The sequence below is a fragment of the Bacillus sp. SD127 genome (assembly GCF_058566445.1).
The window spans coordinates 2,468,151-2,525,821 of sequence record NZ_CP191226.1; the positions used below are offsets into that span (position 1 = coordinate 2,468,151).

Consider the following 57,671-nt stretch of genomic DNA (forward strand, 5'->3'; position numbering starts at 1 on the left):
ACGCTGACAGCTCGATTGGATCTCCAAGCTTCGTACCTGTACCGTGCGCTTCCACATAGCTGATGGATTCAGGCTGAATATTCGTTTGATTCATGACCTTTTGAATCACGTCCGCCTGTCCTTTTACACTTGGAGCATAAAAGCCGACTTTGTCAGCTCCATCGTTATTTATACCTATGCCTCTTAACAACGCATAGATGTGGTCGCCGTCTTTTACGGCATCCGCCGCTTTTTTGAGCAATACAACGGCAACGCCCTCACCGCCAATCATTCCGTCGGCAGAGGCATCAAATGCCTTAATATGCCCATCACTTGAAAAATTCAAACCTGACTGATGTACGTATCCGATATTTGACTCGGTGTGCAATGTCGCTCCGCCGACCAAAGCATAATTAGATTCACCAGACATCAGGCTTTGATAGGCAGAATGCAATCCGATTAAAGAAGAAGAACAATTGGCATGAACGAAATAGCTAGGCCCTTTCAATCCGAGCTTATGAGAAATCATCGTCGGAATGGTTCCGCTCTGTGCAAGCACCCACGATACATAACCGTCCGGCGTTTCAAGGCTCTCCGTTGTTTCTTTTGGCAAGAGCGCGCGATATGAATTATTGCTTGCTGACATATAAACACTCGTTTCCGGAATCTGTTTGGACACGTAACCGGCATCTTCTATCGCTTTCCAGGAGTGAGTCATGAGCATCCGCAGCTGCGGATCCATAAATTCAGCATCTTTAGGTGATATTTGAAAGAAGCTTGGGTCAAACTCGTCCTTCCCTTCAATCGAGGATTTAGCCGGGACATACCGTGAGCTCTCAGTCAGTTCCTCTGAAACACCAAAACTCCGAAGCTCTTCTGTACTGAAAAATTTAATACTTTCCTTGCCGTCTCTAAGGTTCTCCCAAAACTCAGCATGGTTTTTCGCACCTGGAAATTCACACGATATCCCAATAATCGCTACACTGTCCTCATAATAATCCGGAAGATCACCAGTAACATTTTGAGTGTGAATAGGCTTATCTGACTTTTCCGCTGATGCTAAAGTCAAAGAGAAACCAGTATCCGCCATTTGCTGTTCAGTGATATATTTACTGATGCCTTTGATCGTTGAGTATTCAAACAAGTCTGTGACAGTAAACTCACAGGATAGTTCATGCTTGATGCGTTCGGCCGCCGTAACAGCGAGAAGCGAATCGCCTCCCACATCGAAAAATCCGTCTTCCTGCTCAATGTCATAAACGTTCAGTACATCTTGCCAAATAGATAAAATAGTTTCTTGTATTTTCATAGAAGCAATATTCCCTTGCCTTGGCTGCTTCGCTGTCACTTTTTGTTTCTTCAGAGTGTTTCTGTCTATCTTGCCGTTCGGTGTTAACGGCATATGGTCAAGCTGGGTAAAATAAGAAGGCACCATATAGGCTGGTAAACTGTTTTTTAAATAATTCCGCAGCTCCCTTGATGATAGAGATAAATTTGCATCTTTCACTGTATAATAGGCAGCGAGCTTCTCGTCTCCGTCCTGTTCAGCTGCAAGAATGACGCTTTCCTGAATAGCCGGATGTTCATTAAGCCGGCTTTCAATATCGCCAAGCTCAATGCGGAATCCGCGTATTTTCACCTGGTTGTCGATGCGTCCGATATATTCAATCCTGCCTCCCGGAAGCCAGCGTGCCTTGTCACCTGTTCTATAAAGCTTTGACCCAGGCTCAAAAGGGCTGTCTATAAATCTTTCATCCGTCAATTCACCCTGTTTGTAATAGCCCTTTGCCACTCCGTCCCCCGCAATGCAAAGCTCTCCCGGGACACCAGCCGGGACAGGCGTAAGCTGCGAATCGGTAATATAAATCCGGGTATTTGCGATAGGCCGGCCTATCGTGATGTGAGATCTTTCTTCATTCACACGCTGGACCGCAGACCAGACTGTTGTTTCCGTAGGTCCGAACATATTCCAGGCTTCGCTGTCCGTATTGAGAAAATGCCGCTTTAGTTTTTCAGGTAAGGCTTCGCCTCCGCATAGAATCTTGACTCCCTCTTCATTTTTCCAGCCTGAATAAAAGAGCATTTTCCATGTCGCAGGTGTTGCTTGCATGATTGTCGGTCTCAAATCTTGTATGTCGCGCTTCAGTTTTTCAACGTCTTTTGTATGTTCAGTTTGGCAAATATGGCACTGCGCCCCCTTTATCAAAGGGAGATATAGCTCTAAAGCAGCTATATCAAAACAGTAGGTTGTCACAGCAAGCAGGCTATCCGCTGATGAAAGACCGGGCGTCTCACCCATAGAAACGAGAAAGTTTGTCAACGCTTTATGCGGAATCATGACACCTTTGGGCTTCCCTGTGCTGCCGGACGTATAAATGACATAAGCCAAGTTTTCCGGCTTGACGGTGCGCGAAAGAACACGTCGATCAAAAGCGGCTTGAGTGACATCATCCCAGTCCTGATCTAACAAAACTGTCTGAACCCCATTCCAGCTTAAAGTATTGGCCAATTCGGAAGTAGTCAGTGTAATGGAGACTTCACTGTCCTTCAGCATGTATTCCAATCGCTCAGCCGGATAAGACGGGTCTAACGGCACATATGCTCCTCCTGCCTTGAGAATCGCCAATAAACCTACAATCATTTCCAGCGATCGTTCCACATAGATACCTGCCAAGCGATCCGGCCCCGCTCCATGCGCCTGCAAATATATGGCCAGCTGTGTGCTTTTTTCATCAAGCTCCCGATACGTCAATGTTTCACCTTTATAGCTGACAGCCGCCCGATTAGGCGTCTTTTTCGCCTGCTGCTCAAATAACTCATGAAAACACGCATGTGGATAATTCTTGTCAGTAGCGTTCCACGTTCTGAGAATCATTTGTTCCTCTTCGTCAGTTAATAAGGAATACTCTTTTAAAGTCTGAGAAGGACTCCCCACAGCCTGTTCTGTTAAATAAACAAAATGATCGAACATAGCGGAAATAGCAGCGGTATCAAACAGCCCAGTATTGTATTTGATGTTCAGCTCCATTTTTTCTTCTTCTTCCCATAGCTCAAATACCAATTCGTATTCACCCTCTTGATGAATACTCTCAACGAAATCAATAGAAAAGGAATCCTTATATTTACTCAACAGACTTTGATAACTTCCAGTTTGAAGAAAATTCTGATAGAAAAAAGCTGTCTGAAAAACAGGTGAACCTGCTTGCTGGCGAGAAATATTCAAATCCCGCACCATTTTTGGAAAAGGATAAGCCGCATGATCCAGTCCATCGAGGATTGTGAATTGCAATCTCGAAACGAACTCAGAAAAAGTTTCTGCCGCTTTCAGTTCACCCCGGATAGGCAGCATATTGAGAAAATGCCCAATAGAAGAATCAAATCGCTCTTCAGGTCTCACCATCGCAGGCATGCCGACGATCAGTTCTTTCTGATCGCAATAACGGCCTAACAGCATCATATAGCAGCTCAGCAATACCGTTGAAACATTTGTAGAATGCTCTTTGGCAAACGATCTGACACGCTTCATTAAACTGCTGGGCAGCCGCCGAGCGTATGTGTCTTCCTTAAACTCTGAAACGGACGTACTGGTGCTTACAGCCGGCAGCTGAAGATTCGGCAATGTGCCCGATAGCTGTTTCCGCCAATACGAACGATGTTTCTCGCCGTCTTCACCGGCAAGCATGTTCTGTTCCCAAGCGGCAAAATCATGATAAACGGCCGGTGAAACAGACTCTTTCGGCTCCTGTCCTTCTAATAGAAGCTTATAGCTGTCAAAAAGGCTGCGAATAAACGTCAGGGAAGAAATCCCGTCAAAAATAATATGGTGAATAACCACAAGCAAAAAGTGCTCTTCTTCTGATCTGGAAAAAACACGGACGCGCATTAACGGGCTGTTTTCCTTTACATACGGTGCTTTTACTTGTTTTCTAAGATAAGCAGTTGTGTCAGACTCTTTCATACCCGAAATGTCTTCTGTTTTGATATCAAGAGATAGCGCCGGCTCATTTTTGAGGCAAGGCACTCCGTCTTGTTCTTGAATCACATGCTTTAATATCGGATGCTGTTTCAGCACATAGTGAAAAGCTTGCTTTAAAGTTTCAAGGTGAAGCGCTGACGTAAATCGAAAACAGAGAGGTACGTGATACGCGCTATTTTCAGGTGACATTTTTTGCAATGTCCACAAACCTTTTTGAACTTCAGAAAGAGGTTGAAAGGCTGCTTGCTTTTTTTCCGCCTCTTCTGATTGGGGTGTGTTAATGCTATCTTTGTCACCAGACAGGCTGCTCCGCAAATCTTCTTTTTCAGACAGATAGTTTGCCAGTGATTCGATTGCAGGATACTTATATAACTCTCTGGCTGTAAGTCTGATGCGGTATTTTTTCTCGACCGCCCGAATAAGCTTCATCATCTTAATAGAGTCAATACCAAGGCTTTGGATATTGGTGTTGGGCTCAATCCAATTGCGGGAAACATGAAGCTCATCAGTAAAACAGCTGAGCAGATATTCCTGTATATCTTCTCTTATTCTTTTGGCATCATCTGCTTCTTGTGTCTCTCCCTCACCGTTTATACGGTTCGGTTTGTGAAGCAAGTGGTCGAACTCCCCATTTTCAAATGCCGTTTTCAGCTGCGTGCGCTGAATCTTTCCTATAGCTGTTTTCGGAATCTCTTCTTTATGCACCGGCAGCAAAAATTCGGGAGTCACACCGATTGTCTGCGTGACATGATACTGTATGTCTCTAAGAAGCTGAACGATTTCATCATCATTCAGCTGGGTAGAAGTAACAAAGAAGATAGCCAGCTGATCCGTTGTATTGTTATTCACACGGACAGCACAAGCGGCAGTATAAGAAGTTTCGATTTCCGCTAATTCTTCAACTGCGGATTCAATCGCATGGCTGTAGTAATTGACACCATTAATAATAATCGCATCTTTCGTACGGCCCGTAATGGTTAGACGCCCATTGCGCAAAAAACCGAGATCGCCAGTTTCAAACCAGCCATCCTCCGTAAACACACTCTCATTCAAATCCGGGCGCCGATAATATCCGCTGGTAACAGAGAGGCCAGAGACTTGAAAACGGCCGATCTCGCCTTCCTCAACCAATTCATTATGGTCATCCACAATCCTCATGGAGAATCCAGGAATCGGGGAGCCTATTTCCACAAAACCATCATCATCGCTTGTTGCGGCACGGGTAAACTCACGAGAGAAAATCACGCCGGATGAGGTTTCGGACATACCCCATGCAGGGCGAATCGCATCAGCAGGCAATCCGTGAGGTTCTAAAAGCTCTAGCATTCTGCGCCCCACTTTAGCGACCATCGCTTCACCGCCGTTGAGCATATAGCGCATGGATGACAGGTCCCAGTTTCGATTTTTCATTTCATCAGAAAAATCAGTGACAAGTCCGAAAGCAAAATTCGGCGCCCACGTAACAGAAGCACGGTAATGATCAATCCAATCAAGCCATTTTAGAGGTTCCATCAAAATCGTTTCACTTGCGACGTTGATTTCTTGGCAGCCAAGATAGACATCCCGCAAATGAAGCATCCCAATGCCTCCGACATGATCAAACGGCATCCAGTTAAACGTGATATCCTCTCTTGTAAAACCTTGCATTTGAATAATGCCTTTCACCATGCTTAAAATATTTTTGTGATTGAGCATGACTGCTTTGGGAGTGCCCGTACTCCCTGAAGTCAGCAGCAGAAGCGCCAAATCTTCAGGATGAGCTTGATGCCAGTCGGTTTCCATCTCATCACGGTAAAGATCCTCGACAGCCAAGGCGCGAAAACCTTCAAGTTCTTGCTCTTTTGCCCAATCAATCATTTCCTGAAGCAATTCCCGACTCGTAATCACCGGCGGCCTGTCAAGAAGTGTCCATGCGTCTTTCAGCTTTTGAGTCCCGCTGTTCGACTCTGTGTACGTCGGGGCAACAGCTAAAGGCGCCGGAACAATTCCAGTTGAAACACAGCCCCAGAAAGCAGGGATAAATTGCGAATTGTCACCAAGCTGCAAGATCACATTGTCCTTTGCTCTCAGGCCAGATTGACGGAGCCCCTTCACAATACGCAGCGCATCCTTCCATAAACGGCCGTAAGATTGATGAATCTCAGTTCCATCCGGCTGCAGATAAATGATCCCCTTTGTTTCTCCAAGCTCCGCTGCAGTTTTGTATAAAACCTCGGGTATTGTAGCCGGTTGATCTTCGGATATATGTAATGGCTCCCCATAACTGACAGAGGGATTAGCTAATCCGCGGGTATTCACATCATTTCTCATAGAGCTGCCTCCATTTCACCTGCACATTTTTATGTATCACACGACGATCATTTTTATTTTCAATTAATTCCCATACAAACCTGTGATTCTCGTTTTGACTTCGTCTTGATGAAATGTTTTCTCATGCATAACGAGCTCCTGTTCTATCACGCTGGGAAGCTGCTCGCGAAACGGCGCAACCAAGTGGTCTTTTAGTGTAATTAAGGAGTTTCTCGGTTTTTCCGCCAGCTCACGCGCCAGCTCCACAGCATACTCCAAAACTTCAGATCGAGGGAGGACTTTAAAGGGTATTCCTCTTTTTTCGAGATCGGCTCCCCGGTAATTGCCTGCATTCATTAATAACTCCTGCGCCAAGCTGAACCCGAGTTTTTGGGGAACGATAAAAGTAGCTCCCATACCCGGTGTAAACCCGTATTTCATAAAATTAGTGGTATACACGCTCTCCCTGCTCAGAATAACAAAATCAGCAAAGAGCCCCATGACAAAGCCGCCCCCAATTCCGTGACCCTGCATGGCAGCAATGACGGGAATTCTGCAATCAAGTGCCAGAGAATAGAGATTGTCATCAGTAAACTTGGTGATTCCTTGCTGGATTCTCAGCAAACCTTCTTGTGTTCCGCCTGAAGCAAAATAATTGTCGTATCCCGTTAAAATCACTGCTTTATAGCTTTGTTGATTGCGAATGAATTCGAACGCTTGAATTAATCCGTCTGTGAGTTCTTGCGAAAACGCGTTTTTATGAACACGGTCATGCATCTTGACCTGAATAATAGCGGGCTCGATTTCAAAAAGCTCTACAACAGAATGCGTCATGATGTCCTCCTAACGGTTTCTGATTGTATGTATTTCACACAGTTTACGGGCTCTTCTCCCAAGGGAACTGCCCCGTTTCAACGTACCTTATGATTCCCATTTGATTTTGAGGGTCGGAAAACATGTCTTGATTTTCAGTTAAAGCCATGGATTTCGTACGGCGCGGGCGGTCATCCAATGAATTGATAAACTGTTTATACCGCGCAATTGCCTTTTTATTTAACCGCCGCAAGCGCAATAAATGCTTTCTCAGCAGGACCTCACTTTGAGCGTCAGAGGCATCTACCAAGCCCCATTCCTTGGCTTCCTGAACAAAAATCGGTTTTGTCATTAATGTCATATAATGCGCTTTTTGATAGCCGATCCTGCGAATCAGAAATGGCAGCACACAAGCTGGATAAAGACCAAATAACAACTCGGACAGACTGAATGATGCAGTTTGATCCGCTATGACAATATCACTGGCAGCCACAAATCCAAGACCTCCGGCATTTACTTTTCCCCGCACATGTGAAATGGTGACAAAAGGACCAGTCTGCAATTTCAGCCACAAATCATAGAGAGGTTCTTGAGAACTCGCTTGTTTTCTGCCGCTTTTCATCTCCTGATATATTTCTTGAAAATCCGCTCCGAAACAAAATACCTCCGGGAGCCCCTCTAAAACAATGACCGTAACGGAAGATGTCTCACATTGATTCATCACTTGTAAACATTCATCGATTAATTGGTCATTGATCGTATTATTAGCGTCAGGACGATGAAAGGTTAGATAGCAAATTGACTCTTGAAACCGGACCTTAATCGTTTGGTATGTCACGACATCCACCTGTACTTGCGATGAAACTCAGAAATTTCTTCTAAAAACAGCCTCGGCTTTTCTTGATGAAATTGCAATACCCCCGGAATCATCTCAAGATCCAGCTTGACATTACGAGTTCCGAACCGGACCATCCCGCTTCCCTTGAACAGCGTTTCATACTCATCCATTGAAAGATGATATCGATTGTCCAAGTGCTTCTCGATTTCAAATAAGCGCTGGCGTTTTTGGCCTTGAGGCGTTGCTATTCCGCTGTAAAATTCAGAACAGCAGCCTGAACCATAGGAGAAACAGCCGATTCGTTTAGGCGAGTCAAGCTGCGCTTTGTCAATAGTGCTAGCCAGCGCCAGAAGCAATGCGGCTCCCATAATGTTTCCGACCCTTTGGCAGTAGAGCAATCCAGGCTGTACCCGTTTCAAAAAATCAGTTTCTATCTCGGCCGTTTTCGCCTTTGCCATCTTACGCATCATCGTCCGGTGCGCCCCTTTCACCATCCCGCCAAAAGGCGTATGGTAGGCTAGATATTGAAACGTATCTTGATAATGAGCCCCGGGTACACGTTTTTGATATTCCAAGAACGTTTGTTCACAGCAATCCAAATATGACATTAAAGACAGGTCAGCATCTCCCGCCTCACTGTCGGGAATGGGACGGCACGTATCCATCACTTCGTAGCCGTAATAGCCGTTTGCCCCGGGATCAACTTGAAACACCTCAGGATTTTCGCCTACCAAAACAGCCACTGCTCCCGCTCCGGCACTCGGTTCGGCATAGGACCAATCCTCACTTAAAGCGTCTCCGCCTTCAGCGATTAAAAAACGGGAAATATCACTGGCGATGACCAGTGCTTTGGCACCCGGAGACGTCTGGGATAATATAAAATTCACTGCCATTTGAAATCCGGCAGTTCCTGAATAACAGGCTTGTTTTATTTCGAACAAACGGCAGTTGCGATTAAGCCCTAAATATTCATGGATATAGGTGCTTAATGATTTTCCAAAATCGATCCCAGATTCGGAACAGGTGATCAGCAATTCAATCCTGTCTTTCTCTGCATCACTTAGTGAATCAATAATCGGTTTAGCCGCATTCACTCCAAAGGTCACAGGATCTTCGTAAGGCAGTGCTACCGCTTTTTCTTTCATTAATAAATTTTCAAATCTAGCAGTATCTAAATGTCTGTACTTGGCTAATTGCATGACATCAAGGTATGCCGTTCCGCCAAAGACATTCATCGCTTCTATTCCAGCAGAAACCATTTATGATTCGCCTCCGCATTTTTCAATGTTTTGTATACAAACAGCGGTATTCATTCCGCCAAAACCCATGCTTAAACTCAACGCGTTTTTTATGTCGTGTGAAATTGATTGATCCGTCACCCAATGCAAGGAAGGATCAATTGGATCATGTAAATTCCGGCTCGGATGCAGGCGTGATTCTTTCATTTGAAGCAGTACAGAAATAATCTCAACAATGCCTGCTGCACTGAGCCCATGCCCGGTTATTGATTTTGTTGCATTTATATAAGCATGAGAAAGACCGCAAGCATGCAGCGCCTTCAATTCAATTTCATCTCCAATGAAAGAACCCGTGCCATGAGGGTTTATGTAATCAATTTCTTCAGGTGTGAGACCGGCTCGCTCCAATGCCTTTTGTATGACATAGATCTCCCCTTCTAAAGAAGGATCAGGATTGCGGTTCCCATCTACTTTGATTGACCATCCTGACAATGCAGCATAGGGTTTTACGCCCCGGCGGACAGCCGTATCTTTTCGTTCTATCACCAATGCGCCGCAGCATTCTCCATAAATAAATCCATCTCTGTTCTGGTCAAAGGGACGGCACGCTTTTTCCGGCTCATCAGCATATTTATCCGTTCCCATAGCGCCTAAAGCCCTAAGCGCCTCACATTCCATATAGGAAATATCCATTAACGCCCCCAGTGCGATGCAAATATCTACCTCTCCTGACAGGACTTGCTGAATTGCTTGAATCACCGCTAACTGGCCGCTTGCGGAAGCACCTCCCGCCGTATAAGCTAAACCGGTGATTCCAAACTGTTCTGTACAAAGACCGCAAAGATCGCTATCCATAAAAGACAGTGCATATGCTGGCGACATGAAACCAGAGCGGTCCCTATAATTCTCATAATGCTGGAGGGTCTCTCTTTGCTGAAAGTTCGATCCTCCTGCTACCAGCCCGATACGTGCGGAACCAGCATCGTCTAACTTCGCCTCCTCCCAGGCTTCTGAGAGAGTAACCAAAGCAGCCCGGCTGGAAAATGACGCTTTTCTTAGCAGTTTCTTAGAAAGACGGTCCGGATAAGATAACGAAGGAATTTCAGCCCCAATAAACCGGCTGTCTTTTTGTCTGCCAGGGCGCTGCATCACTTCAAAGGCATGCCTCCCAGACAATAACGAAGAAACAAAAGCCTCTTTCCCTTGGCCGATCGCTGCCGTTACTCCGACACCGGTCACCAGAATCTCAGGCGGATTGTACTTTGTCATAAAGCACCTCAGCTAATTCGCCGATGTTGTTCACACCAGACAGCTCGACACGAGGGATTTTTAATGATAAATCCTCAAGCACCATGGTTATAATTTCAGCCCTGTCTACAGAATCAGCCCCTAAATCAGCTAATCGATCTTCAGGCTCAAAACGATGTCCGTCCAATTCCGGAAGAACCTCACAAATATTAGTAATCAATACTTCGAAGACTTTCTGTTTATTCATAACGTTTGTCTCTCCTTTAAATGGAATGTTAAACATGCAGGCTCGGCCCATTTTTTCGCAATATTCAATCTTTTATTATTGTACAATAGACTTTAAAGCGCCTTTTGAGAAAATAATGCAATTCTGTCGTTAAGTAACTTTGCGGTTTCTCTCATTAATATTTTCCCGATGTCATCCACATGACGGTTCCGCCAGCTCTCTAATTCCGAGCCTTTGACCCATTGATTAAAAGCCCCTAACGCAGGGCCGCAGTGAACTTGATAATCGACTTTAGACTCTTCGCTTCCGCTGATCGCCAATTGCGAGCTGTACCTAAAGTACCATCTGAAAATCAATGCCATCTTATGTTTCGGATTCCGTTCAGCCTTCTCAATCTCTGCCGATGGATAGTGTAATTTAATATCTTCATATATTTTTTCGATACTGCGTTTAAAATATTTCTCCTCAAGCTGAGTTAAGGTCTTTTGATCGATCTCACTCAATGATCCAAATCGCTGGTAAAGTTCATGCAGCTTGCTGGCTCGCGCCGGAAAAAACACACCTTTTTTCAGCACTTGCACTTTGCTGCCCGATTCGAACATATCACCCGCTGGCGCATACGCCGTATCTTGAACATTCATTTGCTGCAATAAATCTTTCACTCTGTCACTTGTGGCCGCTTCAACCGTACACTGATTGATTGAGCCGGTTAAGATAAAATCAGCACCGAGCATAAAGGCAGCCATCGCCGCCTCAGGAGTTCCTATCCCGCCTGCCGCACCGACGCGTATTTTTTTGTTATATCGATACTTTTTCATCATTTCGTCTCTTAATAATGTCATCGCCGGCATCAAGCTGTATGCGACACCGCCGTCCGTATGACCGCCTGAGTCTGCTTCCACACAAATATCCTCTGCCACAGGGATCTCCCGCAATAACTCAGCTTCACTAGTTGTGATTTTGTTTTCTCTTAAAAGCTTTTCTACCATATTCTCCGGCGCAGGACTCATAAAGGATTCGGCAACCTCAGGCCTTGAGATTTTCGCTATCATTCGATTTAAACATATCACTTCACCGTTTGGACGCCGTTTCAATCCTTTGGCGCGATATCTAACTAAAGCAGGAGTGACACTTAGAAATGCGGAGGCTTCCAAATGTCTCACATTATGTTTCAATAAAAGATCAATCATTTTTTCTTCTGATTCAATATGCTTCATATTGTGCACAAGGTTAATGCCATAGGCTTGTCCCTGCCCCAATTCGCCTTGAATAGACAGAATCGCATCCTCAACGTCATTCAGATCCAAACCGCCCGTGCCAAAGAACCCCATCATCCCCGCTTTTGACATCTTTACAACCATTTCTTTCGAAGCAATTCCGCGGTACATTCCTCCTGCAAGATAAGCATATGTAAGTTGATAGTCTTTTTTAAACTCGGCATTTCCTAATGAATGAGCTGTAATCTCAGCAGAAATTCGAGCTGAATGGGCGTCAGTTTCTGCTTGTTCATTTTGCTGGCCGGGAAAGACATTTTTCTCTGTTGAATCAGCATGATGTGTTAACGGCTCCGCTTCATTTTTTATGCGGGTAATTAAGCCGGTTAACACCTTTCCAGGACCGACTTCTTCAAACTCCATTGCTCCTCTTCCCATAAGAAAACGAATGCTGTCTGTCCATCTAACCGTGCTGTTCATTTGTTGAGACAGGGTCTCTTTCAGCCTTTCCTGTTGATAAGGCTCTGCATATACATTCGAGATAACCGGAAAAGACAAAGGCGCAAAATGGAATGTTTCTATAAATTGCTTAAATTCTTGTTTTGCTTCATCCATATACCTGGAATGAAAAGCTCCGCTTACGTTTAACGGGTGGAACAGCTTTACATCCTGGATGGTTTCAAAAACAGCTCCCGCTTTTTCAATATCTTTTTTTTGCCCGGAAATCACAATTTGCCGAGGTGTATTCTCATTTGCCACATCAATCGTATGTAAATGATGTTCTTCTAATACGGCTGCAACTTGTTCCTTATCTAAACCGATCACCGCAGCCATACCGCCTCCAGTAACCCGTCCCATCAGCTCGCCTCTTTTTTTCACCAGCTTTAAGCCTGTCCCAAAGTCAAATGCGCCTGCTGCAAACAGCGCGTTGTATTCTCCTAAGCTATGCCCCGCCGCAAAATCAGGTTTTTCGCCGATCTCCTCCTGCTTTTTCAAATAACTGAGTGCATTGACCACGTATAAAGCAGGCTGAGTATATTGAGTATGATTGACATCGAAATAGCCTTTTTCAGTACAGAGTTTTTTGATTGAATATCCAAGTATTTGATCTGCTTGGTCCGTCAAATGCTGATATTGCTCAAAAAGTCCTTGTCCCATTCCTTTTTGCTGGGAGCCTTGTCCTGGAAAAACATATGTAATCATCTTGTTTACTTCCTTTCTAGTTTCTGTAAACGCTCAACCATCTCCAGATTTTTCAGCTCCTGATGAAATGGTGTGATGATTGAATAACAGCGATTCGCTGAATCTCCCGAGATTAATTGTTTAACAAACGCAGCTAAGGTTCCTGAAGGCCCCAAATCAATGAAATGGCACGTATGCTGACTTTCCAAAAATTGAATAGCTTCTCGAAATCTCATTGGTCTTCTTACAGTATCCCAAAAGAAATCGTTATGAATCTCGCGAATGCTCCTTCCCGTTAAACAGGATACCAACGGGATTGAAGGGTGTTTAAAAGATTTTGATCTTAAAAATTCTTTATATACATCTTCTGCAGGATCAATAAGGGAAGAATGAAATCCGTAGGATACAGGCAGCGGCTGGCAGAGAATCCCGTTCTCTCTCAGGACATCAGTGATCTGCTGTATGTTTTCACTTTCTCCCGAAATGACAAAGTGCGAATCATAATGAATGGAGGTTAATTCACTATTTTCAAATAGCTGCGGATGATCAAGTAATAGTTGCGGTTTGTCGAGTATAGCCAGCATTTTTCCTTTATCGCAGTATTTTTCGATGACGGTAGCCTGTTCAAGTATGCATTCCAGTATCTCTTTTGCGTCTAAAACACCGGAAGCAGCAGCTGACGCGAATTCTCCCAGACTTGCCCCCAGCACGTAATCAGGCTGGATTCCCTTTTCTGCGAAAACCCGATATAAAGAATACTCAACCATAAAAATAGCGGGGTGCGTATAAAGGACACGGTCAAACGGATCCGATACACGCTTAGCGGGATGATACATTTCATTGACTATAGATATGCCGATTCGCCGAGAGACAATGGCATCCATTTCAAGCATACATTGGCGAAAAACGGTGTTTCCGCTGAATAATTCTTTTCCCATATGATAGTACTGAGAGCCTTGTCCGGAAAACATAAAAACGAGTGGTTCATTCATTTTTATAACCTTCTTTTTTATGTATTTAAAGGTGAGTTACGAAAATATGATGGTGCTGGCTGGCTGTGAGAAAAGCCTCGTTTTATGGTTTATAACATGAATGGAAAAATGCTTTGGTTTTGTTGTTCTGGATGTGGAAGCTCGTTAATGAAGTGATCTTGGAAGTATCTGAATTTGATGTGAATCATTTTGGCATCGCCAAAAACATCGACTCTATTATGACTTAGATGTTTTTGAAATAAAGGGCGGTTCTCTTGAAAGGAGAGCGATGGTTTATCGTAATATAAAAACTGACTGCGGTAGTGCAAATGTCCGCTAGAGAGCGAACTTTTTTTATGAGCCTCTTTATGTAACAGTATATAAATTCTTTCAGTTTTAACAGTGTCTATCGAATCATGCATCACGTATACTTTTGACCCGAATTTGAGGCCTTTTGGTATAGAAATCGGTTTAGCGTGTCATAGGTTCCGTATCTGTTTCAATGCGGCGGATCAATCCTGTTAACACATTTCCCGGTCCTATTTCCTCAAACTCCATTTGACCTTTTTCCATTAAAAAGCGTATACTTTCAGTCCATTTTACCGAATGGTTGATTTGATCCGCCAGTGTCGGCTTAATTACTTCAGAAGAGTACGGTCTGGCATATACATTAGAAATAACCGGAATAGATAAAGGAGCAAAATGAAAAGTGTCAAGAAATTGTTCAAACTCCTGCTTTGCATGATTCATGTATCTGGAATGAAACGCACCGCTGACGTTTAAGGGGAGAAACATCGTAACGTCTGTCTTGGCTTCAAAGATGGGTGCGGCTTTGTCAATATCTTCTTTTTGACCTGAAATCACAATTTGATAAGGAGCATTTACATTCGCAATGTCAATCGCATGTAAATGATGATCTATCAAAACCTCTGAAACCTGTTCTTCATTTAGTCCCATAACGGCCGCCATACCGCCGTTGCTTACCATGCTCATCAGCTCGCCTCTTTTTCTGACAAGCTTTAACCCCGTCTCAAAATCAAAGGCTTCAGCCGCAAATAGCGCATTGTATTCTCCAAGGCTGTGCCCGGCAACAAAATCGGGTTTTATGTCTGTTTCCTGTATTTTTTTCAGGTAGCTTAATGCGTTCACTACATATAAGGCCGGCTGAGTAAATTGCGTTTTGTTTAAGTTTGAATAAGGATTTTCTATGCATAGGCGTTTGATAGAATACCCTAAGATCTCATCTGCTTGTGCCGTCAGTTCTTTAAACTCATCAAATAACTCACTGCCCATTCCCTGTTTCTGTGAACCCTGTCCCGGAAAAACATATGTGATCATTCTATTAAAGCCACCCTTCCCCGCATATATAATTACCTGCTGACTTACGTTATAGAAAATATAAGTATTGCCCCGGATAAATAGTAGCATGTTCATGTTGATGGTAACCTCTGTAAATATTATCCGTCAAGTTAATTTTTCCTACACTTTCCATCGTTTTTTCTCTGCATTTTTCCATAAAGGTATAAAGAATCAGGACATGCTGTAAAACATAAGAAAATAGACCTGCATATCATTTGTGCCAAAAGATGATGATACATAAGCTTCATTTCATTACTTAATAAAATCAACCCGTGCTTTGTCATCATTTTTCAAAAGGCAAATCTTTCGGATGCAGAAAGAAAATAGTCTAATAGAATGATTTCGGAAAAACTTATTTAAAATCAAAAATACCTCTTTGGTTTTTTCTATTGCGGAATTTCACAAAGTATTCTTTTTTATCAATCTGAAAATAAATATTATGTTTTAAAAGCTCACCTATTGTTTGCCCTGGTGTTTGACCAAATGAATGCCCCGGATAAACCCGCACTTCTGGGGAAACGATGGATTTTATCCTCTGAACACTATCGAACATATCATCTGCGGAACTGCCATGATCTTCACATATCCCGCATCCTTCCGTAAAAATCGTATCTCCTGTGAATATACTTTCTGAAAACAAATAACACATCCCGCCGGCTGTATGCCCAGGTGTAAGCAGACATTGCGCTTTCGTCATTCCTATGCTGATGGTTTCAAGGTCTTGAAGAGCAATTAAGTTTTTGCATCTGAATTGGTAAAAGTCGATTTCTGTTTTCGACATATACACTTGAGGATGAAATAATGCCGTGAGCGGCTCAACAAGATTTACATGATCATAATGAGAGTGCGTTAAAAGAATTGCTGATAAATCAACCTCCAGTTCAGAAAGTTTATTAGTTAGTTTACTCAATTCCCATGATGGATCAACAACTATCGCAGATCGGCTTACAATATCTTCAATGATGTAACAATAGTTAGTCCACCCTTGATGAAATGTTTTGATCGTATGTACCGCATAAGTAACCATTTTCACCATTCCTATCAATATGAAGTTCTTTCATTCTCTCTTCCATTCCCACTTTACCAAACGGTATGCGGCTTTTCCATTCTTCAATTCATTCTTGCAGTTACGGCTTGATTCACATAAAAAAAGTTATTCTTTTTGGAGACTTGTCCATTAAGAATAACTTTTTGCAGTGACCTATTCACTCTTGGGCTGATTCATCAACGCATATAGATTGTAAATGCTGCATAATAACACGTTTGATCCGTTCTTTATTCACACGGCGAGGGTCAAACATCGCATGTAAAGCCAAGCCATCAATTAAGGCGTACAGCCTCTCTTCTTCTATTTCTTTATCAGCATGTTTTTGCAATAAATGAAGCTGGTCCAAGTAGTCGATCAGATTTCGAATTGCTTTGTAAATCTCATCATGTCCCGCATCAAACATATTGTCTTTATGTCTCGCATAAACAGTAAAAGCAAACCATACCTCCATCTCTCTAATCGTTTCAGCATTTGTCGGGACAATTTCAAGCAGTATGTGTAACACTTTTTCTTTAGGCGGCAAATCAAGGGCAGCAATTTTATTAATGCGGGCTGTCACCTTTTCTTTCACAAGTTTCATTGCAAAAACAAGCAATTCATCCTGAGTTGAAAAATAATGGCGAAGCGCACCTAACGACAGTCCTGCTTCTTTGGCAATGTTTCTGACTGAGGCCCCCTCCATCCCTCGTTCTAAAATCACCCGCCATGTCGCTTCTGCAATGTGTTTTCTTCTTTTTTCATGGTCAATTTGTTTTGGCATATCTTTATTTTACCAAGAAAAAAATCAGAGAGCAATTTTTATAATACAGTTGTTTTATAAAAACGCAGATGGTAAAATCATATTAAATAATACAACTGTATTAGAAAGAGGGGAACAGATTGAACAGTGTCGCTTGGATGATTGTCTTCTGCGAAATAGGATTTTGGGTTGTAATAGTGTTAGGCCTTGTCGTACGCTATCTATTTAAACAAGATAAATTAGGGCTGTTTCTTTTTGCCTTAACCCCTGTCATTGACCTGATTTTGTTAATAATGACGTCTGCGGACTTATACCGCGGAGCCGTTGCGACTACTGCACACGCGATTGCTGCAGTGTACATCGGCGTATCGATTGCTTTCGGCAAGCAAATGATCCAATGGGCGGATGAAAAATTCCGTTATTATGTAACAAAGCAAGGCTCAAAACCGCTTGTGCGCTATGGAATGGATCATGCGAAACATTATGCGAAAAGCTTGATCAGACATGTTTTCGCTTATCTTATTGGTGCCGGGTTGCTGGCCGGGATGATTTATTTTATTAATGATGCTGCCCGTACCGAAGCGCTGAGCAGTGTTTTAAAGCTATGGACAGTCATTCTGGGCATTGATTGCCTGATCACCGCCAGTTATTTTATCTGGCCGAAAAAAGCGAAAGCTTCAAAAAATCTCAGAAGTTAAAATTAGTCTCGCTAAAAAATCCTTTTTCAATAGAAAAAGGATTTTTTCACTTTTGTAAATATATGTTACGCTTTATGCAAGTCATCTAGATAAGGAGCTTATATGAAAAAAGCCTATGCTTTCTCAGTATACCTGTCGGATTTTCGCTTTTTTCATTAGGCACTTGCCTAGGAAACATATCCTGTTTTTATTATTATTTTATGAGTTCTGCTGTATTGTGAATCACTAACATGTAAGGAGTGTAATACGTGAGCCAGAAAGAACACGACACGCCATTTAAAGACTTAAAACCAAGCTCAAAAATAATAGTGATTGTATCCATTGCCCTCCTTATCACAATTGCAGCTGCTGTGATCTTCGGCGGTTATTTCTTCGGCATGAAAGGGCTATTTGCCATCCTCGGCATCACATACGATTCCAATCAATCCTTATTGTTTTTTATATTGGGATGCTTTGCTGCTGGACTGGTTATAGACCCTCTAACAAAAGTCGTTTCTTTGATAATGATCCATTCACTTTCTATCAGAAAAACAGCACTTTTCACATTTGTTTTTTATTTCATCGCTAATTTCATAACAATTTGTTTAGTAGATTACTTTATGGATTCTATTTATATTCCGGACGCATTACTCTTTGTCATATCAGCATTTATGGCGTTCACTGAACTAGCATTTGATGATCGGCCTAAAACATAAACCGATAAAAAACCGCTTGTGATTGATTCAAGCGGTTTTATGCTGTAATGACATTTTCGTCGCCTCACTTTCCTATATAGTCAACGAGAAAGTGTAAAACAATTAGAGGAATGAAACCTGGAATGCAAAACAAAAATCAAAATATGTCTAAAAACTTGTTATGGTTTCGTTTCTTCTTGTTGCTGTGTCTAGTGTGCATCACAGCCCGGCTACGGGTGAGGCAGGATCGGGCAACCAGAGGCGGTTCATATTCTCATAGGCTTAAGGGCATAGCCCTCACTCTTTGTCCTTTCATTCGCGAGTGAAGATACATATAAAATCTTTTTGATGAATTGCTTAGTCATCTTTAATTCTCCTTCGAATATTTTGTATCCTATTCATAATCTCTCCTTTGCCAATATAAAAAGACACCCAATCGGATGTCTTACTCTCTTTCTACTAGAACGCCTGTAATCATCGGTGTCTCTTCACCTTCTTGCACCGGGCCGTAAGCTGAAACCTTATCGCCCTTAGTTAATGTTAAGTAACTCATGTTCATCACTAGATACAAACACTTTTCACCATCTTCTTCCTGAGAAATTATAAACGAATCCAAAGCACCACCTTCATCCGTTACATTCTCGACTGTGCCAGTTATCTTCACAACTTTATCAACTGGTGGATCGTTTACATTTAATTCTTCGTATGATGCTTGAGTAGCAATTTCCTTTACTGTTTCGTTAACTTCTGTCCGTGCTGTGTCTGTAGACTCGTCTTCTTGAGTAACACCAGCATCAACTATAGACAACCCATCTGTGTTTGATTCCTTGTTTATTTCATTTTGTTTCGTAGTGTCAATGTTTTTCGTTTCATTGCTGGTTGAACAGCCAGCAAGTAATCCAATAGATATCAAAGTAATTATTATGTATTTCATGTAACTCCCTCCATTATGAGAAGAGTATACCTTACATGATTGTTTCAAACTATTTTTTAATAGACAAAAGTTAATCCCTCCCCCATACATTCTTTCCTCTGTTCACATGTGCACCTGCATCGCGCAACTACCCAAATAAAAAAGCACCCCGAGGGATGCTTTTTTATTTTCTTTTCACATCAAATTGCGTGACAAGTCGCATATTAACATTTGCTATACGCTTACCATCTTCAAACTCATACCAATGTTCACATTCTTGCAATTCTTTTATAAGTGCTTTCTCAGATTCTGCAATTACTTTAGCTGTTCTTAAATTTTCATTATCAAACCAAAAAACAACTTCAAATTTCATAAACTTTCACCTCTTGATTTATTATCAGACAAGAGGACTAGAAATGAAACAGTTCGCAAAATTTGTCGAACGATTCCCTTTTAATCACATATTTATTCTTTCTAAACTGCCACCGTACCTCCAATTGTCTATCCTGATATTTACCGGAAGCAGTTTACAGAGAATATAAAAAGCGCCTTAACGAATATAAAATAAAATTTAAGATAATAATTTTATCTGAGCGTAACACCTTCAACACTTTATTTGCGCTTAGTTAAAGCCTTGCGTTAAACCCATTCAATCTTTAATTAATATACGCAAGGCTTTACACATCAATACCATTCACTACATACTTCATTTTTTTTCTTTATTTTTTCTTTTTTTACTATCAAATAAACCAAATGCAACTGCCAATGCAATAATCATTGCAGCATACCAAGGCCAATCCATCATATCACCACTTTCATAAAAGTAATCTGCCAAATAAGGCTAATCAAATACGGCACTAATATTGATACGTTCTTAATGAGATATTGGTTTCATTAAATAATATTCCCTCTAAACTGCCCCCGCGCTCAAACCGTTAACCGTCAATTGTCTATTCTGAGATTTACCGGAAGCAGTTTACAGAGAATATAAAACCCTTCAGTTAGAAGGGTTCTTTTGTTCGTCTTTATTTAAATTTAGATAATACCATCCCATATTCTTTCCTCTTAAATTTTGTATCCTCCAGTAATATAAATGAAATTTTTTTACACTATGGCTATCTTCAATGATTGTCTCGTTTTCTTCCTCTTTAAATGATCTTACACTTTTATATTTCATCCGTTGTCCTGTTTGCAATTGATACCAAACATCTATTCTTTTAATTCCATATTTGCGATTCGTAACATTCCCATAATTTATATCCAGTGGTATATAAACCTCATCATCGGGAAGCATAAATGGCAAAGATGTTTCTATTATGCTCTTATCATCGTTACCTAATTTTATTTTAATGTATCCGCCTGTAATAATACTTTTTCCTACAGTTCTTACCTGTAAATAGTTAAATCTAGATACATCAGTGAAATTCGCATCTTGATCAAGTCTTTTTCCTATTATTAATCTCTCTAAACTCTCGTAGCTATTAGGCAATAATAACTTGGCCCCCTCCTTTACAAAAGGAGCATTTTTAAGATGGTATTTCCTGTTATCTCATCCATCACCATAAAAGTTCTGTATTCAAACTTAACTTTATGATCTTCATTGATTCTACCTAAAATAAAAGTAATAAATGGTACTATAATAGCTGCTGCAGCTGTTAATGCTGTGGGTAGTACACCAAAAGTTTTTATAATTTCGTCCACACTGTTTTACCTCTACCTTATTATCGGTAAAGGGAATGAACAAAGAAACAATTTGCAAAATTTGTCGAACGTTTTCTGTGATTCAGATAACTGTTAACCGATGCAGTTTGCAGAGAATAAAAAAAGCGACCCCGCTTATCAGCAGTGCCGCTCCCTTGATCTATTACCTATTACCATAATAACTCACTTTAAAGAAAATGGAGTGCCGTTATCCTGCCAAGTTTATGCCATTTTTTTAAATTATAAGTTTTTTCGGTTTCTTCCTTCTCTTGTTTCTTAAAAAAACAAAATTAATAGTTGCAGCTAACAATGCCAATATATTAAGTATTAACATAATAATAGAAAAGATATTGGAAGAATTAGTGTCGGTTATTACATAAGCTGACGCTAACCCCAAAAGACTCACTACCAGTAAGGTGAAAAAAGGTAATAAACGTACAGAAGGTGCTTCAAGTGTTGAGAAAGAGTAAAATGATTTTAGCCCCTTAATTGACCCTTTTAATTTATAAAAATTTTTATCATCTGTATGTAATATTTCAATTACAGCACCATCCGAAGCATCTAAATAATCAAATTTCACTTCTAGAATGTTAGGGTTATTTTCATCTATTTTAATTATAAAATCATTTGCATCACTACTTTTTTCCAATATGGTTGCAGAAATAATTTCTTGTCCCTCACTAATTTCTATTCTAACAGGATCTTTTTCTACAATGTGTTTCCCCTCAATAGTAACATTTCCACTATTCCAAACAGTCATTTGAGTGTTGGTTACTCTTTCAACAGACTTTCCCTTAAAAATAATTTCTATATCTTCCGGAGCTTTATCGTTTTTTCCAACTACTCTTTCACTTTTGAAGGTATATGTCAGTTCATTTACTTTTCTGTTTTTATAATGAGAATAAATTGCAAATAAAATACCGAAAAGTCCTATTAATGAACCAATCCACCCCTGATTTAATAAGTTAAGCACAGATCACATCTCCCAAATTATTCATATATTATAATGTACTTACTTATCGGCATATTATCAATATTGAATTACCCATATGTTTTATACTGTGCAACTCGTTGAACTGGCCAATCCCTTGTCCTCTCTGGGTTTTAACCAATATCCCTAAAATGAATTACACACCTGTTATTTTTGAGGAATTGACGAAAAACGCAAAGAAAAAGGCCCATCCTTGTTGTTTTGGATGAGCCTGGTTATATTTTAAATTTCTTCATAGCGTTGTTCTTGGCGTCTTGATTGATTCCGATGTACCTAAGGGTTGTCCGTTGGTCTGAGTGATTAAATATCTTTGCAGCATAGCAACGTCCTTCGTTTGTTTGTAAAAGTGATAGCCAAATGTTTTCCTCAATGTATGCGTGCCGATGTCATTTAAACCAACATACTCAGCAGCACCCCTGAGAATCTTGTAAGCCATTGACCGGATATCGGTTTGTTGATTCCTTCTCGGCTTTTAAAGAGAAACTCATGATCCTCTTTCCCTTCGACATAGGCCTTAAATTCTCTTTGAAGAGCTGGCGTCATGTCGATTCTCTTTTTCTTTTTCGTTTTCTTCTCTATGAGATTGAAATAAGGACGTTTGGCGTCTCTTACTCTCAGCTACAGAATATCCGATATGCGGAGCCCTGAATTGATACCGGTCACAAATAGCATATAATTCCTCATGTTTTGCTCTTTTAAAAACCTCTTGATGTAAAAGATGCATTCCGGATCATGTATAGGCTGAACAAAATTCATTAAGAAGCTGCCCCTTTCTTGTAGACTTCTTCCCTTAGAGCAAACGCCAGCCTATAGAGAGCTTTTGCCTGTACACGATAATAGCTGCGCTGGCTCATTCCCATTTCTGCATATACTTCATAATCATACATTTCTTCCGATTGCATATAGAGCATGACAATGATCTGCCGTTCTCTTTGAGAAAGCCGGTTAACAGCCCTTTGAATCCTTTTTAAGAATTTGTCACGCTGAATCTCCCAATCAAGACGCTTTAATGCTGCCTCTTCTGTTGAGGAATGAAACTCATTCGTGATACTTGGCGGAACAGTGCTGTAAGTAGGTGTAACCTTTGGCAAAAAATCATCTGGCACCTGTAAGAGATATAACCGATATTGATCCAGCAGCTTCTCAGCTTTTAATTTAGTCGCTTCTTCGTCAATCTGAGGAATATTTAATGTTAATTGATTCATATTTTTACCCTCCCGTTTATTTACGTCTTAAAGCCCCGCCTTTGCCTCTTTTCAATGTTTGCCTATCTTGACCCATCATTTGCCGCTAAAAAAATTCTGAGCGCTCCTGCGCGTTTTTATTGAGTTTTTCTTCCTCTCCTTCCATCCCTCCGTTCAAATAAAAAACGGACACCAACCAAAGCACAGATTTCTCTGTACAGTGATCAGTGTCCGCAGGCTTTTCGTCTTGGACTATATTAAGCTTTGTCTTTTATAAACATTTTTTTATCACATAGTTCATCTAATTTTATTATCTTTGTTTCCGTGCATAATTTAGGATTTGGTTTATTCCCTAACAAAATAAGTTCCTTGCTGATAGCATGTAAAACATACCAACACTCATCACTCTCATCACTTGTTGAAGGATTTTGTGGACGTTCTTGTTCGGATCTCTCTATCACAATATATTTATCTTTTGACCATTCAACTAATCTGGATACAGGCCTCATTAAAAATGGAACTGGTAAAGAAAAAACAAAGGGAATACCCAGGATATAAATTAGTTTAGTTAGCTGGTTCTCGTCTTTGCTACTTCCGATTATAAAACCATCAAGTGCAACATAGAACAAGATTAAACATGTTACAAAAATAATAACTATGCTACACCTTCTCCAATATGGTTTGAAAAAATTCGAAAATCCACATTCCTTGTCCTCAAATTCTTTGATAAACAATATGATTACGAATAATATTTCTCCAATCGTAGCAGTTATTGTACCAACGGTCGTAGATGAATTGAAATTAACTGTCCATTCTGGTAAATTGGTCAAACTTAGTATAGAAAGAAAAGCTGCTGTCCAAAATACTGTCTGCCAAAAGTGACGCCAAATCATTACAGTAAACAATTTCTCTTTAGAAAAAAGCTTCTTTTCAAAAATATTGGCTGTTAAAGTAGTTATTGGCCTAAATGTTACAACTAACCCGTAAACTAAGATACCTGCAGCAGCTACATAGCCTGGTATCCCGATGCTCTTAAGCAAACCAACAACATCCATAACATTTCCTCCTCCTTTTCTTAATAATCTCTTTTTGGAATCGACAAATTATGGATTTTCTTTAGTGTTTTTAAGAAAAACCCTATTTAAATAGGGTTCATTTGTCTTCCCTCTTCTCTATATACTTATCAATATCTTTAAAGTAAGCCGCAGCCGTGATTGAAATGATTACCGATCAAAGCAAGGTTAGCTTTCATGTCCGGCCTGTAATCGTGTTGGAAATATATCCAGAATCCGCATCCCATCAGCAAAAACAATATTCTGAGCACCCTCCCCCCCATATTGTTCACAAATAATTAACATTTATATACAGGTTTATTTTTAACCTAGGACGAATTCTTTAGGTGTATCAAAAAACTAAAGGAGTGGTGATAATGAATTTTAAAAAGTTAGTAACAACCACCTTATTAACTTCAGCTATTTTAGGATCTGGCTCAATTGCTAGTGCTACAAGTTTAGATAGTAAAGGAGGGGTCTTACCCATCTCTAATAAATTTCAAACTGACTCTATTTTCAACACAAATGGGAAAGCATCGATATCTGCAAGTGTTGTATATGTTGGTGGCAGACTAGAAGCTAATGGTTCAAACAAGGATTACAAAGACTCACAAGTATTTACCCTATCAAATAACACTGGAACAAATTATAAAGGGTGGCAAGAATCTGAAAGAGCCAACGCAGCTGCGTATCTTAAGTACGAATTAATAAATGCATCTACCGGTAATACGGTGTCTCAAGTCAGTTATTATGGTGAAGTTAAAGCAAGTGATGGACGCACTTGGCCAACTTTATCCTTTACCAGCTCCAATATAAAAGTTACAGATAAATACTATGTTAGGGTTACCAACCTTGGCAGTTACCCAGTGAATTTCGCTGGTAATGTTTACAACTGATTAACTTCTGGAAAGGCAATCTATTTTTGGTTGCTTTTTTCATTTTAAAAGCAGGCACGGGCTGATATTTATATCTAATTCACTGTAATCACATTCAGGGCAGCTGTATTCGAACATGATGCCGCCTCCTGATCCATAATCACTTTGAATATCGGGTAAATCTGCTGAGGCACAATCGCGTTGCCTAATCCTTTAATTCTGTCCACCCGGTTGGGAACACCATGAGCCACTCTACCCACTTCGGGTTCAGCTGCCAACCGACTCTTATCCCCTCCAGGCTTGAGACTGTATTTCCCAATCTGACATATTGTGCTTTTTCGCTCGCCTTTCTTCCTCCATCGACGGCGCAAGCCGGTATAATAAACGATTGCCCTTTGTAACCTGCGCTTTCCAAGTCAAATAGCGTGAGGTCGAGCTCCATATTTGCGAAGTTAGCAACGTTTTCACCAACAACCCAAGTGGGTCTAAGTTCTTTGATAATCCTAAACATTTCCGGCCAGAGGTCGCGGTCACCTTCCGTGCCTCTTCGCTTCCCGGCAATACTGTAAGGCTGGCAAGGGAATCCTCCTAAAATAATGTCAATTGTTTCACCTGACTCAATCATTCCTTTTTCCTCTAAAAGCTGTCTATTCAAGGTGCATACATCGTCAAAGATGGGAACACCAGAGAAGTTTTTATTCAGTACCTTCTGGCAGATGGGTTCACGCTCACAGAATGCGACTGTTTCAATACCAACCCACTCGGCAGCAAGCGCAATGCCCCCTATTCTCGCAAATAAATCGATGCCTTTGCATGCTGTCATCCCCTATCCCCGGCAGAACTGCAATTGCAAAGAATAAAACCACCACGATCCCACCTAGAAGACAACCGATTTGTTTTATTACACGTAACAATAATTGTTTCATTTTGCATCATGTTACTCACATGGTCTAAAGCATACTCATGCAATCATGCTGTTAGAAAGTGGTGAAGACCTTAAATACGACTTTGGCCATACTACAGTTAATATGGCTGCTGATGTTATTTACATAACACAATAAAAAAAGCATTGATCAATTCGAAGAATATCTCAATGCTTGAAAAATGCATAGAAAAAATATGGGCAAAGGGTATATTCCACTTCGCCAAACCCCGCTACATCACCCGTTTGAACATCTTTTCCATCTCATACGTGGAATGATGAATCATAATCGGACGGCCGTGCGGGCATGTAAATGGGTCTGATGTGCTTCGGAGATCGTCCAGAAGCGCTTTGATCTCGTCGTTTCTGAGGTGGCGGTTTGCTTTGATTGAACCTTTGCAGCTCATCATAATCGCCGCTTCCTCGCGCAGTTTTTTGATATCAATGTTTTTCGAATCGAGCACCTGCTGAATGATTTCTTCTATCAGCTCGGCTTCTTCTCCTTTTGGAAACCAAGCCGGGTGGCAGCGGACGATGTAACTGTTCGAGCCGAAAGACTCTAAAAAGACACCTACGCTTTCGAGCTCTTGTAGATGCTGTTCGATAATGAGTGCCTCGTTCGTGGAATAATGGAACGTCAGCGGCACAATCATGTCCTGCACCTCAGGCTCAACCTCCCCGACCTTTTCACGAAAATATTCGTATTTAATACGCTCTTGGGCGGCATGCTGGTCGATAATATATAAGCCGTTTTCGTTTTGCGCCAATATATAGGTCCCATGCATCTGGCCGATCGGGTACATGATCGGCACACGTTCAGATGATGTCTGCTGAAGTTCCTGAGCGGGCTCCTGTTCGAATGCTTCAGGCAATTCCTCTGAAACAGCAGGCTCTGCAATATCTTGTTTTGTTTCAGCCACAGAATGAGTTTCAAGCTGCTCTGAAGGCAATTCGTCTTCTATCTCAACTGGTTCTTTGACAACTGAACTGAGCTTCATTGGTGAATACGAAGGCATAAGCGCTTTTTCCGGCACTTTTCTTTCAGCAGGTTTTTCATCAAAGGTCATGAACTGCTGCTCATTTTTGATCACAGGTGCTGACTTTTTCGGAAGCTGTGCGCTCGGTATCAGCTGCTGCTGTTTAAATACATCTTTTATGCCGTCACGAATTAAGTCGTGCAGCTCTGTTTCCTTGCTGAGCCGTACCTCAAGCTTCGAAGGGTGCACGTTGACATCGACTAAAATCGGGTCCATGGTGATTTCTATAAATGTGATCGGATGGCGTCCGATTGGCAAAAGTGTGTGATATCCTTCGTGCACCGCCTTGACGAGCGGGAAATTTTTAATATAACGGCCATTGATGACAGACGACATGTAATTTCTCGATGCCCGTGTAATCTCTGGCAGAGCGATATATCCCTTCACTTCAAAATCCAGTGAGCTGACATGAAGCGGCAGCATTTTTTTAGCGACAGCCGTACCGTAAATCGCGGCAAGGACATGGCGCACATCTCCATTTCCATTCGTTTGGAGAAGATTTTTTCCATGATGGCGAAGGCGGATCGATACCTCCGGATGTGCCAGCGCAATCCGGTTGACCACATCCGTAATATTCCCAAGCTCTGTATGAACGGTTTTCATATATTTCAAGCGGGCCGGTGTATTAAAAAACAGATTGGAAACGACAATTTCGGTTCCCTTCCTGCTGGAGGAACGCAATTCAGAAATGATGTTTCCCCCTTGAAGCATGAGCTTCGTTCCCGCTCCTTCTCCCGTGCTTGTCGTAATCTCCAGATGGGAGACAGACGCAATACTCGGCAGTGCCTCTCCCCTAAAGCCAAGTGTTCTCACTCTGAATAAATCATTCTCATCTTTTATTTTACTTGTTGCGTGGCGGCGGAAGGCACGCTTGCAATCTTCATTTTCCATTCCTTCTCCATTATCCAGAACACGAATGGATGCAAGACCCGCTTCCTCAATGTCGATTTCAATGACTGTGCTGTCAGCGTCGATGGCATTTTCCACCAATTCCTTCACGACTGAGGCGGGCCGTTCCACAACCTCGCCCGCCGCAATTTTATTTGAAAGTTCATCTGACAGCTGGATGACTTTTGCCACATTCATCACCCCGTTTTAATGTAATTTCTTTTGCAGCTTGTACATTTCATTCATCGCTTCCAGCGGTGTCATATCAAGTATATTCAGAGATTTAAAGACATCAAGTACTTGCTTTTCTTTTTTAGAAAGCTTTGGTGATGCAGCCGGTTTATCCGATTCGTCAAAGAAGGACAGCTGTGCCGGCTCTTCTTTTACCTCAGGTTTCTGCACTGGCACTTCCGGTTTGTTCCCTGAATGCTCAAGTTCTTTTAGAATGTCTTGAGCGCGCGAAATCAGATCTTCCGGCAGCTCAGCCAGCTGGGCGACATGGATACCGTAGCTTTTGTCAGCTGCCCCTTCTTTAATTTGATGAAGAAAGACAACCGTTCCATTATATTCCTCAGCACGAACATGGACGTTTTTCAGCTGCGGAAGCTTTTCTTCAAGAACCGTCAGCTCATGATAGTGCGTACTAAACAGCGTCTTGGCGCCGATATGGTCATGAACATATTCAATAATCGCTTGCGCAAGGGCCATGCCGTCATATGTGGACGTTCCCCGCCCGATTTCATCAAACAAAATGAGGCTGTTTTTGGTTGCATTTACAATCGCATTTTTGGCTTCAAGCATTTCCACCATAAATGTACTTTGTCCGGAAATCAAATCATCCGCCGCGCCGATTCGGGTGAAAATTTGATCAAAAATCGGAAGCATAGCTTTTTTCGCGGGCACAAAGCAGCCAATTTGCGCCATAATGGAGATGAGCGCGATTTGTCTCATGTATGTGCTTTTCCCCGACATGTTCGGACCGGTAATGAGCAGCATCTGTCTGTTATCGCCCATCACACAGTTGTTAGGCACGTATTCCTGGCTGTCCATTACTTTTTCAACAACCGGGTGTCTGCCCTCTATGACCTCAACTTCATCTTTAGAAAATTCAGGTTTCGTGTAATGACGATTTTCACTGATTGTCGCAAAGCATTGCAGCGCATCGAGCTCACTCATCTGTTTGGCGAGCTGCTGCAAACGCGGAATATACAATTTCACTTTCTCACGCAGCTCGGTGAACAGCTCGTATTCCAGCTCGCAGATGTTATTTTCCGCTTCCAAAATGAGCGCTTCTTTTTCTTTTAATTCAGGTGTAATGTAGCGTTCTGCATTTGTTAGCGTCTGCTTCCGCTCATAGCGCCCTTCTTCAAGAAGGTGCAAATTCGCCTTTGTTACTTCAATATAATAGCCAAATACTTTATTGAAGCCGACTTTTAATGACCGAATGCCTGTATATTCACGTTCCTGCTGTTCAAGGCGGGCAATCCAGTCTTTCCCGTTTCTGCTAGCATCGCGGTATTCATCGAGCTTTTGATTGTACCCGTCTTTGATCAGGTTTCCTTCTTTTACTGATATCGGAGGGTTTTCGTACAGGGCTCCTTCCAGTAATTCTAGAACATCACCGCACGGGTCAATCCGCTCCGCCCGTTCCTTCGCTTTCTTATGAGCCAGTGAAGCAACAAGCTGTTTAATGCCGGGCACTTGCTTTAATGATTCCTTCAGCTGAATGAGATCCCGTGCATTGACATTTCCGAATGCGACACGGCCTGCGAGGCGTTCTAAATCATAGACTTCCTTTAAACGCTCACGCAGATCTTCCCGTTCAAAGAAATGGGACATTAATGTTTCCACCATTTCTTGACGCTCTTCAATTTGATTCACTCTGATAAGCGGACGGTCAATCCACTGTTTCAGCAGCCGCCCTCCCATCGCAGTTTTTGTTTCATCAAGCAGCCATAACAGGGAGCCTTTTTTATTTTTTGAACGGATCGTTTCAGTCAGCTCTAAATTCCGCTTCGAGTATAAGTCGATTTTCATGGCTTCTTCAAGCTCATACACTTGTACAGGCTGAAGATGATCTAAGCTCCGTTTCTGAGTCCTTTTCAGATACGTATATAAACGGAGAAAAGTTTTCGTTACGTCCGGATTCTGCAAATGCTCAATAATCTGAACGTGCTCATCCGTTTCCCCATCTTCAATCGAAATGGTAGCGCCGCACCGCTCCTTCAGCTGAGCAACCGTCTTTTCATCAAGGCTTTCCGCTACGACAATTTCCCGCGCGCCGACTGAATAAATTTCTGATATGACGTCTTCCAGCCGTTCAATTAAAACAGCCAAATTTTCACCCGTTGTTAAATCGGACAGTGCCAGCCCGTATCCGTTTGAGCAGGCCGAAACTGATGCAATAAAGTTGTTTTCTGATTCATGGATGCCTTTTCCGTCCATTACAGTTCCAGGGGTAATCAGCTGAACGACTTCACGTTTGACGACGCCCTTTGCAGCCTTTGGATCCTCCGTTTGTTCGCATATGGCCACCTTGTATCCTTTTTTAATAAGCTGCTCGATATAAGCCGAAGCAGAATGATACGGAACACCGCACATCGGTATTTTTTCAGCGGCGCCTCCGTCTCTGCTTGTTAACGTAATTTCCAGCTCTTGTGACGCTTTTTTAGCGTCCTCAAAAAACATTTCGTAAAAATCACCGAGACGAAAAAATAAAAAGGCATCCTGATGCTCTGCCTTTATTTTTAAATATTGCTGTATCATAGGCGTATAAGTAGCCATTGTTTAATCCCTCACTATGTATCAACGTTTCTATTTGCCAGCCTTCATTATAACATAAACAGAAAGTGTTAAAAGGATGATATGTCTATATAAAAAAGAGACTTGGGGTACCGACTCCCCTAGTCTCTTTTTTATTCTTCAGGATCTCCAACTAAAAATTCAGGATTGATGTCCTCCAGCTCTTCATCAAGTTCGTCTTCCCAATCCTCTTCGTCATCCTCTTCCCAATCAGAATTCACTTCTACAACAACCTTTGTTTCCCCTACCACTTCCGCCAAAAATTCCCTCTCCGCTTGCACAACAATTTTATTGCCATTTGGAGATATGGTGACTTCAAGGCAGTTTGGCTGCTGCAGCACTTTTGCAATCACTTCATGCTCATCGTCTAAGTAATTGTTATCTCTGTATCTGAGTTTAATCACATCGACGTACTTCACTCGTTCTGTGACAACCTCTGTTTTTGTATTGTCTGCGTAAGAGTACCATACGTTTATATCATAATACCCTTCAATTTCTACGGTTTTTCCGATTTTTTCTGCGTCATACTTGTGATTGATAATCCAACCGCCCAAAATGCTGCTCGGTTTTTTCTCAGGGGAGATGGTATTGGTGCACTGTGTAAATTTTCTGCCTTTCGCTACTACCGCCTTCGTGATAATTTCCCTGTATTCAGACATTCCGGCATGCCTCCTTGTTCTTCTTCGTGTTATCTTATGCTGGGCATTTGTCTAGTGTGCATTTTTATAAATAAAATATAAAAATACAAAGTTTCTGTTCCATTGTATGCAGGGGTGCCTAGAAACTTTACTCATAAGTGCGATAAAGTTTATTTGGCTAAAGGCGGCCAAACATATTGAATATTTAGTACATAGTTCATTTAGTTCTGTTGATAGTTTAACATAAAAAAACACGGGCCTGAAAAGGCACCGCGTTTAAAGAGAACAGCTGTTATTTGAATGTTTCATCTTCGAACCGGTTTCTCCTTTTAGAAGGTCGCCTCCGGTTGATGTAATGATTTCATTTGTGACCTGGTTGGAAATGGTGGTCGCCACGAGCTGCAGAAGGTCATTCACCTCAACCTGAGAATCTCTGAATTCCTGGATGACAGGAATGTCTTCAAGCTCCTCTTGCAGCGCATCAATTTTTTCTTCTACTTGTTTGAGCGCTTCGAGTTTTTGGTAATGCTTCAGATTAACAGCTTGTTTTTGCAGGGCTTTAATCTGATTAATGATTACAGACACTTTTGCGTTCTCATTAATTTGCGCTTCAGCCCGTTTGAAAAAATCAACCTCTTCTGTTTCAGAGATCATTTTTGCAAGGTTTCGTGCTTGCTGCACAATGTCTTTTTTAGAGTAGAGCGTCATCTTATTTCACCTCGATTGCTTCTCCTGCCATTTCTCCGTCAAGCGACCACGTTTTCGCTTGCTGGATTTTCACGCGAACGATTTTGCCGATCGCTTCCTTTGGTCCTTTGAAATTCACAAGCTTGCTTTTTTCAGTGTAGCCGGCAAGAACCTCAGGGTTGTTTTTGCTTTCGCCCTCAACTAATACTTCGACAACCTTGCCTTCATATTCCTTCATTTTTTTCGCAGAAATTTCATTAACCAATGCGTTCAGACGCTGCAGGCGTTCTTTTTTCACTCTCATCGGAACGTTATCTTTCATTTTTGCTGCAGGTGTGCCTTCACGCGGAGAGTAAATGAACGTATAGGCGCTGTCAAACTCCACTTCACGGTATAATGACAGCGTTTCTTCAAACTGTTCGTCCGTTTCGTTAGGGAAGCCGACGATAATGTCAGTTGTTAAAGAAGCGTTTGGCATAGCCGCTTTGATTTTTCTGACGAGCTCCATGTAACGCTCTCTGTCATATTTGCGTGCCATCAGTTTCAAGACCTCTGAGCTTCCTGATTGGACCGGCAGATGAATATGATCGAGCAGATTGCCGCCTTTTGCAAGCACTTCAATGAGGTGATCATCAAAGTCACGCGGATGACTCGTTGTGAAACGGATTCTCGGGATATCGATTTTGCGCAGCTCATCCATCAAATCACCAAGGCCGTAGTTCATATCTTCAAAGTCTTTTCCGTACGCGTTTACGTTTTGGCCTAAAAGTGTAATTTCCTTATAGCCTTCGCTTGCAAGTCTTCTTACTTCCTGAATGATCTCTTCCGGACGGCGGCTTCTTTCTTTTCCGCGTGTATACGGGACGATGCAATACGTACAGAACTTGTCACAGCCGTACATGATGTTGACCCAACCCTTAATTTTTCCGTTGCGGACTTTCGGAAGGTTTTCAATGACATCGCCTTCCTTGGACCAAACTTCTATGACCATTTCTTTTGAAAGGTATGCTTCAGACAAAAGCTCCGGCAGACGATGGATATTATGCGTACCGAAAATCATATCGACAAACGGATGTTTTTTCAAAATCCTGTTAACGACTGATTCCTCTTGTGACATACAGCCGCAAACGCCTAAGATAAGATCCGGGTTATTTTTTTTGAGTGCTTTTAAGTGTCCAAGCTCACCGAATACCTTGTTTTCCGCATTTTCACGGATCGCACATGTATTTAACAGAATGACATTGGCATCGTCAACAGAGTTTGTCGCTTCATAGCCAAGAGCCATAAAGATCCCTGCCATTACTTCTGTATCATGTTCGTTCATTTGGCAGCCGTACGTCCGGATATAGAATTTTCTTCCTTCACCCATGCCTTTGAATTCTTCAGAAATTTTAAAGTCATTATGATAAGTAACGGCTTCTTTGCCGCGTTTTTTCGCATCTTTTAAAGAAGGCGGAATGTAGACAGCTTCAAAGTACTTGCTGTAATCCTTCTCGGATTTTTTGTCCGATGGATTAACTTGTCCGCTCTCTAATTTTTGCTTTTCATTCATATGATATTTCTCCTTTCAAACCAAACTTCCACCCTCCAGTATAAAGGTTATTGAAGCTCTGCACAACTGGCAACCTATCATTGTACACTCATTGAGAATAATAATCAATAAGGAATGAAAGGGAGAAGAGTGTTCCCTTCTCCTTACAATAGCTGAAGCTCCTTTGCTGTCTTTTCAATGGCATCAAGCGCCTGATCCAGTTCTTCTTTGGTGTGCTCAGCTGTAATAATTGTGCGTATTCTGGCTTTTCCTTTTGCAACAGTCGGGAAAACGATGCTTTGGGCAAAAACACCTTGTGACAGAAGCTGATCAGAAAATTGCTTCGCTGCCCCCTCATCACCTATTAAAATAGGCAAAATCGGCGTCTCGCTCTGTGTGAGAGTAAAACCCATTTGGACAAGCATTGATTTAAAATAATGTGTATTCTCCCACAGACGCTCCATATGCTCCGGCTCTTCCAGCAAGACATCAATTGCTTCCATACAAGCTGCAGTTACAGCCGGAGGATGTGACGTGCTAAATAAAAATGGACGGCCTTTATGACGCAAATAGTCGATTAACACCTTTGAACCGGCAGCGTATCCCCCTAAAACTCCGATTGCCTTGCTTAACGTTCCGACTTGAATATGAACCCTTCCGTCAAGACCGAAATGATTTACCGTCCCTCTGCCGTCTTCGCCAAGCACTCCGGATGCGTGGGCGTCATCAACCATCACAAAAGCGTCATATTTCTCAGCGAGCTCCACAATGTCAGGCAGAGGAGCAATATTTCCATCCATTGAAAATACGCCGTCAGTGACAATCAAGCGCATGCGGTAATTCATTGATTTTCTCAGCACCTTCTCTAAATCACTCATATCTACATGCTGATAAACCTTTTTATCCGCCTTAGTCAATCTGATTCCATCAATGATAGAGGCATGGTTCAATTCATCAGAAATGACAATATCGTCTTTTGAAAGAATGCTGGAAAGTACACCTTGGTTTGTTGTAAAGCCTGATTGGAAGACTAGTGCCGCCTCTGTTTTTTTAAAGGCTGCCAGTTTTTTCTCCAATTCTTGGTGCATTGTAAACGTTCCGGCGATTGTCCGGACTGAACCGGTTCCGGCTCCAAATTGCTGAGCAGCTTCCTGTGCAGCTTTGATGAGTCTTGGATGTGAAGTAAATCCGAGGTAATTATTAGAAGAAAGCTGAATAACTTTTTTATGATTCACTGTAACAGAAGGGCCCTGCATTGATTCTACCTGTTTAACGTCTTGCCATGTGTGGTTTTCTTTCATTCTTTCAAGCTCTGCTTTTAGGAACTCAAATTCTTTTGTCATGTTGATCCCCCTTTTATGGAATTAAAATAACCTTTCCGCACTGTCCGCTTCTCATCAGTTCAAACCCTTTCTCAAACTCTTCTAATGGAAACTGATGGGTAACAATAGGTGAAAGATCCAGTGTGTTTGTTCTAAGCAATTGTGAAACCTGCCGCCATGTCGTAAACATCTTTCTCCCTGTGATCCCTTGGATGGTAAGGCCTTTAAACACGACTTTATTCGTCAAGTCGATGGTAACCGGATGTTCCGGCAGGCTGAGAATATGAAATCTCCCGCCATTTGCAGCCATTGCTAGGCCTTGCGCGATAGCTGAAGGGTGACCCGACATCTCACAAACGAGATCAGCTCCTTCCCCGCCCGTTAAAGCGCTTACAATTTTGAGCGGATCTTCTTTTTCGACGGAGACCGTGCTTGTGGCTCCCATTTGTTTGGCGAGAGCTAATCTGTACTCATTTTTGTCAATGGCGACCACCTGCGCTGCACCTGCTGCTTTTGCGACCGCTACCGCCATAAGTCCGATCGGCCCGCATCCGATAATAGCAGTCGTTCCTCCGGCGTTCTGACTCTCAAGAACTGTATGAACGGCATTTCCTAAAGGCTCTTGAATGGAAGCAATCGCCGGGTCCATATCCGCGGGATTCTTCCAAACGTTTTCGGCCGGCACTTTGACATACTCCGCAAAACAGCCTGCCGTGTCCACTCCGATAATGGCCGTATTTTTACATACATGAGGCTTTCCTGTTAAACAAGGGACGCATGTGCCGCATACAATGTGTGTTTCCGCAGAAACATACTCCCCAATTTTTACACTGCTGACATTCTCGCCTACAGCCTCAACAATACCACTGAACTCATGGCCGAAGACACAAGGAGTTTTTATTCTCTGCCGTGCCCATTGGTCCCAATTGTAAATATGCACATCCGTGCCGCAAATGGAAGCTGCCTTAACTTTTATAAGAACTTCATGCTTATCGATTTCAGGAATGGGAACTTCAGCCAGCACAGCGCCGAAAGCACCGTGTTTTTTCATTACAGCTTTCATCTTTCCACTCTGCATGTACAATCCTCCTTTAAAAGTCTTGTTATAACCGGATTGTACCATGATCTGGAATCATCGTAAACAGCTGTGTCCTCCTAGAAAAGACAAAAGTATCCGTCTTGAAAAATGGGCTAAATTTTTTTATAAAAAGCCAGAATCGTTTTTACACATGACATATGGTTCATTTATATTATAAAAATACTATTGAGAGAAAATATCACAATAAATGAAAAACAACCTGCTTGCATATGCAAACAGGTTGTGAATACTTTAATTTTCTTAGCGAGGCTCCACGATTAATTTAATCGCTGTTCTTTCTTCACCATCGATCTGAATATCAGTAAAAGCCGGAATACAAATCAAATCAACCCCGCTTGGCGCCACAAATCCTCTGGCGATTGCCACAGCTTTTACAGCTTGGTTCAAAGCACCCGCTCCAATTGCTTGAATCTCGGCGGCTCCGCGCTCTCTTAACACACCTGCAAGCGCACCTGCCACTGAATTTGGACTCGATTTTGCTGAAACTTTTAAGATTTCCATTTCTGCTCCCCCTTAGTTTTACAATGGATAAGTGAGTGTTCATTAGAACAATCATTATTAGATGTTGCTATCCAAAAAGCCATCCCCACAATGCTTTTCAAAAATAGCGGGCTACCTTCCATTTTTACTATATTCACTAAGGAGTTGCTATATTCCTGCTTTTCTTTTTAATATTTTTATAAAATAACCATGTGATCAATTATTCAAAGAACATGTGATCATCATTGATTAAAATACGTTCGATTTTAACGGCTTTTTTCGTTTGATCGTCTATATCGATGACGACTCCGCTCAGGGTTGTTTTTCCTTCAGCGACAGTAAAGCGCACAGGAAGGTTTGTTTTGAAACGTTTGATAATCGTTTCTCTGTCCATCCCCAGTATACCGTCATATGGGCCGGTCATTCCTACATCAGTAATATATGCCGTGCCCTTCGGCAAAATGCGGTTATCCGCTGTTTGCACGTGAGTGTGAGTTCCTACTACAGCAGATGCCCGTCCATCCGTGTACCAGCCGAGTGCAAGCTTTTCACTTGTCGCTTCCGCATGGAAGTCGATAAAAATGTACGGTGTTCTTTTAGCAGCTTCGGCAATTAATTCATCCGCTTTTAAAAACGGATCATCGAGCGGCGGTAAAAACGTACGGCCTTGTAAGTTGATAACAGCTAGTTCTTTACCGTTTGCTTTCACATATGTGATCCCTTTTCCCGGTGTTCCTTCCGGAAAGTTTGCGGGACGGACTAAGTTCGGGACATCGTCGATAAAATCAAAAATTTCCTTTTTGTCCCATGTATGGTTTCCCATCGTGATCGCATCTGCGCCAGACTGTATTAAACTGTGATAGATTTTTTCTGTTAAGCCTTTTCCATGTGCGGCATTTTCGCCATTTATAATGGTAAAATGCGGCTTGTATTTTGTTTTCAGCTTTGGCACATACTCTTTTACCATGTCGCGGCCCGGTGACCCGACAACATCTCCGATAAATAAAATTCTCATTTTGTAAATCCTTTCTATTCCTCAGCCGTCAAAAAAATAAAGTGATGCTTAGCGCATCACTTTATTTTGCATACTCTACGGCTCGAGTTTCTCTAATGACTGTCACTTTAATATGACCTGGATAATCGAGCTCGTCCTCAATTCGTTTTCGGATATCTCGCGCCAGGCGATGAGCTTCAAGATCATTTATTGAATCCGGCTTCACCATAATACGCACTTCACGTCCAGCCTGAATCGCAAATGATTTTTCAACACCTTCGTAGGACTCAGAAATTTCTTCGAGCTTTTCAAGTCTTCGAATGTAGTTCTCGAGCGTCTCACTTCTTGCGCCAGGTCTTGCAGCGGAAAGCGCATCTGCTGCAGCTACCAGCACAGCGATAATGGAAGTCGGCTCTTCGTCCCCATGGTGTGATGCAATACTGTTAATTACGACTGGGTGCTCTTTATATTTAGTCGCAAGCTCGACTCCGATTTCAACGTGGCTTCCTTCTACTTCATGGTCAATCGCTTTTCCGATGTCATGAAGTAGTCCCGCCCGTTTAGCAAGCTTTGCATCTTCTCCAAGCTCCGATGCCATCAGCCCAGCCAAGAATGCGACTTCCATGGAATGCTTAAGCACATTTTGACCGTAGCTTGTACGGAACTTTAAGCGGCCGAGAATCTTGATCAGATCTGGGTGGAGGCCGTGAACGCCAACCTCAAATGTCGTTTGCTCACCCATCTCACGAATGTAGTCATCGACCTCGCGGCGAGATTTTTCAACCATTTCTTCAATCCGTGCCGGATGAATACGGCCATCTTGAACGAGTTTATCAAGAGCAATCCTTGCTGTCTCACGTCTGATCGGATCAAATCCGGACAGAATGACAGCTTCAGGGGTATCATCGATAATCAGGTCAATACCTGTCAGCGTTTCAAGCGTACGAATGTTACGCCCTTCCCGGCCGATGATACGTCCTTTCATCTCATCATTTGGAAGATTGACAACTGATACCGTTGTTTCGGCAACGTGATCCGCTGCGCAGCGCTGTAAGGCGAGTGAAAGAATGTTTTTCGCTTTTTTATCCGCCTCTTCTTTCGCACGGTTCTCAGTTTCTTTTGTCATGATGGCGATGTCATGTGAAAGCTCGTTTTCAACCCGGTCAAGAATGATTTGTTTCGCTTCGTCACGAGTCAGACTCGAAATTCGTTCCAACTCTGACTGCTGCATACGAATCATCTCATCCACTTTGCTTTCCATCTCTTCAATATGTTGTTGTCGTTCATTCAGAGAATGATCTTTCTTCTCCAACATCGCTTCCCGTTTATCAATTCCCTCATGTTTGCGATCAAGGTTTTCCTCCTTTTGGAGTAAACGGTTTTCTTGTTTTTGAAGCTCATTTCGTCTTTCACGAACTTCTTGTTCAGCATCTATTCGAAGTTTGTGGATTTCATCCTTTGCTTCAAGCAGAGCTTCTTTTTTCAGTGCTTCAGCATCACGCTTTGCATCTTCAAGAATTTGCTCGGCTGCACCGCGTGCGCCTGCAATTTTCGCTTCGGCAATGGTTTTACGAACATAGTAGCCAACAACTAAACCGAGTAGAATCAGCAAAATGGAGATGAGAACCATCATAATTGGGGTCATACTTTCACCTCCTCTTGCTATGAACTTGGTTGTTGCTCAAAATAAGTGTCGGCATGTACATTGTCTAGTTTTCTCAACATACAGAACCTTCACAGGGAATGAAAGTTTCATCGCCCTTGTCAAGTTTAAATGGTTTAACAATCATGTTAAAAAAACAAATGTTACAACTTCATTGTAATTGTGTCGGAAATACTTGTCAAGCTTGCCAGCTTAACGTTTGCCGAGCCGCCCCTATTTATCGTGCCGAACGTGAATCCGCCAATCTTTTGAAAAAACAGATCGTAAATTACTCCTGATTTAGAAGCTGGTATATTTTATTGTTCACTTGTCCAAGTTTAGCGTTATTTTGAATGTTTGACAACAAAACAACAACGGTTTGTCCGGATTTGCTGAAGCTGTTCAATACGTTGAAGCCCGGCATGACTCCGTGGTTTGAATAGCTTCCGGGAGCAACATAAAATCCCATCCCGTATGTGGAACTGCTCCCTGGCGTGAACATTTTTTCATAGCTTTCTTGCGAATAGAGCTTGCCGTCTATCAGTGCTTTGTCAAATTTGTACATATCGGCAGCACTCATATATATATCGCCTGCTCCATAAAGCTGAGATAAATCAGGCATATACGGTGTGACGGCCCTGCTGCCTTTCAGCTTGTAGCCGACAGCTGGATAAGGCTGCTTATCGTATGTCTTGTAAAAACCCGAATGCGTCATCCCTGCAGGCTTAAAGATATGATTGGTTATGTATTGTTCATAAGACTCACCGCTCACTTCAGCAACAATATAAGCGAGAACTGTATAGTTAGAATCCTGATAGTCCCATATTCCAGGCTGGCGTTTGATTCCTTGCTGCTCTATGTCTTTTATTAAGTCATCCGGAGTGATCTCGCCATTCCCTTCAACATGTCCGTTTATCCCCGATGTATGAGTAAGCAGATTCTTTAATGTAATATTCTTTCCGTTGGGAAAATGGGATAAATACGTGCTGACCGGATCACTTGTCTGGAGCTTTCCCTTTTCCTCAAGCTGCAAAATAGCGGTTGCTATCAGCGCTTTTTGTGACGATCCGACATAAAAGGATGTCGCAGGATTGTTTTTTATATGATGCTCGCGGTCCGCGTAACCAAAACCTTTATTGATTACGACTTCTCCATTTCTGACGATCATGGCTGTCCCGCTGAAGCCGATCTCTTTTAAATAACTGCTGATTTTTTGATTGCGGTCCACTGCTTTTATTTGTTCCTCTGTTTTTTTGGCTTTGTTTTTCTTCTGATCAGCTTGCTTCTGACCGGTATCAGAAACCGCCGCAGCTTCTTGAGATGGTTCGGCTTCTTCATCCTCTCGATGAATGGCATTCCAAATCGTGAAACAAATGATTGCGGCCAACATACCAAACAAAAGTTTACCTCTTTTATTTAGTTTTCTCCGTCTGCGCGTCGCAGTTCTTCTGCGAGTGGGGCTTGTCATTCATTTTATCCTCCCAATCTAATTTCAAATACACACGTTTTGTTAGACGTATGAAGTACTATAAAAGTTGTCAAAAAAACCAATTTATTTATCTTTATTTTGCAGAAAATATAAAAGAAAAAAAGGCAGAGTTTTCACTCTGCCTTTTTTATCATTTCAAATTCATTTTATTTTTATTCTTCAAATTCAAGTTCTTCCTGTGTCTCTTCCGCCTGTTGCTGTACTACTCCGTTATTATCTAAGCCGTAATGTTCACGAATTTGCTCCTGAATCATCAGCATGATATCTTTATTTTCTTTTAAGAATTGTTTGGCATTTTCACGGCCTTGGCCAAGACGCTCTTCTTCATAAGAGTACCATGAACCGCTTTTTTGCACGATATCAAGTTCAGTTCCGAGATCAATGATTTCGCCTTCTTTTGAGATACCTTCTCCATACATAATATCAACCTCAGCTGTACGGAACGGAGGAGCCACCTTGTTTTTCACGACTTTAATTCTCGTTTTATTCCCCATAACGTCGTTGCCTTGTTTCAGCTGTTCAGCACGGCGTACTTCAAGACGAACGGAAGAGTAGAATTTCAGCGCACGACCGCCGGGAGTCGTTTCCGGGTTTCCGAACATAACGCCGACTTTTTCACGAATTTGGTTAATGAAAATCGCAATTGTTTTCGATTTGTTGATAGCCCCTGAAAGCTTACGAAGCGCTTGAGACATTAAACGTGCCTGCAAACCGACATGTGAATCTCCCATGTCGCCTTCAATTTCTGCTTTCGGAACGAGCGCCGCTACAGAGTCGACAACAACGATGTCAACTGCACCGCTTCGAACCAACGCTTCTGCAATTTCAAGCGCCTGCTCGCCTGTGTCAGGCTGAGACAGTAAAAGCTCTTCGATATTGACACCGAGTTTTTGTGCGTATACCGGGTCTAGCGCGTGCTCCGCATCGATAAACGCAGCTTGTCCTCCCTGCTGCTGAACCTCAGCAATTGCATGAAGCGCCACAGTTGTTTTACCTGAGCTTTCAGGACCGTATACTTCAATAATCCGTCCGCGGGGATACCCGCCTATTCCCAATGCCGTATCAAGAGCGAGGGAGCCGCTTGGAACAGTAGAAATTCTTGTATCTGTCTTTTCTCCCAGTTTCATAATGGAACCTTTGCCGAACTGCTTTTCTATTTGTTTAAGAGCCATATCTAAGGCTGCCTGACGATCACTCATTCTATTTTTTCCTCCTTTATGTTACCACTACATATACTATACCCTGTTTGAAGGGATTTGCCAAGAAAAAAGCGAACGCATATTCGGATTTTTTCTTGGCCTGATTTCTACCAAAATATCATAATGAGTCAGAGAAATCATGTTTTTTGAGGAGGATAGTGTGCTGAAAACATTATTTTTGCTCTAACAGTTTTAAAATTAAATGGCAGCCATATTTAGCAGCACGTTTTCTGATTCCTGTTCTGGAGCCTGCAAAGTGAAACTCGTGAACCTCTTCTTTTCCGTTTGCAAAAATACCGATAAACACATGTCCAGGTGCATGGCCTTCTTGAGTATCAGGGCCGGCAACACCGGTAAAGCTAATGCCAATATCGCTTCCAGTGAGCTGCTGAACACCCTTTGCAAGCTCAGATGCGCATTCCTCGCTGACTGCGCCGAAACGGTCCAATGTTTCCTTTTTGACGCCGAGGACATTTTGCTTCACTTCGTTTGAATAGCAAACAACGCCGCCGGAAAACAATGCTGAAGCGCCGCTAAGGTCTGTCAGCCATTCGGAAAACAGCCCGCCGGTAAAGCTTTCTGCGGCAGAAAGCGTGATGCCTTTTTCCTTGCATGCTTTAGATAGCTCTTTCACAAGCGATGTATCGTCGTAGCCATAGAAAAATTCACCGACACGTTCTAAAATAACGGCTTCTGTTTCTTTTAACAAACGCTCTGTTTCTTTTTCATCGGCATGTTTTGCTGTCAGGCGAAGCGTCACCTCTCCGTCCGCTGCCAACGGAGCGATCGTCGGGTTCGTCTGTGCATCAATGATATCTTCTAAATCAGCTTCAAGCTGAGATTCGCCGATACCGAAAAAGCGAAGAACAGTTGATACAATTTTTTCATTGGAGCCCATCTTTTTAAGAAGAAGCGGTTTTGCCTCATTTTCAAACATCGGACGCAATTCGCTTGGCGGCCCGGGAAGAAGCATATAAAAGCGCGAATCATGCTCTGTAAGCATTCCCGGCGCCATTCCAAAGTGATTCGCCAGTACGTCAGATCCTTCGATGACAAGCGCCTGTTTTCGGTTATTAGGTGACATCGTGCGTTTTGTTCGTTTGAAATAATCCTCAATGGATTGAAACGCCTCATCATTTAAAACGAGCGGACGTCCCAGCACATTTGCTATTGTTTCTTTTGTTAAATCATCTTTTGTCGGTCCGAGCCCTCCTGAAAAAATAATAAAATCAGAGCGCTCTTCAGCAATGCGGATGACCTGCTTCAGCCGCTCCGGATTATCACCGACTGCTGTATGGTAAAATACGTTTACTCCGATTTCTGCCAGCTGTTTGCTGATAAATTGAGCATTTGTATTAGCAATCTGACCGAGTAAGAGCTCTGAACCGACTGCAATAATCTCTGCTTTTTTTGGAAATTCCATCATGTATGTCCTTCTTTCTTAGTTAGATGTTTTTAGCGCTTCCCAGTTTTTAGCGAAATAGTCCCAACCTGATACAACGGTAAAGAATACGGCTACCCATAACGCCAGGTCAGCGAACGGAAATGACACAAGCTCAAATGGAAGATTGTGAAGAAGCAATGCAGATACTGCAATGATTTGTGCCCAGGTTTTAATTTTACCAAGCATATTCGCAGCTACTACTTCTCCCGTTCCGGCTAATACAAGCCTTAAACCTGTTACGGCAAACTCCCGGCTGATAATCACAATGACCATCCAAGCTGGAGCAAGATCAAATTGAACAAGGATAATTAACGCTGCTGATACGAGAAGTTTGTCCGCAAGCGGATCGAGAAATTTCCCAAAGTTTGTAACAAGGTTCAGTTTGCGGGCATAATAACCATCTATCCAATCTGTCGTCGATGCAATAATAAACAAGATAGCGCCCGCCAAGTGTGTGACCGGAATGGATTCGTCTCCAAATTCGAGCCTGCCCCAGTCAAACGGCGCCAGCATGATAATCATGAAGATTGGGATTAATGCAATTCTTGCTAGTGTGATTTTATTCGGTAAGTTAAACATAAAGCCCCTCCAGTTTCATACTCGGACGTGAAGAAAAGTCATCTGGTGATTAAGATGACTTTTCTTCCTTTTTATTTACAATCTTTATTGTTTGTGCCATCACTTCTTTAGGATCAAGTTTATATGAAAGAACCTCACCGTTGATTTTTATTTTCAGGTTAGGTGCATATCCTGTGCGGATTTCAACTTGTTTCTGATCAGTTATGTCTTTTTTATACGTTTCGTCTTTTTTCAGTGTACCCTCTTTAAGAGAGCTGCTGTTTTCATCGCGCACTCGAATCCAAGAGTTGTCTGAAGCCTTCAGCTCAAGCACGATTTTATCAGCGCCGGACACTTCATAAGTTGTTACAGATCCTTCAGTGCCAGTTGCTTTCACCTCTAAATTGTCACTGTCTTCTTTTTTATCTTCTTTGTCTTTCGTTTCTTTTTTCGTGTCTGTCTCTTTTTCAGAGCTGTTGGTTTGATTCTCTTTCAGCGTTGAATCTTTAGGGATCTCATACTTGCTTTCACTTTTCGCGATTGATTTTTCTGATGCCGCATTGCTATTATCATCGTTTTTATGATTCGCAAACTGAATTATAGCGTAAACAATGGCGATCACGACAATCACGCCGAGAATCACAAGTATTGTAGGCAGCAATTCCAGCGCCTTAGAAGCAGGCTTCGGCATTTCCTTCTGGAGATTCATGCCGGAGATTTTTTCAGACACATCGTCATGATACGTATTCGGGATATCTTTTTTATGCTCCTCAAACAATTGGTCAGCATCAAGCCCGACGGCTTCCGCATATTGCTTGATGAAAGCCCGGACATAAAACTTACCCGGAATAATGTCATAATTTCCTTCCTCCAAGGCGGTTAAATACCTTTTTTGAATCTTAGTTGCCGCTTGGAGATCATCCAATGACATTGCTTTTTCCTCTCTGGCTTCTTTCAGCCGGATTCCTAGTTCAGTCACAACAAACACCTTCCAATTTTAAAAATCAAAGCTTGAAAACCCGGATTGATCAAACATTTGGGGTTCTTCAGCATGTTCATATGTAATAACCTCATCAGGATCATTTCTCAGTTCAATAATATAATCAAAGTCATCTAGTGTATACTCTGTATTTTGAACGAATATGTCCGGATGCTCCACCACTTTTGTAGCAGGCAGCCTCATGATTTCCCTCACCAGCTGCAGATGGCGTTCTGATCCTCTTCTTGTCGATACAATACCGTCAATGATAAAGACATTTTCAGTGCTGTATTCATCGGCAATCAGCTGGCTTCTGATTGTCTGTTTCAGCAAGGTAGATGACACAAACAGCCACCTTTTGCTGGCGCATACGCTGGAAGCTACGATTGACTCCGTTTTCCCGACGCGCGGCATTCCCCGGATCCCGATTAATTTATGGCCTTCTTTTTTGAACAGTTCGGCCATAAAATCGACTAATAAGCCCAGCTCGTCCCGTTCAAAGCGGAATGTTTTCTTATCATCGGCATCCCTCTGGATGTACCGGCCGTGACGCACGGCGAGGCGGTCGCGAAGCCTTGGTTCTCTCAGCTTCGTTACTTTAATTGTTTCCATCGTTTTTAAGATTGATTCTAATCGTTTAATTTGATCTATATGGCGGCACCTGAGCAGCATTCCCCTTCTGGAAAGATCGACGCCGTTTATCGTTACGATGTTAATAGAAAGCATCCCGAGAAGAGATGAAATATCCCCGAGCAGTCCGGGGCGGTTCACTTGAATTTCATATTCAAAATACCATTCGAGCTTTGCCAAATGATATACCCCCTTCATTGTGGCAAAATTTTACCTTCCTTTATCATAAAGCATTTTTCTCTAATTAGAAAGAAGAATGTTGCTGTGATGGGGAAAACATAAAAAAGAGAGGAAGAATCTCCTCTCTTCTTAATGAGTGCTGTTATTTTCAACAAGCTTAACCATCATATTGGCAATGGCGTGCTGTTCTTCTTTAGATGCTACGCTCCAAAGATCTGCCAGCACTTTTTCCTGCTCGTTCTTAGAATCCACTTCATTAGCCAGGTAACCGCCGATTTCTGTAGCAAGGTCAGTGATGGTGTCCTGACTCATGCCTTTTTCTTGCGCATAGTTTAAACGATCACCAAGGAAATTCTTCCAGTTATCCCAGTTTTCTAATACTGACATGTGAGTTTCCTCCATTTCATGTGAAGTTACAAAATTATTTTGTCCTTCTTAAAAGAAACTATACACATTTTATTTTGCTTCAGCAGTGCCAGCCGCCGTTAACTGACAGAATCTGTCCAGTAATATAGGAAGCTTTTTCAGACAGGAGAAATGCTGCCGCCTCGGCAACTTCTTTCGGCTGTGCAAGCCTGCCGATCGGGATTTCATCAGCGATCTCTTCTAATTCATCCGGATTGAATTGATTCATCATGCTTGTATCTACAGCACCCGGCGCTACTGCGTTGACCCTGATACCGCTTGGGGCCAGCTCCTTAGCCAGTCCTTTTACAAACGAGTGCTGCGCTCCCTTTGCCATGCTGTACAGCACCTCACACGATGCGCCAGTCTCTCCCCAAATAGAGCTGACTGCCACGATCGCTCCCGATTTGTTACGGATCATGCCTGGAAGAAGGTTTCTCGTCAGCATGTAAGGACTTGCCACATGCAGCTGAACCATTTCCTGTACCGTAGCATTATCTACATCAGTAATCAGTCCAAAATGGCTTCTGCCGCTGTTTAAAACGATCGCATCAACCGGCTGAACAATTGATTTTGTTAGTTCATCAGCGCCAGTGGGAGTGGAGAGATCTCCTTGCAAAATATCAGCATATATGCCAAATGACCGTTTCAGTTTTTCAGCAAGCTCTGCAGCCGCGCTTTCATTCTGATTGTAGTGCAAAAGCAGATCATACCCCTCTGCTGCAAGCGATTCACTTATGCTTTTGCCGATACCGCCGCTCGCCCCGGTGACTAATGCTGTTTTTTTCATCCTCTTTCCTTCTTTCCGCAGAAAAACACCCCTCACTTGGAGGGATGCATGTTAAGATTTAGGAACCACTTTGCAGACAGTCAGTCTGTCCTCAGCAATTTCCTCTTGTATGATTTGCTGCACATCCTCAAGGGTGATCTGCTCGAGAACAGTTACGATATCAAACAGGCTCATCTCCAAAAATGCATAGCGAGTGAATTGGTTAGCGATGTATTCAGGTGAGTTTAATGCCTTTAAAAATGACCCGATTTTTTTCTTTCTGGCAAGTTCAATCTTCTCAGCGGTGATGATTTCACCGGCACGAAGCAGCTTGCCTGAAATGTCTTCAGCCAATTTATCCGGTTCAGGCGTGTCTCCGCCAATGGCCGCAAAACCGAACCCATATTCAGCCGTAAAATCAAAGCTGAACGTTTCATCTATATACCCTTTTTCATAAAGGGACTCATATTGGGCAGAGCTTTTGCCGAACAAAGATTCAAGCAATAGGTTCATTGTAAGTTCATGCTTGAGCAGCTCTTTCCCTAATTTATACGGATGCTTTGATTTCAGTCCGACGAGACATTTCGGTCCCTGAACATTCATTTTAATTTCTTTTTCTTTCCGGAAAACAGCTTCTTGCTCTTTTACTTCTTCCCGTTTAATTTCCGGCTGATCTGTATACGGTTTTCTTTCCTGATTTTCTCTTACCTGAGAAATGATCGCTTCAGGATCAACAGGGCCGACTATAAAGAGAAGCATGTTGCTTGGATGATAAAACGTCTCATAGCATTCGTAAAGAAGGTCCTTTGTGATATGAGATATACTTTCTACCGTCCCGGCTATGTCTATTTTGACAGGATGATCTTTGTACATGTTTTCAATCACCCCGAAGTAAAGCCTCCAGTCAGGGTTATCATCATACATGTTAATTTCCTGGCCGATAATCCCTTTTTCCTTTTCCACCGTCTTTTCTGTAAAATAAGGGTCCTGCACAAAATCAATCAGTGTCTCCAAATTCCGTTCCACATTTGACGTGCTTGAGAAAAGATATGCCGTTCTTGTAAATGACGTGAACGCATTGGCAGAGGCGCCCTGTTTACTGAAATCTTGAAAAACATCTCCATCAGCTTTTTCAAACAACTTATGTTCAAGAAAATGGGCAATCCCGTCCGGAACTTGAACCATCTCGTCTCTCCCAAGAGGGACAAACTGATTATCTATAGACCCGTACTTTGTTGTGAATACCGCATACGTCTTGTTGAAGCCTTTTTTCGGCAAAACGTATACGTCCAGGCCGTTTGACATTTTTTCATGATACAGCGTCTCCTGAAGCTGTTCAAATTCGATTGGTTTTATCAAGATGCACCCTCCGTCCCTTTTAAGAAATAAGTCGTATCAAGCTGAATCTTTTCGCCGACTTTAATGATATCCTCTTTTGTCACCCGCTCAATATTGGCAAGGAAATCTTCGATCGGAATATCGACTTGGGCAGCGGCCTGCTGATATAGAAATTCAGATAAACCGTACGCAGTATCAATTGTTTCCAGCACCTGATTCCGAATCATGGCTTTCGTCTGTGAGATGTCTTGCTCACTGAACTCCCCGTTTTTCATAGCCTGAAATTGCTCGGCAATAATAGAGACGGCTTGTTTGTAGTTTTTCACTTCAATTCCTGACATCACCATTAATAAACCTTTAAAGCTATCGATACGCGAGGCTGCGTAATAAGCGAGACTGGCTTTTTCCCGAACATTAATGAAAAGCTTGGAATGAGAAAAGCCGCCGAACATTCCGTTAAAAACTTGTAAAGCTGAATAATCCTGATCTGTAAAGGTAATATTGGTCCGATAGCCAATATTCAGCTTGCCTTGTTTGACGTCTTCTTCATCAATGACTTCTTTGGGCTCAGGTTGTTCAGCATGATTGTTTACAAATGCTTCCAGGGTGCGTTCCTCTGTGTGAAAATATTGTTCAATAGCAGCTTGCACTTGTTTCCTGTCAACATCGCCGACGACATATAAATCAAGCTGGTCTTTTTGGATCGCGTGTCGGTATGTTTCATATAATTGATCGGCCGTAATGGCATCAACATCGTCGATCTCACCATTGACGTGCAGCGAGTAAGGCTCGTTTTTACACATTTCCTGTATAAGCCTTAGATTAGAGTAACGCATTTTATCATCATAAACTGCTTGAATTCTTTGCTTCAGCGTTCGTTTTTCTTGATCCACATATTGCGATTGAAAAACGCCTGCTTCCAAAGCAGGTGAAAAGACGATTTCTGCGAGAAGCTGCAGACCTTTTTCAAGGAGCGGCGTCTGATCTTTTAAATATTTTTCATTCGGAATTTCAAGTCTGAATGTAATTACATGCTGTTCACCTTTTTTCGAGAGATCAGCCGAAACAGACGTGCCGTACAGTTCATCCAGATAAGAACGCAATTCTGCAGTTTTCGGACGGCTTTCTGTTCCTCGAAGCAGCACATGCGGGAACAGCGCTCTTTTCGTAACTTGCTCCTTTGTTAAGGGCGCCAGCATTTTAAAGATAAGCGAGACGGTTTTAAATTTTTCTGTTTCTACAATATGTGCGGTTAAACCGCCGTGCTTTGTTTTGACTTCATTGACATATGACATGTGAAACCTCCTTCGTTCATTTCTTATTAGTATGTATTATGACCAAATTTCAGCATTCGCAGAAACACTCTTTCATGTAATTATAGCAACTGTAGGATTTATAAGGAAACAATAACCTCTTACGTATTAATTGTTCGTCCGCTATTGGAAATAAAAAAGAGCTTCCTGCTTGATGCCTCTTAATCACAAGTTTTCTGCCGAGATTCGCTATTTTTCTCAGCAAAAAAAAGACGGTGTGTCAAACCGTCCCTAAGTTTTTTTCTTCTTCACTTTTTTTAGCATCTACATTAAAGAGCGCCAGAAATAAGGAAATAATCCCGCAAAACGCGGAAAGAATGAAGATAAGCCAGCTTGCATTAGACATCAATGCCGCAAACACAGGCGGCCCGAGAGCTACTCCAATAAAGCGCATACTATTATAAAATGAGGAAATAGTTCCGCATTCCTCACTCTCAATCCCTTCTGTTATCAGCGCATCTAAAGCAGGAAGCGCCATTCCGATTCCAATTCCCCCAAAACTCAAAAAGATAAATAAAAAATAAAAACTGTGGTTCCACCACAAGCCGATAAAAGACAGGCTTAACATAATCATCCCTGTAACGACGCAAAATTTCATTCTTGCCTTATCTTTGCCGATCTTTTTACCCGCTATAAAAGAACTGCTGGACAGGAATAAAAGAGGTATCGCCAGCAGCCCGCCTTTGGCCACTCCGTCAATTGTATATTTATTCTCTAGCGTATCTGATAAGTAAAATAATACGCCAAATAATAAAAACATAATGACGCATCCAATAATAAAAACTGTGTAGAGCCAGCGTCCATCCTGTTTAAAGATTTTCCGCACATTCTTGAGGAACTCTGAAATTGTAGGTGCATCCTCATCTTCTTCAGGCTTCTCGACCAGAAACAATACGAGCAAAAAGCTGATCAAACAGAAAAACGGAATAAACCAAAACGGGACGAACCAGTACCAGGAGGCAAGTAAGGCGCCCAGAATGGGACTCAGCACTTTTCCCGAGGTGTTAGCGGTCTCAATATCGCCAAGACCGGCACTGACCTTTTCATCATCCCCCTTAAACAGATCGCCGATAAACGGCATGACGATGGGAGCTGCACCCGCTGATCCGATGCCTTGAAGAACCCGTCCGGCCAAGATCATAGCGTAAGGATTGTCTATATATGTCGAAGCAAAAGCAGCCACAGCTCCCCCTATTCCCGCAATAATAAGGCATGGGAGCAGCACTTTTTTTCTGCCAAATCTATCCGACAGGTACCCCGCGATCGGAATGCAAATGATCGCTACCACCGAATATACAGTGATAATTAATGACACTTGAAATGAACTGACCGACAGCTTTTTCTCCATCATCGGAAGCACGGGAATCAGCATGGAGTTCCCTAATGTCATAACAAGCGGTACGGAAGCCAGAGCAATAATATTTTTCATTCCTATTTTTTCTTTCAACATTTTCACCCATTCACTTTGTCATCCTTTATATCTTGCGTTAACCGCAGTAAAAGTATGTACAAAGAAACATAAACCAGGCAAATAAAAAAACAGACACATCACAGGCGTCTGTTTTAGAAACGTTTACGCAAAACATGGAATCTGAATTTGTCGGCTCTGAAATAATTTAATGAATAAAGCACCGGTTTATCATGCTGATCGTAATGCGTTTGTTTTAACAGCAAAAGAGCTGTTTCCGGATCGCATTCCAGCACTGGAGAAATCGTATCATGATAGCCGATCGGCTCAATATCAGTTACAGCGTAGCTGATCACAGAGCCTGAATTTTTCTCAAGCAGGTCAAACATAGACTCTTGCTGGTGAGAAAAAGAATCCGGCAATATATCCATCGGAATTTTGTCAATACAATACACAATCGGCTGCCCGTTTGCCGTTCTGACACGTTCAAGATAAAAAACTTCCTGGCCTGATGTCAGATGAAATCTCTTGATATCATCATCAGACGGCATAAGCACTTGAGATGAAAGAAAAATCGTTCCTGGAATCATATTAGCCTGTTCAATCATCTTGGTTACACTGTTCAGCTGTTCAATGCCCGAAAGAAATAACGGCTTAGAATGGACAAAAGTTCCTACACCATGCCTTCTGATAATCACATGCTCTTCTTCCAATATCCGCAGTGCTTCACGCAAAGTCGCCCGGCTGACACCAAGCTTTTTGGAAAGCTCAAATTCAGAAGGGAGCTTTTCTTTCTCAGTGTAGATTCCATTTTTAATATCCTCTTTTATTCGTTCAATCACTTTTAAATACAAGTGCCGATTATCAGCTTTTGTAGACATGTTTCCCCTCCGTAAACCACTTTCGATAAAAATTATTGAACAATTGGGACAACTATATCATGTTTTGTCGAAAAAATAAATAAAAAGGTGTACAGTTTACATAATGTTATTATTGTTACTGAACTCCCTTCATTTAAGAAGAGAGCTCATCATGTTTTTCTTTTGATATTAAGACTTCCCTTGGTTTGCTGCCTTCATACGGGCCAACTACGCCGCGTTCTTCCATTGCATCAATCAGGCGTGCCGCTCTCGTATACCCGATTCTGAACCTTCTTTGCAGCATCGATACGGATGCAGTCTGCATGCCGACGATTAATTCGACGGCTTCATCATAAAGGTCATCGGTAACCTCAGTATGGGTTTCCGTTGTTTCCTCAGGAATCATTTCTTCCTGATATTGAGCTTTTTGCTGCGTAATGACATGATCCACGACCTGCTCCACTTCTTCGTCTGACAAAAATGCTCCTTGTACACGGACAGGTTTATTAGCCCCGACAGGTAAAAACAGCATATCTCCTCGTCCTAAAAGCTTCTCAGCGCCCCCCATATCCAGAATGGTCCTTGAGTCCGTCTGTGAAGAGACACTGAATGCGATTCGTGACGGAATATTTGCCTTGATGACCCCTGTAATGACGTCAACTGACGGACGCTGTGTCGCAATAATAAGATGGATGCCGGCAGCCCGTGCCATTTGGGACAATCTCGTAATCGAGTCTTCTACATCAGATGAAGCTACCATCATGAGATCAGCTAGCTCGTCCACAATGACCACGATATACGGCAGCTCTGGCTGTTTTGCCTCTCCCTCATTATTGGAGCGTTTTATATAATCATTGTACCCTTCAATATTTCTTGTTCCTGTATGAGAAAACAATTCGTACCGACGTTCCATTTCATTGACAACCTTTTTCAAAGCTTGTGATGCTTTTTTCGGATCAGTTACCACCGGCGCAAGCAAATGCGGAATCCCATTGTACACATTCAGTTCAACCATTTTTGGGTCAATCATCATCATTTTCACTTCATGCGGTTTAGCGCGCATCAGAATACTTGTAATAATGCCGTTGACACAGACACTTTTTCCGCTCCCGGTCGCGCCTGCGACAAGCAAATGAGGCATTTTGTTTAATTCAGCAAGCACAGCTTCACCCGAAATATTACGGCCAAGTCCGATTAACAGTTTTGCATCAGGTCTGTCATTAAGTTTTGACTCAAGCACTTCCTTCAGCGATACCATAGCCACTTCCGCGTTTGGAACTTCTATTCCGATGGCAGATTTCCCTGGAATAGGCGCCTCAATCCTGATGTCTTTTGCAGCTAACGCAAGCGCTAAATCGTCACTTAGGTTGACTATTTTGCTTACCTTCACTCCGACATCCGGATACACTTCATATTTCGTGACAGCCGGCCCAAGATGAACCTGTGTCACTTTCGCCTTTACGCCGAAGCTTTGGAACGTGCGTTCCAGCTTTCTGGCATTTTCATAAATATTTTTTTTATCAGCCTGCTGGCCGGTATGCTTCGGATCAGCTAATAAATCTAATGACGGCATCTGATAATCTTTATTTTCAAGTTCTGTAAAGGTCATTGGCGGAGCAGCAGCCGTTTCATTATGCTCAGCCTCGGACTGATTTTCCTGAAGCGGTTCTGTCGCCGGCTCAATTCGTTTTACCGCAGCTGCCGGAGGCTCTTCCGTTTCATTCCGGTCTGAAAAGCTTGAGATAATCGGCTCTGAATGAATGAGAGGCGATACCATTTCCTGCTCCTCTTCTTCAGCAGCGGGCTCTGGCTCCATTTGCTGTTTTTTGCGCGCCGGCTTTTGTTTTTTACTGGTATTGGCTTTCGCTTTTTTCGATGATTTCATATTTGTTTTGACTGATTTCATATCATCAATAAAAGCAAACCATTGTTCTTTGATGAAACGGCCGATCGGGCTCATCCACTTTTTCAGCGTTTCTTGAAGAGAACGCCCCGTGACCAGAATCATTCCGATCAAAATCATTACAATTGCCATAATTTGTGAACCAATTGATGCAAACAAAAAGTGTGAAGCCGCAAACAGAAGCGCCCCTATCATTCCCCCGCCTAAATCAGGTGAAGCAGAGCTCCCATTCATGTCCATTAAAAATAATTCCCATGTATTGCGGATCACGCTGGCAGACTCAATAGATCCTCTGTTCGTCAAATTTTTAAACAGCTGCACATGAGAAAGCAGCAATATGCTTGCAATGATGCAGTACAGCCCCGCCTTTCGTCTCGTTAAAAGACTCGGCGTTTTTTTCTTCCAAAATAGTGAAACCCCTAAAACGAATAAGCCTAACAAGCATAAAATAAACCACTCACCAGCGAAAAAACGGAACAAGTAGATAAAGGTTTGTCCCACTACACCAAGCTGTAAAATGGCGATAATTGAGATAGCAATGCACAGCAATCCGTTTAATTCAAATTTTATGTTGAGCTGTTTTGCCTGTTTTTTTCTCGATTTTCTTTTTTTCTTTGCCACACTCATCACCTTACTGCGTTAAAAAATGTAAGTTCATACATAATGAAGAAAGCAGCCGTTTACTGGCTGCGTTTTTCTGTAGGATTCCCCTATTATAGCATATTTTGCCCTTAAAAAAGGGCCGGAATCTTATACGTTTAATTTTAGCTTTTGTCCCGGAGAAATATCCGGATGCAGAAAGTGCATAGGATTAGTACTCATGACTTGAATAACCTCTGCTTCATTGCCTTTCATCTCGACAAGAAGCGGAACACCTCTATACTCAATTTGCTCATGTGCACTTGGCTGTTGGTTCTGTTCCGCGAAAACAATTTCCTGCGGCATCGTGGTATACAAAATCATTGAATCATCCGTCCTTCTTCTTCTCTCGCTTCCTCGATCAGCTCATTTAATTTATGAATCGCTTGTCCGACTCCGCCGACGTGATCAATCAGTCCATACTCGACGGCATCCTTGCCGACGACATTTGTTCCAATATCGCGTGTTAAGTTTCCTTTTGAAAACATCAGCTCTTTAAACTTATCTTCATCTACATTTGAATGGCTTGTTACAAATTTAACGACTCTTTCTTGCATCTTATCCAAGTACTCAAAGGTTTGAGGCACGCCGATCACCAGTCCCGTCAGACGAACGGGATGAATCGTCATGGTAGCTGTTTCAGCGATATAGCTGTAATCACAAGATACCGCAATTGGTACACCGATGGAATGTCCTCCGCCAAGTACGATGGAGACGGTTGGTTTTGACAAAGATGCGAGCATTTCAGCAATTGCAAGACCCGCTTCCACATCTCCGCCGACTGTATTTAATATAATAAGCAAACCTTCAATTTTTGGATTCTGCTCAATGGCAACGATTTGCGGGATTACATGTTCATATTTTGTTGTTTTGTTTTGCGGAGGCAGCTGAACATGGCCTTCTATTTGTCCGATAATGGTCAGACAATGGATATTTGTATCTTGCGGCAGCTGCGGAAGTGTCGTTTCCCCTAGCTGCTGTATTTTATTCATAATGCTGTCTTTCGCATCATTTTTTTCGGGACGTTCTTCTTCTGTATTTTCCATACGATGATCCATTTCGCTTTCACCCTTTCCGAGTTTCTCTTTGTATTATGAACAAAGATCTTCAATTCAATCCCGGCTTAACAGGCAAAAAAATAAAGACCGGAACAGGTCCGGTCTTACGTTTACATTAGACTTCCATAATAATTGGGATGATCATCGGTTTACGTTTTGTTTTTTCATATAGGAATTGGTTCAAAGCATCTCGCATTGCCTGTTTAAGTGTTGACCATTCAACGTTTGATGTTTCAGTTGCTTCTGTCACGATAGAACGTACAAGCTCAGTAGCCTGTACGATAAGGCCTTCAGACTCTCTTACATAAACAAAACCGCGTGTGATAATCTCAGGACCTGATACAAGATGTTTCTTTTGTTTATCAAGTGTAATGACAACAATCAGTATGCCGTCTTGTGAAAGTAAGCGGCGGTCTCTCAGCACAATATTTCCGATGTCGCCTACACCTAAACCGTCGATTAAAATATTGCCGTATGGCACTTTATCACCGATCTTTACGTTTTGGCCGCGAAACTCGACAACGTCTCCTTTTTCAATTAAGAAGATATCACTGCGCTTCATGCCGATATCTTCAGCGATTTTCGAATGAGCCTTTTGCATTCTGTATTCGCCGTTTACAGGAATTAAATATTTTGGTTTAAGCAGATTGATCATCAGCTTTAACTCTTCCTGTGAGCCGTGTCCAGATACATGCACACGCTTTTGGGCAAAAATGACTTGCGCGCCGGCTCTGGCAAGCAAATCTACTGTTTTAGAATAAATGAGTTCCTGCCCAGGGATCGGAGTGGATGCAATGACAACTGTATCCCCTTCTTCGATATTCAGCTGCTTGTGAGCTTTGTTTGCCATTCTTGTCAGAGCTGCCAATGGTTCACCATGGCTGCCGGCAGTTACAATCGCTACTTCGCGCTTCGGATATTTTTTGACGTCCTGAATTGAAATAAACAGTTCATCATCTGCTTCAATATATCCAAGCTTTCTTGCAAGCTGAAGGATCGATTGAAGGTTTTTTCCGGCAATGGCAATCTTTCTGCCATTTTGAGCCGCTGCATGAATGACTTGCTGAATTCGGTTAATATTGGATGCGAAAACGGCAATGATTACCCGGTTCTCTGAATTGTACAGCGCGTCCGAAATCTCTCCGCTGACAGCAGCCTCCGAAGGGGTGTAACCCGGACGTTCTGCATTAGCACTGTCAGAAAGCAGAGCAAGTACGCCGCTGTTGCCGATTTTGGCAATCTCGCCAATGTCGCACGATTGATTAAGTGCGGGTGTTTGGTCAAATTTGAAGTCTCCCGTGCATACAATAGATCCAAGTGATGTTTTTAAACTGACGCCTACTGAATCAGGGATACTGTGGATCGTATTAAAGAACGATACCTTTGTTGATTCAAATGTAATGACAGATTTTGAGTGAATTTCTCTTAAATCAGCTTTTCGGTTATGTCCGTATTGTTTTAATTTTTCTCTTAATAGTGCAAGCGTTAGCTTTGTTCCGTATACAGGAACAGAAAGCTTGTTTAATAAGTAAAAAACGCCGCCGATATTCTCATCATGCCCATGTGTTAAAAAGATAGCCTTAACGCGGTCAGATCGTTCAATCAAATATGATATGTCAGGAATCACCACATCAATACCGAGCATTTCGTTTTCTGGATGCATAAGGCCGGCATCAACGACAAATATGTCTGAATCAATTTCGATGACATAAAGGTTCTTCCCAATTTCTCCGACACCGCCAAGGGCGATAATTCTAACGTTTTCTGTATTTTTCTTTTTCAAAATCTATATCCTCCTAGTCTCATACCCGTCCATCATCACTTGTTCCTATTATAACTGAAAGTAAATTTAGAAAACAAGATAAAGCAGAAGGTTTAGGGAAAACCAATATGTATAAGAAACGGTCAAACTCAGGTGGAATGAGAATGACCGCGTTTGTTTCACTGTATGAAATTTTTCTTACAGTTCGCTGATCGCGCTGCTTAAGCTCAGACGTTCATCTTCGTTTAATGGGATGAGAGGAAGACGCACTGAACCGACATCAAGGCCTTTCAGCTGAAGAGCTGTTTTCACAGGAGCCGGGTTAGGCGCTTTAAACAGTTCCTTCATAATCGGCAGCAGTTTCTGGTGAATCAGTGCCGCGTTAGCTGTTTGCCCATTTGTATAATTTTTGATCATTTGCTGCATATCAGAGCCTACTATATGGCTTGCGACTGAAACGACACCTCTTCCTCCTACTGACAGAACA

The 57,671-nt window shown here is 42.2% G+C and carries 51 protein-coding genes and 4 pseudogenes (2 of these 55 cut by a window edge); 3 read left to right on the forward strand and 52 right to left on the reverse strand.

Annotated features, from left to right (window positions below):
* From ACQVGS_RS12870 to ACQVGS_RS12925, 12 genes and pseudogenes are all read right to left on the reverse strand, one after another.
* Window positions 1-6,265, reverse strand: the 5' end (the start) of a protein-coding gene (locus tag ACQVGS_RS12870; RefSeq protein WP_491830287.1) for an amino acid adenylation domain-containing protein. It extends 8,888 nt beyond the left edge of the window; the window shows 6,265 of its 15,153 coding nt (coding positions 1-6,265); it begins with the start codon at window positions 6,263-6,265; its stop codon lies off the left edge, out of view.
* Window positions 6,266-6,328: 63 nt separating this feature from the next.
* Window positions 6,329-7,078, reverse strand: coding sequence for a polyketide synthase (locus ACQVGS_RS12875; RefSeq protein WP_101861249.1), 750 nt, complete (start codon window positions 7,076-7,078; stop codon window positions 6,329-6,331).
* 43 nt (window positions 7,079-7,121) lie between these two features.
* Entirely contained in the window at window positions 7,122-7,904 is a 783-nt protein-coding gene (locus ACQVGS_RS12880; RefSeq protein WP_151175042.1) for an enoyl-CoA hydratase/isomerase, read from the reverse strand.
* Window positions 7,892-9,154 (reverse strand): hydroxymethylglutaryl-CoA synthase family protein, encoded by a 1,263-nt coding sequence (locus ACQVGS_RS12885; RefSeq protein ID WP_151175041.1) that lies wholly within the window; start codon window positions 9,152-9,154, stop codon window positions 7,892-7,894. The genes ACQVGS_RS12880 and ACQVGS_RS12885 overlap by 13 nt, the downstream gene beginning before the upstream one ends.
* The gene (pksF, locus tag ACQVGS_RS12890; protein WP_151175040.1) at window positions 9,155-10,402 is read right to left on the reverse strand and encodes a polyketide biosynthesis malonyl-ACP decarboxylase PksF; all 1,248 of its coding nucleotides are present in this window, start codon (window positions 10,400-10,402) and stop codon (window positions 9,155-9,157) included. It abuts the gene before it with no gap.
* Window positions 10,380-10,628, reverse strand: a complete 249-nt coding sequence (locus ACQVGS_RS12895) for an acyl carrier protein (RefSeq protein WP_024121473.1) — start codon at window positions 10,626-10,628, stop codon at window positions 10,380-10,382. Before ACQVGS_RS12895 ends, pksF begins: the two co-directional genes overlap by 23 nt.
* Window positions 10,629-10,720: 92 nt before the next feature.
* Window positions 10,721-13,024 carry an ACP S-malonyltransferase gene (gene fabD / locus ACQVGS_RS12900; RefSeq protein ID WP_151175039.1) on the reverse strand — a complete coding sequence of 768 codons (2,304 nt, stop codon included), beginning with the start codon at window positions 13,022-13,024 and terminating at the stop codon, window positions 10,721-10,723.
* A 5-nt stretch (window positions 13,025-13,029) separates the two neighbouring features.
* Entirely contained in the window at window positions 13,030-13,995 is a 966-nt protein-coding gene (locus tag ACQVGS_RS12905) for an acyltransferase domain-containing protein (protein WP_254518238.1), read from the reverse strand.
* 450 nt (window positions 13,996-14,445) lie between these two features.
* Window positions 14,446-15,312, reverse strand: coding sequence for an ACP S-malonyltransferase (gene fabD / locus ACQVGS_RS12910; RefSeq protein ID WP_106020770.1), 867 nt, complete (start codon window positions 15,310-15,312; stop codon window positions 14,446-14,448).
* A gap of 73 nt (window positions 15,313-15,385) precedes the next feature.
* A pseudogene (locus tag ACQVGS_RS12915) lies at window positions 15,386-15,508 on the reverse strand (hypothetical protein); the annotation flags it as partial.
* Window positions 15,509-15,685: 177 nt separating this feature from the next.
* Entirely contained in the window at window positions 15,686-16,360 is a 675-nt protein-coding gene (locus ACQVGS_RS12920; RefSeq protein ID WP_151175038.1) for an MBL fold metallo-hydrolase, read from the reverse strand.
* 178 nt (window positions 16,361-16,538) lie between these two features.
* Entirely contained in the window at window positions 16,539-17,141 is a 603-nt protein-coding gene (locus ACQVGS_RS12925; protein WP_106020766.1) for a TetR/AcrR family transcriptional regulator, read from the reverse strand.
* A 119-nt stretch (window positions 17,142-17,260) separates the two neighbouring features.
* On the opposite strand from ACQVGS_RS12925, the gene ACQVGS_RS12930 reads away from it, so the two are divergent.
* Both ACQVGS_RS12930 and ACQVGS_RS12935 read left to right on the forward strand, forming a co-directional pair.
* Window positions 17,261-17,818: a hypothetical protein gene (locus ACQVGS_RS12930; RefSeq protein WP_151175037.1), complete on the forward strand. Its 558-nt coding sequence runs from the start codon at window positions 17,261-17,263 to the stop codon at window positions 17,816-17,818.
* A 248-nt stretch (window positions 17,819-18,066) separates the two neighbouring features.
* Window positions 18,067-18,513, forward strand: coding sequence for a YrvL family regulatory protein (locus ACQVGS_RS12935; RefSeq protein WP_151175036.1), 447 nt, complete (start codon window positions 18,067-18,069; stop codon window positions 18,511-18,513).
* A gap of 424 nt (window positions 18,514-18,937) precedes the next feature.
* On the opposite strand, the gene ACQVGS_RS12940 is transcribed toward ACQVGS_RS12935, so the two are convergent.
* The 11 genes and pseudogenes from ACQVGS_RS12940 to ACQVGS_RS12990 form a co-directional block, all read right to left on the reverse strand.
* Entirely contained in the window at window positions 18,938-19,426 is a 489-nt protein-coding gene (locus tag ACQVGS_RS12940; protein WP_151175035.1) for an OB-fold protein, read from the reverse strand.
* Window positions 19,427-19,589: 163 nt separating this feature from the next.
* Window positions 19,590-19,778: a hypothetical protein gene (locus ACQVGS_RS12945; RefSeq protein WP_024121464.1), complete on the reverse strand. Its 189-nt coding sequence runs from the start codon at window positions 19,776-19,778 to the stop codon at window positions 19,590-19,592.
* A gap of 333 nt (window positions 19,779-20,111) precedes the next feature.
* Window positions 20,112-20,240 (reverse strand): hypothetical protein, encoded by a 129-nt coding sequence (locus ACQVGS_RS12950; RefSeq protein WP_491830288.1) that lies wholly within the window; start codon window positions 20,238-20,240, stop codon window positions 20,112-20,114.
* A 162-nt stretch (window positions 20,241-20,402) separates the two neighbouring features.
* Window positions 20,403-20,894: a hypothetical protein gene (locus ACQVGS_RS12955; RefSeq protein ID WP_151175034.1), complete on the reverse strand. Its 492-nt coding sequence runs from the start codon at window positions 20,892-20,894 to the stop codon at window positions 20,403-20,405.
* Window positions 20,895-20,914: 20 nt separating this feature from the next.
* On the reverse strand, window positions 20,915-21,106 hold the full coding sequence (locus tag ACQVGS_RS12960) for a hypothetical protein (RefSeq protein ID WP_151175033.1): 192 nt from the start codon (window positions 21,104-21,106) through the stop codon (window positions 20,915-20,917).
* Window positions 21,107-21,341: 235 nt separating this feature from the next.
* Window positions 21,342-22,079: a hypothetical protein gene (locus ACQVGS_RS12965; RefSeq protein WP_151175032.1), complete on the reverse strand. Its 738-nt coding sequence runs from the start codon at window positions 22,077-22,079 to the stop codon at window positions 21,342-21,344.
* Window positions 22,080-22,312: 233 nt separating this feature from the next.
* Window positions 22,313-22,853 (reverse strand): annotated as a pseudogene (locus tag ACQVGS_RS12970) (tyrosine-type recombinase/integrase).
* On the reverse strand, window positions 22,853-23,302 hold the full coding sequence (locus ACQVGS_RS12975) for an ArpU family phage packaging/lysis transcriptional regulator (protein ID WP_151175031.1): 450 nt from the start codon (window positions 23,300-23,302) through the stop codon (window positions 22,853-22,855). Before ACQVGS_RS12975 ends, ACQVGS_RS12970 begins: the two are co-directional and overlap by 1 nt.
* 16 nt (window positions 23,303-23,318) lie before the next feature.
* Window positions 23,319-23,447: pseudogene (locus ACQVGS_RS12980) on the reverse strand (hypothetical protein).
* Between the two features lie 91 nt (window positions 23,448-23,538).
* Complete coding sequence (locus tag ACQVGS_RS12985) at window positions 23,539-24,336, reverse strand: hypothetical protein (protein ID WP_151175030.1); 798 nt, start codon at window positions 24,334-24,336, stop codon at window positions 23,539-23,541.
* 97 nt (window positions 24,337-24,433) lie between these two features.
* Window positions 24,434-24,617, reverse strand: a pseudogene (locus tag ACQVGS_RS12990) (hypothetical protein).
* A gap of 93 nt (window positions 24,618-24,710) precedes the next feature.
* On the opposite strand from ACQVGS_RS12990, the gene ACQVGS_RS12995 reads away from it, so the two are divergent.
* Window positions 24,711-25,229, forward strand: a complete 519-nt coding sequence (locus ACQVGS_RS12995) for a hypothetical protein (RefSeq protein WP_151175029.1) — start codon at window positions 24,711-24,713, stop codon at window positions 25,227-25,229.
* A 74-nt stretch (window positions 25,230-25,303) separates the two neighbouring features.
* On the opposite strand, the gene ACQVGS_RS13000 is transcribed toward ACQVGS_RS12995, so the two are convergent.
* The 29 genes from ACQVGS_RS13000 to dapA all read right to left on the reverse strand — a co-directional run.
* Window positions 25,304-25,435 (reverse strand): hypothetical protein, encoded by a 132-nt coding sequence (locus tag ACQVGS_RS13000; RefSeq protein ID WP_491830289.1) that lies wholly within the window; start codon window positions 25,433-25,435, stop codon window positions 25,304-25,306.
* Window positions 25,414-26,031, reverse strand: coding sequence for a DNA cytosine methyltransferase (locus tag ACQVGS_RS13005; RefSeq protein ID WP_491830290.1), 618 nt, complete (start codon window positions 26,029-26,031; stop codon window positions 25,414-25,416). The genes ACQVGS_RS13000 and ACQVGS_RS13005 overlap by 22 nt, the downstream gene beginning before the upstream one ends.
* A 332-nt stretch (window positions 26,032-26,363) precedes the next feature.
* Entirely contained in the window at window positions 26,364-28,247 is a 1,884-nt protein-coding gene (gene mutL / locus ACQVGS_RS13010; RefSeq protein ID WP_151175028.1) for a DNA mismatch repair endonuclease MutL, read from the reverse strand.
* Between the two features lie 15 nt (window positions 28,248-28,262).
* Entirely contained in the window at window positions 28,263-30,839 is a 2,577-nt protein-coding gene (mutS, locus tag ACQVGS_RS13015) for a DNA mismatch repair protein MutS (RefSeq protein ID WP_151175027.1), read from the reverse strand.
* A gap of 131 nt (window positions 30,840-30,970) precedes the next feature.
* Window positions 30,971-31,516 (reverse strand): outer spore coat protein CotE, encoded by a 546-nt coding sequence (cotE, locus tag ACQVGS_RS13020; protein ID WP_024121461.1) that lies wholly within the window; start codon window positions 31,514-31,516, stop codon window positions 30,971-30,973.
* A gap of 255 nt (window positions 31,517-31,771) precedes the next feature.
* On the reverse strand, window positions 31,772-32,203 hold the full coding sequence (ricA, locus tag ACQVGS_RS13025) for a regulatory iron-sulfur-containing complex subunit RicA (RefSeq protein WP_024121460.1): 432 nt from the start codon (window positions 32,201-32,203) through the stop codon (window positions 31,772-31,774).
* A gap of 1 nt (window position 32,204) precedes the next feature.
* Window positions 32,205-33,734, reverse strand: a complete 1,530-nt coding sequence (miaB, locus tag ACQVGS_RS13030; protein ID WP_024121459.1) for a tRNA (N6-isopentenyl adenosine(37)-C2)-methylthiotransferase MiaB — start codon at window positions 33,732-33,734, stop codon at window positions 32,205-32,207.
* Window positions 33,735-33,877: 143 nt separating this feature from the next.
* Window positions 33,878-35,056: a glycine C-acetyltransferase gene (locus tag ACQVGS_RS13035; RefSeq protein ID WP_024121458.1), complete on the reverse strand. Its 1,179-nt coding sequence runs from the start codon at window positions 35,054-35,056 to the stop codon at window positions 33,878-33,880.
* A gap of 13 nt (window positions 35,057-35,069) precedes the next feature.
* A complete protein-coding gene (gene tdh, locus ACQVGS_RS13040) occupies window positions 35,070-36,113 on the reverse strand; it encodes an L-threonine 3-dehydrogenase (protein ID WP_103671424.1) in 1,044 nt (347 codons plus the stop codon).
* A gap of 261 nt (window positions 36,114-36,374) precedes the next feature.
* The gene (gene spoVS / locus ACQVGS_RS13045; protein WP_003154135.1) at window positions 36,375-36,635 is read right to left on the reverse strand and encodes a stage V sporulation protein SpoVS; all 261 of its coding nucleotides are present in this window, start codon (window positions 36,633-36,635) and stop codon (window positions 36,375-36,377) included.
* A 199-nt stretch (window positions 36,636-36,834) separates the two neighbouring features.
* Entirely contained in the window at window positions 36,835-37,629 is a 795-nt protein-coding gene (ymdB, locus tag ACQVGS_RS13050) for a 2',3'-cyclic-nucleotide 2'-phosphodiesterase (protein ID WP_003245138.1), read from the reverse strand.
* 61 nt (window positions 37,630-37,690) lie between these two features.
* Window positions 37,691-39,253, reverse strand: coding sequence for a ribonuclease Y (gene rny, locus ACQVGS_RS13055; protein WP_010334309.1), 1,563 nt, complete (start codon window positions 39,251-39,253; stop codon window positions 37,691-37,693).
* Between the two features lie 286 nt (window positions 39,254-39,539).
* Window positions 39,540-40,718 carry a serine hydrolase domain-containing protein gene (locus tag ACQVGS_RS13060; RefSeq protein ID WP_127695202.1) on the reverse strand — a complete coding sequence of 393 codons (1,179 nt, stop codon included), beginning with the start codon at window positions 40,716-40,718 and terminating at the stop codon, window positions 39,540-39,542.
* Window positions 40,719-40,891: 173 nt separating this feature from the next.
* On the reverse strand, window positions 40,892-41,938 hold the full coding sequence (gene recA, locus ACQVGS_RS13065) for a recombinase RecA (protein WP_010334307.1): 1,047 nt from the start codon (window positions 41,936-41,938) through the stop codon (window positions 40,892-40,894).
* Between the two features lie 172 nt (window positions 41,939-42,110).
* A complete protein-coding gene (locus tag ACQVGS_RS13070) occupies window positions 42,111-43,361 on the reverse strand; it encodes a competence/damage-inducible protein A (RefSeq protein WP_101861306.1) in 1,251 nt (416 codons plus the stop codon).
* Window positions 43,362-43,379: 18 nt separating this feature from the next.
* Window positions 43,380-43,961, reverse strand: coding sequence for a CDP-diacylglycerol--glycerol-3-phosphate 3-phosphatidyltransferase (gene pgsA, locus ACQVGS_RS13075; RefSeq protein WP_010334305.1), 582 nt, complete (start codon window positions 43,959-43,961; stop codon window positions 43,380-43,382).
* A gap of 49 nt (window positions 43,962-44,010) precedes the next feature.
* Window positions 44,011-44,919 (reverse strand): cell shape determination protein RodZ, encoded by a 909-nt coding sequence (gene rodZ / locus ACQVGS_RS13080; RefSeq protein ID WP_411910719.1) that lies wholly within the window; start codon window positions 44,917-44,919, stop codon window positions 44,011-44,013.
* 18 nt (window positions 44,920-44,937) lie between these two features.
* Window positions 44,938-45,729 carry a DUF3388 domain-containing protein gene (locus ACQVGS_RS13085; RefSeq protein ID WP_024121452.1) on the reverse strand — a complete coding sequence of 264 codons (792 nt, stop codon included), beginning with the start codon at window positions 45,727-45,729 and terminating at the stop codon, window positions 44,938-44,940.
* A gap of 129 nt (window positions 45,730-45,858) precedes the next feature.
* Complete coding sequence (locus ACQVGS_RS13090; protein ID WP_024121451.1) at window positions 45,859-46,116, reverse strand: DUF3243 domain-containing protein; 258 nt, start codon at window positions 46,114-46,116, stop codon at window positions 45,859-45,861.
* Between the two features lie 79 nt (window positions 46,117-46,195).
* The gene (ymfI, locus tag ACQVGS_RS13095; RefSeq protein ID WP_188323742.1) at window positions 46,196-46,924 is read right to left on the reverse strand and encodes an elongation factor P 5-aminopentanone reductase; all 729 of its coding nucleotides are present in this window, start codon (window positions 46,922-46,924) and stop codon (window positions 46,196-46,198) included.
* Between the two features lie 51 nt (window positions 46,925-46,975).
* Window positions 46,976-48,262, reverse strand: a complete 1,287-nt coding sequence (gene yfmH, locus ACQVGS_RS13100) for an EF-P 5-aminopentanol modification-associated protein YfmH (protein WP_188323741.1) — start codon at window positions 48,260-48,262, stop codon at window positions 46,976-46,978.
* On the reverse strand, window positions 48,259-49,536 hold the full coding sequence (gene yfmF / locus ACQVGS_RS13105) for an EF-P 5-aminopentanol modification-associated protein YfmF (protein WP_127695209.1): 1,278 nt from the start codon (window positions 49,534-49,536) through the stop codon (window positions 48,259-48,261). The genes yfmH and yfmF overlap by 4 nt, the downstream gene beginning before the upstream one ends.
* A 238-nt stretch (window positions 49,537-49,774) precedes the next feature.
* A complete protein-coding gene (bcbE, locus tag ACQVGS_RS13110) occupies window positions 49,775-50,983 on the reverse strand; it encodes a bacillibactin exporter BcbE (RefSeq protein ID WP_240671156.1) in 1,209 nt (402 codons plus the stop codon).
* A gap of 134 nt (window positions 50,984-51,117) precedes the next feature.
* Window positions 51,118-51,843: a GntR family transcriptional regulator gene (locus tag ACQVGS_RS13115; protein ID WP_059292764.1), complete on the reverse strand. Its 726-nt coding sequence runs from the start codon at window positions 51,841-51,843 to the stop codon at window positions 51,118-51,120.
* A 133-nt stretch (window positions 51,844-51,976) separates the two neighbouring features.
* Window positions 51,977-54,346, reverse strand: coding sequence for an FtsK/SpoIIIE family DNA translocase (locus ACQVGS_RS13120; protein WP_400152205.1), 2,370 nt, complete (start codon window positions 54,344-54,346; stop codon window positions 51,977-51,979).
* A 129-nt stretch (window positions 54,347-54,475) separates the two neighbouring features.
* Window positions 54,476-54,688 carry a YlzJ-like family protein gene (locus ACQVGS_RS13125; protein ID WP_024121444.1) on the reverse strand — a complete coding sequence of 71 codons (213 nt, stop codon included), beginning with the start codon at window positions 54,686-54,688 and terminating at the stop codon, window positions 54,476-54,478.
* On the reverse strand, window positions 54,685-55,422 hold the full coding sequence (gene tepA, locus ACQVGS_RS13130; protein WP_024121443.1) for a translocation-enhancing protein TepA: 738 nt from the start codon (window positions 55,420-55,422) through the stop codon (window positions 54,685-54,687). The genes ACQVGS_RS13125 and tepA overlap by 4 nt, the downstream gene beginning before the upstream one ends.
* A 115-nt stretch (window positions 55,423-55,537) precedes the next feature.
* Window positions 55,538-57,205, reverse strand: coding sequence for a ribonuclease J2 (gene rnjB, locus ACQVGS_RS13135; RefSeq protein ID WP_101861229.1), 1,668 nt, complete (start codon window positions 57,203-57,205; stop codon window positions 55,538-55,540).
* Window positions 57,206-57,382: 177 nt separating this feature from the next.
* Window positions 57,383-57,671, reverse strand: partial view of a 4-hydroxy-tetrahydrodipicolinate synthase gene (gene dapA, locus ACQVGS_RS13140; RefSeq protein ID WP_024121442.1) — the 3' end only. 584 nt of this gene lie beyond the right edge of the window; the window shows 289 of its 873 coding nt (coding positions 585-873); the start codon falls outside the window, past its right edge; its stop codon occupies window positions 57,383-57,385.

Coding starts and splice junctions, on each gene's coding strand:
- pgsA (WP_010334305.1), bottom strand. CDS start 43,961: ATGTTTAACTTACCGAATAAAATCACACTAGCAAGAATTGCATTAATC.
- ACQVGS_RS12975 (WP_151175031.1), bottom strand. CDS start 23,302: ATGAATCAATTAACATTAAATATTCCTCAGATTGACGAAGAAGCGACT.
- miaB (WP_024121459.1), bottom strand. CDS start 33,734: ATGAATGAAAAGCAAAAATTAGAGAGCGGACAAGTTAATCCATCGGAC.
- ACQVGS_RS12945 (WP_024121464.1), bottom strand. CDS start 19,778: ATGAAATTTGAAGTTGTTTTTTGGTTTGATAATGAAAATTTAAGAACA.
- yfmF (WP_127695209.1), bottom strand. CDS start 49,536: ATGTCATATGTCAATGAAGTCAAAACAAAGCACGGCGGTTTAACCGCA.
- ricA (WP_024121460.1), bottom strand. CDS start 32,203: ATGACGCTCTACTCTAAAAAAGACATTGTGCAGCAAGCACGAAACCTT.
- ACQVGS_RS13115 (WP_059292764.1), bottom strand. CDS start 51,843: ATGTCTACAAAAGCTGATAATCGGCACTTGTATTTAAAAGTGATTGAA.
- ymdB (WP_003245138.1), bottom strand. CDS start 37,629: ATGAGAATTTTATTTATCGGAGATGTTGTCGGGTCACCGGGCCGCGAC.
- pksF (WP_151175040.1), bottom strand. CDS start 10,402: ATGACAAAGTACAATCCGCCTGAGATTCTGGTGACCGGTGTCGGAGTA.
- ACQVGS_RS13035 (WP_024121458.1), bottom strand. CDS start 35,056: ATGACAAAAGAATTTGAGTTCCTAAAAGCAGAGCTTGAAAGAATGAAA.
- ACQVGS_RS12925 (WP_106020766.1), bottom strand. CDS start 17,141: ATGCCAAAACAAATTGACCATGAAAAAAGAAGAAAACACATTGCAGAA.
- ACQVGS_RS13070 (WP_101861306.1), bottom strand. CDS start 43,361: ATGGAATTTCCAAAAAAAGCAGAGATTATTGCAGTCGGTTCAGAGCTC.
- ACQVGS_RS13125 (WP_024121444.1), bottom strand. CDS start 54,688: ATGATTTTGTATACCACGATGCCGCAGGAAATTGTTTTCGCGGAACAG.
- ACQVGS_RS12985 (WP_151175030.1), bottom strand. CDS start 24,336: ATGGATGTTGTTGGTTTGCTTAAGAGCATCGGGATACCAGGCTATGTA.
- ACQVGS_RS12920 (WP_151175038.1), bottom strand. CDS start 16,360: ATGGTTACTTATGCGGTACATACGATCAAAACATTTCATCAAGGGTGG.
- cotE (WP_024121461.1), bottom strand. CDS start 31,516: ATGTCTGAATACAGGGAAATTATCACGAAGGCGGTAGTAGCGAAAGGC.
- ACQVGS_RS13060 (WP_127695202.1), bottom strand. CDS start 40,718: ATGACAAGCCCCACTCGCAGAAGAACTGCGACGCGCAGACGGAGAAAA.
- ACQVGS_RS12940 (WP_151175035.1), bottom strand. CDS start 19,426: ATGAAATACATAATAATTACTTTGATATCTATTGGATTACTTGCTGGC.
- ACQVGS_RS12995 (WP_151175029.1), top strand. CDS start 24,711: ATGAATTTTAAAAAGTTAGTAACAACCACCTTATTAACTTCAGCTATT.
- ACQVGS_RS12875 (WP_101861249.1), bottom strand. CDS start 7,078: ATGACGCATTCTGTTGTAGAGCTTTTTGAAATCGAGCCCGCTATTATT.
- ymfI (WP_188323742.1), bottom strand. CDS start 46,924: ATGAAAAAAACAGCATTAGTCACCGGGGCGAGCGGCGGTATCGGCAAA.
- spoVS (WP_003154135.1), bottom strand. CDS start 36,635: ATGGAAATCTTAAAAGTTTCAGCAAAATCGAGTCCAAATTCAGTGGCA.
- fabD (WP_151175039.1), bottom strand. CDS start 13,024: ATGATTACATATGTTTTTCCAGGACAAGGCTCCCAGCAAAAAGGAATG.
- ACQVGS_RS12905 (WP_254518238.1), bottom strand. CDS start 13,995: ATGAATGAACCACTCGTTTTTATGTTTTCCGGACAAGGCTCTCAGTAC.
- tepA (WP_024121443.1), bottom strand. CDS start 55,422: ATGGATCATCGTATGGAAAATACAGAAGAAGAACGTCCCGAAAAAAAT.
- recA (WP_010334307.1), bottom strand. CDS start 41,938: ATGAGTGATCGTCAGGCAGCCTTAGATATGGCTCTTAAACAAATAGAA.
- fabD (WP_106020770.1), bottom strand. CDS start 15,312: ATGATCACATATGTTTTTCCGGGACAGGGTTCACAGAAACAGGGAATG.
- ACQVGS_RS13090 (WP_024121451.1), bottom strand. CDS start 46,116: ATGTCAGTATTAGAAAACTGGGATAACTGGAAGAATTTCCTTGGTGAT.
- rny (WP_010334309.1), bottom strand. CDS start 39,253: ATGACCCCAATTATGATGGTTCTCATCTCCATTTTGCTGATTCTACTC.
- ACQVGS_RS12895 (WP_024121473.1), bottom strand. CDS start 10,628: ATGAATAAACAGAAAGTCTTCGAAGTATTGATTACTAATATTTGTGAG.
- mutS (WP_151175027.1), bottom strand. CDS start 30,839: ATGGCTACTTATACGCCTATGATACAGCAATATTTAAAAATAAAGGCA.
- ACQVGS_RS12885 (WP_151175041.1), bottom strand. CDS start 9,154: ATGGTTTCTGCTGGAATAGAAGCGATGAATGTCTTTGGCGGAACGGCA.
- ACQVGS_RS13005 (WP_491830290.1), bottom strand. CDS start 26,031: ATGACAGCATGCAAAGGCATCGATTTATTTGCGAGAATAGGGGGCATT.
- bcbE (WP_240671156.1), bottom strand. CDS start 50,983: ATGAAAAATATTATTGCTCTGGCTTCCGTACCGCTTGTTATGACATTA.
- tdh (WP_103671424.1), bottom strand. CDS start 36,113: ATGCAGAGTGGAAAGATGAAAGCTGTAATGAAAAAACACGGTGCTTTC.